Consider the following 57,259-nt stretch of genomic DNA (forward strand, 5'->3'; position numbering starts at 1 on the left):
TGCGTTTCGGCCATGGTCCGTCGGGACGGCGTACGTCACCGAAGGCGCATGCGGAAGCGGGCCGGGCACGCCGGACGCCGGTCGGCGTCAGCCCACGATGCGGACGTCCAGCTGCACGCACGCTTCCAAGGTGTTGTCGTCGCCGGTCACCTGGATGCTCACGTCGACGTTCTGACCGGCGAGCAGCGGGGGCGGGGCCATCTCGTACGCGACGGTGTAGAGCTCGCCGGCCATCACGGCGCCGACCGCACCGCGTGTGTACGCGAACCGGCCGAACGTGCCCTCCGTCCGCACATGGAGCTCGGTGGCCGCGTGGGAGCGCGCCGGGCGGAAGTCGAGTTCGAACCGGGTCGTCTGTCCCACGTCGAGGGTCACCGGACCCGCGTCCGTCTCCGTGTGACCGGAGACACGGAAGGCGGAGACCTGACCGCTCCCGCCGCACTCCTCGGCCGGGCCGACGGGACCGGCGTGGGCGGGGGCGGTGGACAGCATGACGAGGGCGAGCGCACAGGCGGCGGCAGAGTAAGTGAGCTTCTTCACGCCCGCTCCAACGACGCGCCCGCGTGACGGTCACCCGTCTGCGCCGTCCGGGCTCCCCTCCGGTGTGCAAATACACCCGAACAGAGCACGGCTCGTGTATCGACCCGTGATCGCGCGCCCGAAGCCCGGTGAGGCGGCGTGCCCGGACGGTCACGCGGTGTGCCCGCGCGGGGGCCGACGGCGAAGTGGCGCGGACCCACCCCGTACACTCGGCCCCTGCTTCCGGCAGTACCTGAAGCCCGTGCCGTCGCACGGATCCGTGCCAGGGCGCGAGCCCAGGGCAACCGAACGAAGGGACCTATCGTGAGCTCCGCAGACAGGGCTGACGCACCGATCTACGACAGCCTGGTCGAAGAGCGGGGCGACGTCCCCGCGGATGTCCGGCAGACCGCCGAGGAGACGCTGCGCGAGGTGAGCCGCACGCTCGACTTCGAGCTGCAGGGCTTCGCGGCACGCGGCTAGCCGTCCCGGACGGCCTGGCCTCAGCGGTCCACGCCGACCGCGAACGAGTAGAGCCGCAGCTCCGGGCCCAGGGCCATTCCTCCGGCATCGGCCGGCAGGGGCTGCCTCTCACCTGGACGGTGTTGCCGTGCACCCCGTGGTACGACCTCTCCAGGTACAGCAGCTCCCTCTCGGCGAGCGGCACCAGGTCCGCCGGCTCGCCGGCACTGCCCGGTCCGGTGACAACGCTTTTGCGGCCGGCCGGTACCGCCGGGACGGCGCCGGATGTGCGCGCCTGTCCACGGCCGTGTCCCGCCGGATGCCGGCCCCCGTCCCGGTGTCGCCACCTCGTCTTTCGTGGTGCACTTGAGGGAACGAGAGCCGGGCCGATGAAGACACCACGAGGACAGCACCACAGACGGAGAGGCGGGGCCGTCGCCGCCCTCGCCGCCGCCTCCCTCGTGCTCGGGCTCTTCGGCTGCTCGGACGGGGGCGACCGTCCCGAGCCGACAACCCGCCCGCCGACCTCAGCGCAGCAGCGCACCTCCTACTTCACCGGCATGCCCGCCGAACCGGGCCCGGTGCTGGCCGTCAAGATCGACAACGTCCGCCCCGCACGCCCGCACACCGGGCTCGACGCGGCCGACCTCGTCTACGTGGAGCAGGTCGAGTCGGGCCTCAGCCGTATCCTCGCCGTGTTCTCGTCCCGGCTGCCGCCGCAGGTCGGCCCCGTGCGCAGCGCCCGCGAGTCGGACCTCGAACTGCTCCGCCAGTTCGGCCGGCCGGCGCTCGCCTACTCCGGCGCGCAGTCCGCGCTCGGACCGCTGATCGACGCGGCCCCCATCGTCGCCCTTCCTCATGGCAGGGCGCCGGACGCGTACGTCCGCGGCAGCGACCGCCCGGCCCCGTACAACCTGTATCTGCTTCCCGGCAAGGTGCTCGCCGCGGCCCGTGGCGTGAGCGACGCCTCCGACATAGGGCTGCGCTTCGGCGCCGCCCCGGCGGACGGGCGGCCGACCGCGGAGCAGACGGTTCGCTACCCGTCGGCCCGGTACGCGTTCACGTGGTCCGCGGCAGAGAAGAGGTGGCTGGTGGCCATGGACGGGACCGCGGCCCGGACCACGGACGGGAAGCGGCTCGCCCCGGCGACGGTGGTCGTCCAGTACACCGAGGTCCGACCCTCCAAGTTCCGCGATCGAGGGGGCAGCGTGTCCCCGTACACCGAGACGGTCGGCTCGGGCCGGGCGCTCGTCCTGCGCGACGGCCGTGCCTTCGACGCCCGCTGGCAGCGCGATTCGGCGGCGGGCGACACGGTGTTCACCACCGCCGCGGGGGAGCGGCTGAACTTCGCCCGCGGCCAGGTGTGGATCCTCCTCACCTCCCGCTGAGCCCGGCCGCGGTCAGCGTTCCAGCTCCTTGTGGGCGCTCTCCGGCAGCCTCAGGTACACGGCCGACGACACGAGGCACAGCACGGCGACGTACCAGGGGAACAGGCCCGGACGGTCCAGCTCCTTGAACAGCGTGCCCACATAGGGGGCCGTGCCGCCGAAGACGGCGACCGTCAGCGAGTAGGGGAACCCGATGCCCGCGGCCCGCACCCGCGCCGGGAAGACCTCCGCGTTCACCGCCGCCGAGACGGCGGTGAAGCCGGTCAGCAGCACGATGCCCGCGCACTGCACCAGCAGCAGGGAGAGGAACGAACCGTTCACCGCCTTCAGCAGCGGCACGCTCAGCAGCGCGAACCCCAGCCCGAAGAACAGCAGCGCCGGCTTGCGTCCGAAGCGGTCCGAGAGCAGCCCGCCGACCGGCTGCAACAGTGTGAAGAACGCCAGCGAAAGGGTGCCCGCGAGCAGCGCGTCGGCCTTGTCCATCCCGGTGTTGAGCTCGGCGTACGTCGGCAGGTACGAGGTCCAGGTGTAGTACGCCAGGGTGCCGCCGGCCGTGATGCCGCAGATCAGCAGGGACTCGCGCGGATGGTGGCGCAGGGCGTCGAACAGCCCCGGCCGCGCGGCGTGCTGCTGTGCGGCGCTGCGGGTCTCGTGGGCGCTGCGCCTGATCCAGAAGCCGACGAGGCTGAGCAGCGCGCCCAGTACGAAGGGCACCCGCCAGCCCCAGCCCTCCATCTGCCCCTCGCCGAGCCGGCTCACCAGCAGCGCCGCGACACCGGATGCGGTGAGCTGGCCGATGGAGGTGGAGACGTACTGGAATGACGAGAACAGCCCCCGCCGCCCCGGCCCGGCCGACTCGACGAGAAACGTCGTCGACGCGGCGAACTCGCCGCCCACGGACAGGCCCTGGAGCAGCCGGGCCACGACCAGGACCACCGGGGCGACGATTCCCGCGGCCGCGTACGTCGGTGTGAGGCCCACCAGCAGGCTGCTGCCGCCCATCAGCAGGATCGTGACCGTGAGCGCGGCGCGCCTGCCGTGCCGGTCCGCCACGGCGCCCATGAGCAGGCCGCCGACGGGACGCATGAAGAAGCCCACGGCGAAGACCGCGAAGGTGGACAGCAGCGGCACGAGCGAGTTGCCCGAGCTCCTGGGGAACACCTGGTCGGCGATGTAGGCGGCGAGGAAGGTGTACGCGTACCAGTCGTACCACTCCACCGCGTTGCCGACCGAGGCCGCGAGCAGTTGCCTGAGCGGGCGCCGGGTGTGCGGGGCGGCGGTCCGGACGGAGGCGGATTCTGTCATGATCGCGACCATCCCCAGCCCGGCCCGCCGCTACACATGCCGCGAGTACACCGCGACGTGAGACGCCCGGCGGCGCCTGAGGGCGCAGTCCGTGATGCTCCGTCACATCACAACTGGCGCTGATGTCTTGAATTCGCCGACCTGTTCCAGAAGAAGTCACCCGAGGGCCGCACCTGGCAGTTCGGCTACGACGCGCTCGGCAACCTGACGTCGACGACCGACCCCAAGGGCGTAGCCACGCCCACGGCCGGCGACTACACCTCCACGTCCCAGTACGACGCGTACGGACAGGTGACCAGGTCGACCGATGCCAACGGGCACGCCACCGTCTACAGCGGGTTCGGCCCCACCGGCTACCCGTCGACGATCACCGATCCGCTGACCAACCCGTCCACGTTCGACTACGACGCGCGCGGCAACGTGCTCAAGGTGACCAACGCCAAGGGCGCGCAGGTCACCCAGAGCTACGACACCTTCGGCAGGCCTCTCGAGGAGAAGGAGCCCAAGGATCAGGCCGCCGGCGTGTTCATCACGACTCCGGCGCCGGTCTACGACGCCAGCGACAACATCACCCGGGCGACCGGGCCGAACGGCACGGCCACCACGTCCGTCTTCGACGAGGCCGACCAGCTGACCGAGTCGACGGCGCCGGGCGACCTGGCCACGGACCCGGTCCGCAGGACCACCACGACCTACGACAAGGTCGGCAACGTCCTCACGGTCACCGACCCGAAGGGCAACGCGACCGCGACCGCGGGCGACTACACCACCACGACCGCGTACGACGCGATCTACCAGCCGGTCCGGGCACCGACGCGGCGGGCGGCACGGTCACGTCGGAGTACGACAAGGTCGGCAACCTGACCAAGCTGGTCGACCCGCGGAAGAACGCGACCGCGGACACGCCCGACTACACCAGCCTGTTCGAGTACGACCTGAACCACCGCGTGGTGAGGACGACCGACGCCATCGGGAAGTTCACCACGGCCCGCTACGACAAGGACGGCCTCACCGTCGGCCAGACCGACGCCGAGGGCAACGAGACGCTCGCCGTGTACGACGAGCGCGGCGCCCTGATCGAGTCCAAGCTGCCGGTCAGCAAGGACGGATCGGGGACCGTCTCGTACCGAACGACCAGGTACGAGTACGACCAGGTCGCCAACCGGACCAAGACGATCACCCCGCGCGGTGTCGCCACCACCGACGACGCGACGGACCACCTCCGAGACCGTCTACGACGAGCTGAACCGGGTGAAGGAGGAGCGCTCGCCCTTCGACAAGGACGACACCCGCTACAACACCCCCGACTCGACGTTCTACTTCTACGACACCGTCGGCAACGTCAGCTCCGTGTCGGCACCGCCGTCGGACGGCCAGACGGTCCGCAACGTCACCGAGTACACCTACTACGACAACGGCTGGACCAGGACGTCGAAGGACCCGTGGGACATCACCACGTCCTACGACTACAACGAGCTCGGCCAGCAGACGAAGAACACCCTCACCTCCGCGGGCGGCTCCCAGCAGCGCACCATGACCTGGGACTACTACCCGTCGGGCAATCAGAAGGCGCGGTCCGACGACGGCGTCCCCGTCGGCAGGCACGTCGTGCTCGTCGACAGCTCCGACTTCAACAACACGGCGACCCAGGGCAACTGGAGCCGCACCCAGGCGCAGCAGCAGTACGGGTACGACACCTACTCCCACCCGGCCGGCACCGGCGCCGACCGGTTCAACTGGCGGCTCAACATCCCGCAGAACGGGACCTACGAGGTCTTCGTACGGCACCCCAAGGTGACCGGCGCGGCGAGCGACGCCAGGTTCACCGTCGACCACAACGGCGGCAGCACCACCAGGACCGTCGACCAGACCCGTGACACCGGCACCTGGATCTCACTGGGCAGCTACTCCTTCGTCGAGGACGGCCCCCAGAAGGTCAGCCTGTCCGACCAGGCGAACGGCACGGTCCTCGCCGACAGTGTGAAGCTCGTCCGGTCCAACGCGGGCGAGAGCGACAACGAGAAGAAGGACTTCACCTACGCCTACGACGCCAACGGCTTCATGGTGGAGGTGAAGGACAACTCGCCGGGCGCGAAGATCGACACGTACAAGATCGCGTACGACGGTCTCAACCGGATCGCCAAGGTCGAGGAGCTGGCCACCGGCACGGTGAAGAACACCACCGCCCTCACCTACGACGAGAACGGCAACCCGCTCACCTCGACCCACGACCTGACCTGGTCGAAGATCGACTACGACACCAGGGGCCTGGTCTCCAAGGTCACCAACGCCGATTCGCCGACCGTCGGCAATCAGCAGATCACCACGATGACCTACACCGCCCGCGGGCAGCAGTCCGGCGGCACGGTCCTCGCCCAGCACGACCTCGAGTACTCGCCCAACGGGCACCGCTCCAAGGACGTGCTCAAGCTGATGAACGCCGACGACAACGCGGCGTACATCAACAACACCTACACCTTCGACTACGACCCCCAGGACCGCATCGCCCAGGTCAACAAGGCCGGTGACAGCCCCGGCACCGAGAAGTACACCTACGACCGCAACAGCAACGTCGTCGAGCAGACGGTCGGCGACCTCACCACGACCCACCGCTACGACCGCAACCGGCTGCTGTCCTCGTCCGCCGGCGGGGTGACCTCCACCTACAACTACGACCCGCTGGGCCGGCTCGACACGGTCAGCACCGGCGGCGAGACCACACCCGAAGCGCTCGACACGGCCAACGACGTCCGCAAGGCGAGGACAAGGCCGACGACGTGGCGGCCGCCGTCCGCCGGCGCGCCACCCCGGCCGCTCGGGCCGTGCGGCGGACATCCCGCCGTTCGTCTGCGTCGCTGCCCGGGCCGCGGCCCTGTCGCTGATGTGATGGCGTGCGTACGAGCGGCGCTTGCACGGAGGTGGCCTTTGTCGGCACGGCACGAGGGGCAGGGGCGGGTGCGGGCACGGCTGGAGGCGATCGAGCGGGCCCTCGACGTCATCGGCACCGCACTCGACGAGCAGACCGTCTGCGCGGAGCTCGCCCAGTTCCTGTGCCCCTCCCTGTGCGAGGCCGCCGCCGTCGACGTCCTCCCCGAGGACGTCGCCACGGACCGGCCGCACGCGCACGGCCCGCCGACCCGCACCAGCGCACGCGGCCGCGACGACCTCCTGGACGCAGGGGCCGACGCCGCCGCGCAGTCGGTGGCAGCACTGGACGAGGGCCACGCCATCCGCACGGTCACCACCCTCACGGGCGGCCGGCCCGTCACCCACCTGTACGTACCGCTCCTCGCCCACGGCCGCGCCTACGGCGTCCTCCTCGCCGCCCGGCCGGGCGAGGGCTTCACCGACGACGAGACCGCGACACTCCACTACGCGGCCCGCCTCGCCGCCGTCCTCATCGGCCACGCGCGCGCCCACGCCTCCGTCCGCAGCACCGCGCTCAACCTCCAGCGCGCGCTGCTCGCCGAACCCGGCAGACCGCACCCCAACCTGGAGGTCGCCACCCGCTACCTGCCGTCCGGAAGCAGCACCCTGGTGGGCGGCGACTGGTTCGAGACCGTGCGCCTCCACTACGGGCGCACCCTGCTCGTCGTCGGGGACGTGATGGGCCACGGTCTCGACGCGGCCGTCGACATGAACGCCTACCGCTCCGCCCTGCGTTACGTCGCCTCCGCGGACCTGCCACCGCACCGGGTGCTGCGCCAGCTCGACGAGACCGTGGCCACGAACGCCAGCCGCCGCCCGGCCACCTGCCTGCTCATTCGCGTCGATCCGGCTCGGCGGGTGGCCGCGTTCGCCAGCGCCGGCCATCTGCCGCCCGTCCTGTTCGGCGCCGACAACGCAGCCGAGGTCGTGCCCGTCCCGGTCGGCCCGCCGCTCGGCACGGGTCTGGGCGGCTACGAACTCATCACGCGCACCATGGCTCCGTCGCAGACCCTGCTGCTGTTCACCGACGGCCTCGTCGAGCGCAGGGGAGAGGACATCGACGTCTCGCTGGCGCGGCTCGCCGGACGGTGGCTGCGGCCCGGCGCCGGTGTCGAGGAACTGCTCGACACGGTCGTCGACCGCTTCGACGCCCAGCACGCCGAGGACGACGTCGCGGTCCTCGCCGCCCGCATCCGCCGCCGCCCCCACCCCGAGGCCCACGCGTCCGTGACGCAACCGCCACCGGACACGACCTGAGCCGCGACCGCGCCACCGGCGTGCGGAACATGGGACACGACCCCCACATCACCCGGCGCGACCTCTGATTCGAGGACAGCGGCCCGGAGATCACGGCGGCGGAGTGGGGCGGCCGTGGCCGCCGATCCCGGCCTCGTCATGCTGCCTGACCGCCGGCGCGAGGACACGCGGCCTCTATGCCCTCGGCAGTCGCCGTACCGACGGGATTGCCAGCAGCATGCCCACCACCAGCGTCCCGAGCACCACGCCGCCCAGCAGGACCTGCCGGGTGCCGAGGGCCTCGGAGGCGGGACCGGCGAGCGCCCTGCCCGCCGCCAGCATCAGCAGCGAACCGGCAACGTCATAGGCGTGCAGACGGTTCAGGGCCTGCTGGGGCACATGCGTCTGCACCGCCGTCGACCACATGACGAGCCAGTACGCGAAGGCCGTTCCGACCACGAACTGGCCGACGCCCAGCGCGACCACGGACACGTCGGACGCCAGCAGGGCGAGGTTCACCGGGACCCCGATCAGGGCCACCGCACCCGCCGCGAGCGGACGCGCGGGACGCGACCGCAGCGCCAGCAGACCGCCGACCGCGCTGCCCGCCCCGTTCACCGCCATCAGCAGCCCGTACGAGGCCGAGCCGTGCCGGCCCGTCACCAGCGCTGCCGTGAGCGGCAGCATCGGTCCGAGGACGGTCAGCCCGTACACCGTCCAGACCGCGATCACCTGCCACAGCCAGCTGCGAGCCCTGAACTCGCGCCATCCGTCCGCCAGTTCCGCCATCATCGACCCGCGCCGAACCTGGTCGCCCGGCAGGGGAACCAGCCGCATCAGTGCCAGGCACACGGCGCTGACACCGAACGTCGCCGCGTTCGCCCCGAAGACGGCCCCCGCGCCCGCCAGCGCGACGAGCAGCCCGGCGAACGCGGGCCCGGCCATCGTCATCAGTGCCTCAATGACCCGCAGGACGGCGTTCGCACGCTGGACGTCCGCCGATATCCGGGGGAGCGTGCTCGCCACCCCCGGCTGGAAGAGGGCGGCGCCGACGCCGCTGACCGCGCTGAGCGCGTACACCGACCACAGGGGCGGACTGCCCGCGGCGAACAGCACGGCGAGGGTCGAGGCGCCGGCGAGCCGGAGCACATCGGCGATGATCATCATTCGGCGGGCCGTGAACCGGTCCGCCAGCACCCCGCCGAAGAGCACCAGGAGCGCGAACGGCCCCATCCACGAGCCCAGCGCATACCCGACGGAGGACGCGGGACGGCCCGCGCCGAGCAGGCCCGCGGCGAGCGCCACGGGCACCATCCCGTCACCGAAGACGGCGACGGAACGCGCCACGAAGAAGAGCCGGAAGTTGCGGTTCCACAGGCCGGGCGGTTCGGTCGCCGCCGCCCGACCGTGGGCGCCGGCCGTCGCTGGAGAGGCGGGAACCTGCCGGCCCGCCGGAATCTTTTCCGTCACGGATGTGGCATGTATCAGGCGAGAGGTCTGGACCACCAGGGGTTTTCACGGCCCGGGGCAAGCGCTTGCGCGCAGGCTGCGCGAACTCGCGGCCGCCGGAGCCGCGTTGGAAGCGGGGCGGGGCGAGAGGGCGCCCGGGGCCAGGACATCGGGCGCGCCATCGCGGACTCGGGCATCGACACGCTGCTCGCCCGACTGTCCGGCGTCCGGCTCGCGTCACCGACGGCTGGTTGGAGCACGGGGACGGGGGAACCCGGGGGACCCGGGGACGGGAAGCCCAGCGTGCTCAGGAAGGCGGTCGGACCCATGGAACCCCACCTCGACACCCGAGGCCCCACGGCGCACAGCGACCGCACCGGCGGGAGCGCCCCCGCGGTCGACGAGGCGCGTGCCGCGCTGGCGTCGACCGGCGTGTACTTCATGCCCCCGGAAACGGTGCTCGCGTCGCTCGGTGCCGACGGGCCCCACTGGCCCGAGTGGGCCGCGTTCGCCGCCCACTGGGACGACCTGGCGGAGGACCCGTACGCGGCACAGCGCGGTACGCGCAGGCTGCGCCGCTACGGCCACTTCGCGTGGGATTCCGCCACCGGGGGCGTACGGATGCTCCCGCACGAGGTGTTCGTGCAGCCGGACCACACGAACCCGCTCTACGACGCGGTCGACCGTCATTTCGAGCCCCTGACCCGCGCGTTCGCCGACGACCCCGTCCTGCGGTCCTTTCTCGGCCTGCTGGGGCGCATGGCGCGGGCGCTGGACAAGGCCGGGGAGTGGAGTGTCAAGGTTCATCCCTTCCGCGTGGTCGCGACGGCCGACGGCGCGGGGGAGCCGACCCCCGAGGGACGCCACCGCGACGGCGTCACCCTGGTGTCCTCGCTGCTCGTCGCACGGAACAACGTCTCCGGCGGGGAGAGCACCGTCTTCACCCCGGAGGGACGTCAGCTGCTGTCGACGACGCTGCGCGACCCCGGAAGCCTCCTGCTCAACGACGACCGCGCCACACTCCACGGTGTGTCCGCCGTCCGTCCGGTCGACCCCGCGCGCCCGGCGCAGCGCGACGTCCTGGTCACCACCTTCACCGCCACCTGACGGCATCGGCCTCGGACCCGGCCCTGGACCCGGCGAGGAGGCCGTCCACGACGTCCGTCAGCCGGGAGCGCCGTTCCCACAGGGCACGCTGCCTGCGCGCCCCGCACCCGTGCGCGGACAGCCGCCCGACGAACGCCGTCACCCGGTCCAGGTCCCCGCACTCCTCCAGCACCTCCCGCACCTGCCCCACCACATGGGCCGCCTGGACCTCGAACGGCACCACCTCCTCGGTGGTCCCGTCCAGGCCCGCACCCTCCCAGCCGTCCCGCGCCGCCCGCCAGTACGAGGCGCGCAGCAGCTCACCGCAGGTGCGCGGGCCCGGATCGCCCTGCCGGACCCGAGTCACCGAGCGCACCACGAGCGCCCGCACGAGTGCGGCGAGAGCCGCGGTGTCCGCCGCGTCGGCCGGAACGTCCATGACGCGGACCTCCAGCGTCGGCACGCGAGGGTTGGGCCGCAGGTCCCAGAACGGGTTGTTCGCGTCGAGCATCGCCTCGGACGCCTCCAGGGCTGCCGTCAGCCGCTCGTAGCGCGCCAGCGAGTCGGCGTACGGCGGCGCGCCCAGCGCGGGGAAGCCGAGCCGCACGACGGTGCGCCAGCTCGCGTAGCCCGTGTCGCGGCCGTGGAAGAACGGCGAGTTGGCGCTCATCGCCACCAGCAGCGGCAGCCAGGGCCGCACATGGTTCCCCGCCAGGACCGCGGTCTCCCGCTCCGGCACGTGGACGTGCACATGGGCGGAGCAGACGGTGAAGTCGTCGAGCATGGCGCCGAACTGCCGCACACCGGCCCGGTAGCGCGGATGGTCGCCCACCACCCGGGCCCCGGGACCGCCGATGACGGGCGTGCCGCTCGCGCACAGCCCCATACCCTCGGCGCGGGCCGCAACAGCCGCCGCCGCCCGTACGGACTCCAGCGCCCGGTGCACCGCCCCGGCGTCGGCGCACGGCGGGGTGCGCACCTCTATCTGGCTCTCGTGGAACTCGCCCGCCACCAGGTCACCGGCCGTTGGCCGGGCGCGTGCCACGACGCGGGGCCCGGCCGGTTCCAGCGCCCTGCTGTCCGCCCGTACGACGAAGAACTCCTCCTCGACCCCGACGGTCGGCATCGGGCCGTCGCCGGAGACCGGCTCGGCCATGACCACCACCTCCGCACGGCCGGGTACCCCCGCGAACCGGCTCGATGTCCGAGATCGCCTGCGGCCGGCGGTCACGGCGGTTCGCCGGACCTGCGGCGCAGGCGGTCCAGGCGGGTGATGACCGGGGTGGCCGCGGCGCCGTGGACCATCACGGACACCAGGACGGTGAACGCCACCACCGCCCACAACTGCTCGGCGCGGCCCGCGAAGCCGTCGTGGCCGAGGGCGTACGCGAGGTAGAACAGCGAGCCGATGCCCCTGATGCCGAACAGCGACGTGACCAGCCGCTCCCGGGGACCGGCCGGGTGCCCGATCTGGGCGACCCAGCCCGTGACGGGGCGGACGACCAGGAGGAGCAGACCCGACAGGAGCGCCCCCTGCCAGGTGAGGGCCGCGAGCCCGCCGGCGGCGAGGAAGCCGCCCAGCAGGAACAGCAGAACCGCGGTCAGCAGCCGCTCGATCTGCTCGGTGAACTCGTGGAGGACCTTGTGGTAGCCGTGGCTGCGCTCGGCCGCGCGGATCGTGCAGGCGGTGACGAACACGGCGAAGAACCCGTAGCCGTGCAGCAGCTCGGCGATGCCGTAGGACACGAACGTGGCGCCCAGGGCGACGAAGCCCTCCATGTGCTCCGACAGCCGCAGCGCCGACGCCTTGGCGCGGAAGAACATCCGGCCGAGGAGCCGGCCGGTCACCAGACCGGTCGCCAGTCCCACCGCGCCCCGGCCCAGGACGTCCGTCAGCAGCCAGCCGCCCAGCCAGTCCGCCGACCAGCCGGAGCCCGCCGCCGCGGACAGGGCCAGCGCGGCGAGGACGAAGGGAAAGGCCAGCCCGTCGTTGAGCCCCGCCTCGCTGGTCAGGGTGAAGCGCACCTCGTCCTCGTCCTGCTCGGCGTCGGTCGGCTCCCCGACCCGTACCTCCGCGGCCAGTACGGGGTCGGTGGGCGCCAGCACGGCCGCCAGCAGCAGGGCGGCGGCCGGCGGCCAGCCGAGCAGCCACACCGCCGACGCCGCAGTCGCCGCCACGGTGAGCGGCAGAGTGATTCCCAGCAGACGCCATGTTCCCGCCCACGCCCGCAGCCCGACCGGCCGGTTGATCGCGAGCCCCGCACCCATCAGGGACACGATCACGCACACCTCGGTCACGTGCTCGACCCACAGCCGGTCGCGCACCGGGTCCACGGTCGGCAGCGGGACGGGCAGCACCGCCGCGAGCACCCCGGCGGCCAGGAACACCATGGGCATCGACAGCGGTCGCCTGAACACGATCCGCGGCACCACGGCGGCGGCCAGCGCGCCGATTCCCAAGGCCGCGTAGACGGCGTCCGAGAGCATCATCCCGGCCATCCTCACTCACCGCTGTCGACCCGGCAGGTCAGGCGCGTACCCCGCACACGCCCTCGCACGCGTCCGGCGGACGCGGAGCCGGTTTTGTGCATGGAGGCCGGGCCTCCGGGTAACCGGGCCTGGCGGGCGGCGGGTGCGTCGGTGCGGGAGAACGTCGTGCTGCCGGCTCGTCCCGCGACTGCGCAAACCGCCTGGGCGGCAGGACAGGCCCCCGAAGGGCGGGAGACCCGCCGACTCGGAAGGGACGGACACCGTGGCACGACCGACGATTCTCGTGGTGGGCGCCGGATTCGCAGGAGTGGAGTGCGTACGCAGGCTCGAACGTGAACTGTCCGCCGCCGAGGCGGAGATCCTGCTGGTCACACCGTTCTCGTACCAGCTCTACCTGCCCCTGCTGCCCCAGGTGGCGGCCGGCGTGCTCACCCCCCAGTCGGTCGCCCTCTCCCTGCGGCGCAGCCGCAGGCACCGGACCCGGATCATCCCCGGCGGAGCGATCGGCGTCGACACCGCGGCGAAGGTGTGCGTCCTGCGCAAGATCACGGGCGAAACGGTGGTCCAGAGGTACGACCGGCTCGTCCTGGCACCCGGCAGCATCACCCGGACCTTCGACATCCCCGGCCTCCTCGAGCACGCGCGCGGCATGAAGACGCTGGCCGAGGCCGCCTACATCCGCGACCACGTCATCGCGCAGCTGGACCTGGCCGACGCGAGCCAGCACGAGGCGGAACGGACGTCCCGGCTCCAGTTCGTGGTGGTCGGCGGCGGATACGCCGGCACCGAGACGGCCGCGTGCCTGCAGCGCCTCACCCACCATGCCGTGAGGCGGTACCCGCGCCTCGACCCCCGGCAGATCAAGTGGCACCTCGTCGACATCGCGCCCAAACTGATGCCCGAACTCGGCGACCGCCTCGGCCTCGTCGCCCTCGACATCCTGCGCAAACGCGGGATCGAGGTGTCGCTCGGAGTGTCGGTCGCCGAGGCCGGGCCCGAGAAGGTGACCCTCACCGACGGCCGAGTCCTGCCGAGCCGCACGCTCATCTGGACGGCCGGCGTCGCGGCGAGCCCACTGGTCGGCACGCTGGACGCGGAGACGGTCCGCGGCCGTCTGGTCGTGACCCCCGAGATGACCGTCCCGGGCGCCGACGGCGTGTTCGCCCTCGGCGACGCCGCGGCGGTGCCGGACCTGGCCAAGGGCGACGGAGCCGTCTGCCCGCCCACCGCCCAGCACGCCCTGCGCCAGGGACGCAAGGTCGCGGCCAATGTCATCGCCTCGCTGCGCGGGCAGCAGTTGCAGCCGTACGCGCACAAGGACCTGGGGCTGGTGGTCGACCTGGGCGGCAAGGACGCCGTCTCCAAGCCCCTCGGCATCGAGCTGCGCGGCCTGCCCGCACAGGCCGTGGCACGCGGCTACCACTGGTCCGCGCTGCGGACCAACGTCGCCAGGATCCGTGTCATGACCAACTGGATGCTCAACGCCGTCGCGGGCGACGACTTCGTGCGCACCGGCTTCCAGGCGCAGAAGGCCGGAACGCTGCGGGAGTTCGAGTACGGCGATGCCTACCTGACGCCGGAACAGATCCGCGAGCACACGGCCTCGCTGCGCGCCCGCACCTGATCCCCTCCGCGGTCGCCGGATACCGCTGCCTGTTCTGACCAGCGCGACCAGGCCGAGCGGCGCGACCGGTCCCTCCCGTCGGGGGCCCGGGGGCGCCGGTCCGGCTGCGGCCGTCGGCCCGGTGGCGGGCCTCGGCCGAGCGAGTCGGGATCGGCCGTGTCCTCCGGTGGGCCCCGGCAGTTGAAAGGAGCATGAAGAAGCGCAGCATCCTTGCCGTCATGTCTCTCGCCACCGGCGCCGTGATCGCCGCCGTCAGCCCGCCGCCCGCCGCCCAGGCGGACGCCCTGGACGGGGCGCTGACCGCCCCCGACGCTCTCAGCAGCGCCGACGCCCTCATCACCGACGCCGACAGGGACGCCCAGGCGGCCCTGGACGGCACGGCCGACCAGGTCTGACAACGTCCAGAACACCCCGGACACGTCGGACGCCCGGTTTCCTCTCGGGGAAACCGGGCGTCGTGTGTTCGCCGCGCCCGCCTCAGCGCTCCGACGGTCCGCTCGCCGCGGCGTCGGCCGCCACCCGCTTGAGGGTGCGGCCGGTGCGGACCGACCTCGCCCGGCGCGGCTCCGTCGCGCGGTGCGAGGACGCGTGCCGGTCGTTCTTCTTCACCAGCAGCCAGGTCTCGCGCTGCCCGTCCCCGCCGGGCCGGGTCCGGGTCAGCGCGTACCCGCCGCGGAGCTTGCCGCCGTGCAGGCAGAACGAGGCGTGACCGTCGCGCAGGGCGTCCGCGAACGGGATCTCGCGCCCGCGCCGGTCGGTGGCGAGGCCGTGATACGTGCCCTCGTCCCAGATGATCACGGTGCCGCCGCCGTACTCGCCCTCCGCGATCACCCCCTCGAAGTCCGCGTAGTCGAGCGGATGGTCCTCGGTCGGCATCGCGAGACGCTTGTCGTGCGGGTCGGCGGAGGGGCCCTTCGGCACGGCCCAGCTCTTGAGAACCCCGTCCACTTCGAGCCGGAAGTCGAAGTGCATGGCGGTGGCGTCGTGGATCTGCACCACGAACGAGGGCTCGGGCCGTCCGCCGGGCCCGGTGCTCCCCTTGGGCTCAGCCGTTCTGCGGAAGTCGCGTTTGCGGTGGTACTCCGCCAGAGCGTCTGTCGAGGGCATGGGACCTCCGTAAGTTGTCAGGCGGCCCGGGGGCGGCGGTGCGGGCCGGTGTCCCGGTGACACCGGCCCGCACCGGCCTGCCCGGGCTCGGGCGCCTCAGCCGAGCTTGCGCGCGGTGAGCAGCAGGTACTCCCAGTCCATGGCCGTCGGCGCGGTCTCGTCCGTGTCGCTCGCCCGGCGCGCCAGAGACGCGAGCTCCCGGTCGAGCGCGGCGACGCGATCGGGGTCCTCGGCGATGTTGCGGTACGTGGCGATGGTGGGGCCGTAGTTCGCCTTGAAGTAGTCGCGGAACGCCTCCGGCGACTCGAACCGGTCCACTCGTACCGTCTGCCGGCGGGCGTCGACATCGGTCACCCGGTCGGCGAACAGCGCCCGGACGTGCTGCTCCTGGCCCCACAGCGGTGGAGGCCGGGCACCGGGCGGAGGCGGTGGCGCATACGGTTTCATCGTCTCGAACATGCGCCCGACGAAGCCCTCGGGCGTCCAGTTGACCAGGCCGATCGTGCCGCCCGGCCGGCACACCCGCAGCAGCTCGTCCGCGGCCGCCTGGTGATGCGGGGCGAACATGACCCCGACGCAGGACATCACGACGTCGAACTCGCCGTCCCCGAACGGCAGCGCCTCGGCGTCCGCCTCGCGCCACTCCAGCTTCGCGCCCTGCTTCTCCGCCGCCTGCCGCCCGGCGTCCAGCAGCTCCGGGGTGAGGTCGGACGCCACGACATCCGCGCCGGCGAGCGCCGCGGGGATCGCGGCATTGCCCGTACCGGCCGCGACGTCGAGCACGCGCTGCCCGCCGCTCACCCCGCAGGCCCGCACCAGAAGGGGCCCCAGGTCCGGGATGAGGTCGGACGCCACAGCCGGATAGTCACCCAGCGCCCACATCTTCCGGTGCTTGGTCTTCAGGGCGCGGTCGGCTGAGGCCGCCCCGCTCGCGTCGCTCATGACGGATCTCCTCGCAAGCCTTCTGCGCGTCCGCTCGGGACGGCCGGGTCCCGCGCGGGCGCACCTCCGGCGGGCCCTTCCGGGGCGACGGCGCGCCCCGGTCTGCCGGAGGGACCTGGTCACCTGCTTCCCATCATCCGCCGATGCCGCGGGCCGCGCCGCCCGGCCGTCGTCCCACCCCACGCGCGGCCCGCTGAACGGCTCGCACCCGCGGCCTGCCCTCGCGGCTCAGCCTGACGCCGCCTCGCGGGTCATGGGAGGTCTGGCCGGCGTCCGCGCCACGGGGCCGAGGAGCACGGCACGGGCCACCTTGGGCGCGAAGAGCGCGGTCAGCGGCGACGTGAGTGTCAGTACGGAGCGGAAGGCGGGCCCCACGACGGGGTCGCTCGGATACCGCTGCTGGACACGGCTCAGGTACCAGCCGGCAGGCCGGTCCACGGCCCGGACGGTGACGGCGTTCCCCACAGCCCCCGGCATCTTCTTGTCCGCGCCCGCCGAGATGTCCCACGCCTGCCGTGACGCCTCGAACAGCGCCTGCTGCGGCGAGGGCGTGCGCCGCGAGCAGCCCCGCGAGGCTGCCCCCGACGACGACGGCGTGCCGCCCGCCCGCGCTGCGTCGCCAACTGCCCTGCCCCTGCGTGGTGTCCACCATGTAGCTGCCTCTCGTGGTCAGCGAGCCGGTCTCGTCCGACCAGTATCGCGGCCCGCGGCACGAAGATCACCGAGACGGCTCGATGACGACCCCTCCGGGGACAGGTGCCCGAAGTTCCGCACGCGATCGGCGAGTTGTCTCCTGGTCCGTGTCCGCAGCGCCCTCGGCCCGGTGATGCGCCCCGTCCCGCGATCCAGCGCGTACCGGCGGCACCCGCGCCACTGGCCCGGCACGGCGCCGACGCGCTGCCCACCGTGCGTGATGAGGGTGTTGACCGGTGTCATGGGATCCGAGCCGACCGACCTGGCGAGCAGCATTCCGGCCACCAGGGGCAGCAGAACACCGGCCAGCGCGGTCCCGGTCGCGGTGACGTGCCGCAGACGGGGTCGGGGGGACGCGTCAGAAGTCATGGACGCCATTCGATCAGCGGCGCGAGCGGCGGTGATCGGACGAGGTACTCAGCAACGGTGCCTCTCCTACTCATCCACGCTGATCGCCCCAGGGGGCCGGTCTGCTTCACGCAGTGCCTGCGGGTCCGGGCGGCAAGTGGACGGTCATGATCAGGTGGCACGTCTCGTCGCCCGAGCCGCGGTAGGTGTGGGGCGCGTCGCCGTCGAAGGCCGCGGTCTGTCCGGCTTCGACGGGGTGCTCGGTGCCGTCGACCACCAGGGTCATCCGGCCGGAGGTGACGGAGACGGTTTCGACGACTCCGGGCTGGTGCGGGTGGCTGGGGTACTCCTCGCCGGGTTCGAGTTTCCAGCGCCAGACCTCGACCGGGGCCGGGCCCGAGGTCGTCAGCATGAGCCGTGCCTCGCTGCCCCGGCTTCCGGTCCACAGGGGCGTCGTGGCGTCGGCGGTCACGATGCGGACGCGGCCTTCGGTCGGGCCTTCCATCAGGGCGGAGACGGAGACGCCGAGGGTGTCGGCGAGCCGGACCAGGGTGGCGAAGTTGGGGTTGCCCTGAGCCTTCTCCAGGCCGACCAGGGCGCCCTTGCTGACCTTGGCTCGCCGGCCGAGTTCGTCCAGGGACAGGCCGGCGCGGTTGCGGGCCGTCCTGACGTTGTGTGCGAGTGTCCGCAGCGCTTCCTCCGCCTCGGCCATCCGATCGTCCTCCTCGCAAGTGGGCCACTTTGCTGCACCGCCCGGTCGGTTGGTTGGCACACTCCGGTCGGTTCACTGTACGGTTTAGTCGTTCCGTTGATATAGTAAGGGATGTACGTACCGTGATCGCTCTGCTGCTGGCCCTGGGCAGCTCGCTCGCCTACGGGTGCGCCGATTTCCTCGGCGGCCTCGGCGCCAGAAAGGCGCACGTGCTGCGCACCGTCATGATCGCCGCCCCGGCCTCGCTCGCGATCGAGCTGCTGCTGTGGCCCATACTCGGCGCCTCGTTCAGCACCGGCGCTCTCGCCTGGGGCGCGGCGTCCGGGGTCGCGTCGGCCGCCGCGTTCGCCCTGCTCTACCGGACCCTGGCGATCGGCCCGATGAACGTGCTCTCGCCCATCACCGCGCTGGTCTCCGCCATGCTGCCGGTCGGTGTGGGCCTGCTGCAGGGCGAGCACCTGGGGACGGTCGGGCTGGTGGGGCTGCCGCTCGCGCTGGTCTCGGTCGTCCTGGTGAGCGCCGGACACGGCGCGGGGTCGGCCCGTCCCTCGCGCACCGCGCTGCTCCTGGCCTTCGGCGCGGGCGCCGCCATCGCCCTGCAGCTGATCTTCCTGCACCAGGCACCGTCCGACAGCGGGGTCGCCCCGCTGATCGTGGGCCGCGCGGTCGCTTCGGCCGTCACCCTGACCGCGGCCGGGCTGATGTACCGCAAGCTGGGCTCCGAGAGGCCCGCGTACGCGATGTCGGCAGCCGCGGGTGTGCTGGATTCGCTGGCGAACCTGCTGTTCCTGCTCGCTGTCCGCAGTGGGGACCTCGCCGTGGTCGCCGTGATCACCGCCCTCTACCCGGCCGGCACCGTCCTGCTCGCCCGCAGCGTGCTCGCCGAACGCATCCACCGCGGACAGCTCGTCGGCCTGGGCGCCGCGGCGGTCGCCGTCAGCCTTCTCGCTCTCACCTGACCCCTCCCACCGCACCACCGCCTCGCAAGGAGACCAGCATGTTCATCCAGCCCTGGGACGCCGGCCTGGACGAAGCCGAATGGCAGACCTGGATCGCCGAGGGCCACGACTTCGGCCTCCTGAGCGTCAACGGCCTCCCCGGCCACGCGCCCGTCGCCGTCCCCACCCACTTCACCGACGACGGCAACCACCTCCTGATCCACCTCGCCCGCCCCAACCCGGTCTGGAAGGCGATCGAGAACGACCCGAACGTCCTGTTCACCGTCTTCGGTGACTACGCCTTCATCCCCGGCCCCTGGCGCGCCAACGCCGGCACCCCGCCCACCGAGGGCGTCCCCACCAGCTACTACACGGCCGTCCAGTTCACCTGCCGCGCCCACATCGTCGACGACCCCGAGGCCAAGGCCGAGCTGCTGCGCCGTCAGCTCGCCCACTTCCAGCCCGACGGCGACCACGCCCCGGTCACTGTCGACCAGCCCCCGTACGGCCGGATGCTGCCCGGTATCCGCCGGCTGCGCCTGGAAGTCACCGACGTGCGGGCCAAGTTCAAGTACGACGACCACAAGCCCGTCGAGCACCGCACCGCCGTCGCCGACCATCTCGCCGAACGCGGCCAGGGCCTCGACGTCCCCACCGCACTCCAGCAGCGGCGCCGCCTGGACCGCGTCGGCCCCTGGAACCCCTGAACCACCCAGCCGCTGTCCAGTACACCCCGGCGCCGCAGGACGGCCGGGGCCGGGCCTGAAAATGCGTTCGAGGACCGCGGGGCGCCGCCGATAGGGTGCGCGGCATGACAGCGTCGCTCTGCCTGGAGAAGATCACCGCCGACAACGTGCTCGCCGCGTGCGACCTCGCTGTCCGACCCGACCAGCGGGACTTCGTGGCCCCCGTCGCGCGCTCCCTCGCCGAGGCGTACGCGCAGCCCGACGTCGCCTGGCCGCGGCTGATCGTCGACGGGGACCGGCCCGTCGGCTTCGTGATGGCCTTCTTCGACGTACGGTTCAGCCCCGGCGAACCGGACGACCGGCCGTTCAGGGCTGTGGCGGCTTGCGGTCGCCGCGGGAGAACAGGGTCGCGGATACGGCCGCTTCGCCGTGCGGTCCGTGTGCGAGGAGATCCGCAGACGTGGCGGCACACGGGTGACGGTGACCTGGAAGCAGGGGGAGAACGGGCCGGAGGACTTCTACCTGAGGCTCGGTTTCCGGCTGACCGGTGAGATGAGCGGGGACGAGGTCGTCGGCGAGCTGGATCTCACCGGCACACCGAGCGGCCTCCCGGCCGACCGGACCGCAGGCCGGGCCCGCTAGCCTCGCGCCATGGGGGAACGGATGTCCGACTTCGGTGCCGACGCACGCGCGCTCCGTCCGTGCCGATGGTGCGGCCGGCCCTTCCGGCATGCCGGAAGACGGGGCCGCCTGCGGCTCTACTGCCGCCGGACGCATCTGTGGCGGCGCCGCCTGTCCGACCTCATGGAACTCGTGTCGGACACCGTCTAGCCACCGCCACCGCCACCGCCACCGCTCCTCGCCACCGCCACCGCTCCTCGCCGCCGCCGCCGCGCCGCGCGGCGGCGCGTTCGCCGGAAATATAATGAGTGCGGGCTGCACGAGCCCAGCTGAGCCTGGGCCACCGCGTGAGGAGGTGGCCAGGCCGGTCGGCCTTCGGACGTTCCTCGGAGAGGTCCATGACCCGGCGTCGTCCTTCGCGATCGGCGACGGCCGACGATCTCCTGACGACCCTGGGGCGGCTGACCGACCGGGTGCGGCAGGGCGCCGAGCGTCAGCGTGCCCGCGTCGAACTCGCCGAGGCCCTTCAGCGTTCCATGCTGCCCACCGGGCTTCCCGACCTGCCCGGCCTGCGGGTCGCGGCCGAGTACGTGCCGGCGCGCAACGGCCTCGACATCGGCGGCGACTGGTACGACGGCTTCGTCCTGCCCGACGGCTCGCTCGGCTTCTCGATCGGCGACGTCCAGGGCCACGACGTGGAGGCCGCCGCCTTCATGGGACAGGTCCGCATGGGGCTGCGCGCCGTAGCCACCGCCACCACCGACCCCGGGGAGGTCCTGGGCCGGGCCAACGAACTGCTGCTCTCCATGGACCACGGCCTCTTCGCGACCTGCAGCTTCCTCCGTTTCGACCCCGCCACCGGCGAGCTGGAGAGCGCCCGGGCCGGCCACGTGCCCGCCATATGGGCGACGGCCGGCGGGCAGGGCGGGGTCGTGGAGGACGAGGCGGGCGTGCCGCTGGGCATCCTGCCCGGCGAGGCGTATCCCGTGGCGCGGCGCCGGCTGTCCAGCGGGGGTGCCTTCGTCCTGCTCACCGACGGCGTCGTGGAGGGGCCGTCGTATCCGATCGAGGCGGGCCTCGACGCCGTGTCCCGCCTGGTCCGATCCGCGGTCACGACCGGCGTCGAGGCTTCCGAGCTGGCGTCGCGGGTGATGGGGGTCGCGGCGCAGACGGACCACACGGACGACGCCGCCGTCCTGGTGCTCGTCCACGATCCCGGGGAGAGCCGCCCGCCACGCACATGACCTCCGGACGGCCGGGGATCGCGGTGCGGGCAGGGCGTGTCAGGGCGGCGCGCGGAGCCGGGAACGTTGTCTGATGACAGACGTGCCCCGTAGCCAACACCTCCGACGCCCGGCCGCAGCGCTGCTGCGGATGCTCGCCGTCGCCGCCGCCTACTGGGGCGGCGGACAGATCGGCCTCCTCCAGCAGGTGGTGGTCGAGGGCGCGGTCGTGACACCGCTGTGGCCGCCCACCGGGATCGCGCTGAGCTGTCTGCTCTGGATGGGCGTCGGGGTGTGGCCGGGCATCGCCGTGGGGGTGCTCGCCACCATCGCCACGATCGACACCCTGAGTTTCGCCACGAGCGGCGTGCTGGCGGGGAACACCCTCGGGCCGGTCGTCGCCTACCTGATGCTCCGGCGCATCGACTTCCGCACGGAGCTGGACCGGTTGCGGGACGGACTCGCGCTGGTGTTCCTCGGGGCGGGCGGCATGCTGATCAGCGCGACCTTCGGCGTGATGACAGTGGTGTGGAGCGGGTCGCTGCCGCTCGGCGAGTTCTGGTCGGTGTGGTCGGCGTGGTGGGCCGGTGACGCGATGGGCGTCCTGGTGATCACGCCGCTCCTGCTGGTGCTGCGCCGCGCCCGGCTGCCCCGCGACACGCGGCCGTACTGGTGGACCGAGGCGACGGCACTGTGCCTGACGGCGGCAGCCGTGGCCGTGCTCGTCACCCGCATCGAACTGAGCCTGCTGTTCCTGGTCTTCCCGGTGCTGATCTGGGCGGCGCTGCGCTTCCAGCTGCCCGGATCGGCCCCGTGCGCCGTGCTGATCTCGGTGCTGGCGATCGCCGCCGCGACGGCAGGGGCCGGGCCGTTCGCGGGCCGCACGCTGCTGGAGGTCATGGTGATCCTCCAGGCGCTCAACGGCTGCGCCGCGCTGACGGCCCTGCTGCTCGCAGCCATCGTCGCCGAGCAGATCGGCATCCGGCGCAGGATCGAACAGGCGTGCTGGGTCCTCGCGGAGGTGGTGGACCAGCTCGCGCCCGGCGAGACGGCCCACCTGTGGCCGCTGGTCGACGGACGGAAGGGTGCGGAGCCGAGAGCCGCGGACGAATAGCGCCGCGCCCGCCTCCGCCGTCTGCGGCCCGTCGGCCGTCGCCCGGAAGTGCCTCCCGCCTCCGCCGGATTCGGCCCCGGGTCCTCCGGGCCGACCTCTGTTCACCGGTGCGCCGGGCCGTCATCATGGCGGTGCCATGTCAAGAACCGGGGTGCGGTCCCGGCGCACGCCGGAACGGAGAGCCGTGAACAGAACCTTCTTCCGGCCTGCCGTGGCCGTGCTCGTGCTGGGCCTCTTCCCGGCCGGGCCGCCGAGCGCGGTGACGGCGTCGCCGACCGGCGGGGGAGCGAGCGTGGCGGGGACCACCGCGCCCGTGGGCGGACCGAGCGCGGCGCCCGCCTCTGCCACCGGCTCCGCCACCGACTGGACGCCCCCGCTCAGCACCCGCGGCCGGTACATCGTCGACGCCCACGGCAACCGGTTCAAACTCAAGTCCGGCAACTGGCACGGCGCCTCCGGCACCTGGACCGGTTCCGGCAGTCCCGACGACCCCGCGAACCACCACGCGGGCGAGATGTCCGGGCGTGTGCCGCTCGGCCTGGACCGCGCGCCCCTGGCCGAGATCGTCGCCGGCTTCCGTGAACTCGGGCTCAACAGTGTCCGCCTGCCCTTCTCCAACGAGATGGTGCACGCCACGCACCCCGTGACCGACGCCGCCGTGGCGGCCAACCCCCGACTGCGGGGCAGGACACCCCTGGAGGTCTACGACGCCGCCGTCGCCGCTCTCACCGGAGCCGGGCTCGCGGTGATCCTCAACAACCACACCAACACCACCCGCTGGTGCTGCGGCCTGGACGGGAACGAGCGGTGGAACGCGAGCCAGAGCGACCGTGCCTGGGAGGACGACTGGCTCTTCATGGCGAAGCGCTACCGGCACAACCCGCGCGTCGTCGGCGCCGACCTCTACAACGAGGTGCGCCGCTCCCTGTGGGACGACCCCAACTGGGGTCTCGGCGACGGGCACGACTGGTTCGCGGCCTCCCAGAGGCTCGGCGACCGCATCCTCCAGGAGGCCGATCCGGACCTCCTCGTGATCGTCGAGGGCATCAACTGGACCGGCGTCCCCGTCGACGGCCTCCCGCACGGGCGGCCCACCCTGGAGCCCGTGCAGCGGCTGTCGCACACGCTCGTCACCTCGGGCAAACTCGTGTACTCCGCCCACTTCTACGACTACACCGGCCCCCACCACACCGGCGCGACCGGGACGGGCGAGACCTCCGACCCCCGCTACCGGGACCTCACACCCGCCGCTCTCGAGGAGGTCCTGCACCAGCAGGCCTTCTACGTCACGGCACGGAAGGACCAGCACTTCACCGCCCCCGTGTGGATCAGCGAGTTCGGGATCGGCGGGAGGGACGAGCACGGCGAGAAGCAGCGTGCCTGGTTCGAGCACTTCGTCGACCAGTTGATCAGGACCGACGCCGACTTCGCGTACTGGCCGCTGGTCGGCTGGCACGAGGACAGGAAGGGCAACGGCTGGGCGCTGCTCCACTGGGACAGCGCCGGCCGGCGGATCGGGGTGTACGACGGCGACGACTGGCGGGCGGGCGCGTGGTCCCGTCTGACGGCAGCCGACGGCAGGACCGGCCAGGTCCCCGCCACGGACCGGTGGTCGATGCTCAGCCCCGACCACGGCGACTTCGTCCAGTCCGCGCGGATGCGGGCCGCGGGGGACTGGGACGCCGGCGCGCGCAAGGCGGCCTGCCCCGACGGGCAGCGTCTCGCCGGGCTGAGCCACACCGGAAACCGGGGCCTGTGCACCGACACCGCGGTCCGCGACCTCTGGGCGTCGGACCGCGTCCACGAGGTGGTGCGCGACGAGCGGCATGTGACCCCCGGCCGTGACTGGGCGAGCGGCTACACCAAACTCCAGTGCGCGCCCGGCCACCTCCTGATCGGGTACAGCGTCCGCGGCGCCGCCGTCTCCGCCGCCCTGTGCGCCCCGGCCCGGACGCCGCTGGGCACGGCGGACCGGACGGTCTGGTTCGACCGCCACGACAACCGGCCGCCGGCGGCCCCGGGCGGCGACTTCGCCCACGGCCACTACAAGGGCCAGTGCACCGACGGCGAGTACGCCGCGGGCATCGCCTCCACTCGCCGCGCAGGGGCCGCGGGCAGGCCCGACGCCCTGCTCTGCCGGCCCTTGCGCTGACGCGGGTCCCCGCCCGCCTCAGCCGATGTCGAGGCGGGCAGCGGTGCGCAGCAGGCCGGGGGAGAGCCGGCCGATCAGGCGGGCCGCCTTGGCCTCGAAGGTGACGGGCACGACCGCACGGTCGCCGGTGACTGCGCGCAGGATCTCGTCGGCCACCTTCTCCGGCGGGAAGTTCCGCCTGGCGTACATGCCGGAGACCCGCTTCTGCCGTGCGGCCTCCTGCGCGGCGTCGAGACCGGAGAAGGTCGTCGTTCTCGTGATGTTGGTGTTGACGACGCCGGGGCAGATCGCGGACACGCCCACGCCGAAACCGGCCATCTCGGCACGCAGGCAGTCGGAGAGCATGAAGACGGCGGCCTTGCTGGTGGCGTAGGCGGCCAGCAACTTGGACGGCAGGTAGGCGGCGGCCGACGCCAGGTTGACGATGTGTCCGCCCTCACCGCGTTCGGCCATGAGGCTGCCGAAGGCGCGGCAGCCGTGGATGACACCCCACAGGTTGACGTCCAGGACGCGTCGCCACTCCTGCTCCGTCGTCTCCAGGAAGGTGCCGGAGTGGCCGATGCCCGCGTTGTTCACGACGATGTCCGGCACGCGGAACTCCGCGGTGACGTCGGCGGCGAACGTGTCGACCGCCGTGCCGTCCGAGACGTCGACCCGCCAGGCGCGGGCCGAGGCTCCGAGCAGGCGGGCCAGTTCGGCGGTGCGCTCCGCGGTGTCCAGGTCGAGGTCGCACAGCGCGACGTCGGCGCCCTGCTCGGCGAAGGCCAGGGCGGTGGCCCGGCCGATGCCGCTGCCGGCGCCGGTGACGACGGCCAGCCGGCCGGTGAACGGCTTGCGGTCCTTCGGTGTCCGGCGGGCCGCGGGTGCGGTACGCCCCTCGGGACGGGCGACGAACTCCTCGACCATACGGGCCACGGTGGTTCCCTTCTCCAGCAGTGCGGACCAGTGGGTGGCGGGCACGGTGCGCCGCCACAGGTGCGGGACCCAGCGTTCGAGGCCCTCGGCGAGTGCCGGACTGACGTAGTGGTCCCGGGTGAGGCCGATGAGCTGCACCGGAACGACGGTCGGCCGTGCCCTCGGGCGCAGCAGCCGGGGGAGCATGTTGGCGCGGTAGAGGTTGATGCCGCGTACCGCGTCACCGGTGAGCGTGGGCTGCGGGTGGCCCGGCCGCGGGGTCACGGCCTCGGCGAGGCGCAGGACCGTTCCCCAGCGGTCGGCCAGCCCGTGCCGCCAGGCGGCGGGCGCGAGGACGGGCAGGTGGAACGCGGCGATGTACCAGGAGTGCGCCAACTGCCCCAGGAGCTGGGCGACATGCCGTGGCGTGGGCCTCGCCAGGCGGTGGCGGATCCAGTGCCCGACGTGGTCGAGGCACGGGCCGGAGATCGAGGTGTACGAGGCGATGCGGCCGGCCGCATCGGGGTGGGTGACGGCCTCCCAGGACTGGATGGAGCCCCAGTCGTGGGCGACCACGTGGACCGGGCGGTCCGGGCTGACGGCCCCGGCCACGGCGAACAGGTCGCCCGCCAGCAGTTCCAGGCGGTAGTCGCGCCGGCGGGCGGGGCGGCCCGAGTCGCCGGCGCCGCGCACGTCGTAGCGCACGACGTGGTGTTCGGCGGCGAGCGCGGCGGCGACGTCGTCCCACACGCGATGGGTGTCGGGGTAGCCGTGCACCAGCAGCACGGTGGGGCGGGCGGGGTCGCCCTGTTCGTACACGGCGAGCGGGACGCCGCCGGAGCGCACCGTGCGGCGGCGCAGTTCTCCCGGGGCGCCGAGCGCGTCTGCGGCGGCCATCAGGCTGCGGCCCGCTGCCAGCGGCGGACGTGGGGCAGGTCGTCGTCGAGCCAGTAGGCGTCGTCCTCGGTGACCACGAGCAGTTCCTCGAACTTCAGTCCCACATCCCGGAATCCGATGTGCGGCTCGACGGCCCACAGCCCCGGCGTCGGGGCGTGGCGCGAGGAGCGGCCGTCGGCCCACAGCGGGGACCGGCCGTGCAGTCGCTCGCTGATGAGTTCGCGGCCCAGGGTCTGCAGGGTGCGCACGCCGAAGCCGAACACGGTGACCCCGGCGGGCCCGAGGGCCTTCGTCCGGGTGACCTGGTGGCCGATGACCCGGCCCGGGTAGACCCTGTGGCGGTTGTCGTAACCGTGCTTGGCGATCAGTGCGTCCACGGCCGCGTACACCTCGGCGAGCGGCTTGCGCAGTCGCACCTCCCGCACGATCAGTTCGCGGTACTCGCGCAGGTCCTGGGCCATCCGGTCCCAGATCGGATTGTCACCGATCCTGCCGGCGTAGCCGATGTCGGCCGTGTAGCCGTCGACGACCGGGGCGCAGTCCAGGACGTAGGACATGCCCTCTTCGAGGCGGCGGCCGCCGGCGAAGAACTGCAGCGGTGTGCGGAAGTGCCGGAACGCGGTGCGGTCGCCGAACCAGGCGAAGGGCACGTGGAAGAAGTCCTGGACGCCCTCGGCGACCAGTTCGCGGCGCAGCCGCGCGGCGGCCTGGCGTTCGGTGACGCCCGGTTCCAGCCAGTCGCCGACCCGCTGCGCACAGCCGTAGGCGAGCTGCTGGAGTTCGCGGAAACGGTCGAGGTCGTGGTCGTCGAACGGGAACGACGGCATGCGGGAGGAGCGTGTCGTGCGGTGTGTCGCGGGGGTGCTCATGGTCTCGCCTTCGTGGTGTCGGGGGAGAGGGTCTGCGCGTCCCAGGAGGGCAGGGGCTACATGTCCAGTTCGAGGCGGGAGCCCTCGGGCGCCCGGGAGACGCACACGCGGATCCGGCCGTCGGCCCGCTCCCGCTCGGTGAGTCTGCCGTCCCGGTGGTCGGCGGTGCCGGCGGTGACCCGCTGGGTGCACACGCCGCAGAACCCCTGGCGGCAGGAGTACGGGGTCGCCGGGTCCCGCTCCAGCAGCACGTCGAGCACGGACCGGTCGGCGGGCACGGGCAGTACCTCACCGCTGCGCCGCAGCCTCAGTTCGAACGGGCGGCCGTCGAGGACCGGAGCGGCGGTGAACCGTTCGAAGTGCAGGGCGGACGCGCCGCTGCCGTCGAAGGCGCCGCGTACGGAGTCCAGCAGGGGACCCGGGCCGCAGCAGTAGACGGCGGCTCCGGCGGGCGCGCTGCCGAGGAGGTTCGCGCCGTCGGGCACGCCGTGCTCGTCGTCGGGCAGGATCTCCACCCGGTCGCCGCCGAGCGCCGCGAGTTCGCCGAGTTCCGCGGCGAACGGCAGCGAGGCGCGCGAGCGGCCGGTGTGGATCAGGCGCCAGTCGAGGCCGAGCCGGGCGGCCTCGCGGGCCATCGGCAGGACCGGCGTGATGCCGATGCCTCCCGCGAGGAACAGCACGGCCGGCTCGGCGGCGAAGGGGAAGGCGTTGCGCGGCCCCTTGACGGTGACGCGCGAGCCCACCGGCAAGGCGTCGTGCACCTCTACGGATCCGCCGCCTCCGCCGGCGATGCGGCGGACCGCGATCCGGTACGCGTACCGGTCGACCGCCGTGCCGCACAGGGAGTACTGCCGTACGCGGCCGGACGGCAGGCACAGGTCGATGTGGGCACCGGCCTGCCAGCGGGGCAGCGGCGAGCGGTCCGGTGCGGTCAGCCGCAGCGAGACGACGCCCTCGGCCTCGGTCTCGCGGGCGGCGACGACGAGTTCGAGGGAGGTGGCCGCGGGGCGGGGCGGACGCCGTCCGTAGCGGTCGGCCTTGCTGACGACGGGGAGGTAGACGTCGGAGAACGCGGCGAGGAAACGCATGAGGCGGTCGCTGCGGCCTCTTCCGTACAGGTCGGGTGGCGCGGGGGCGCGGTGGCGGCTCATCGGAGGGTCCTTGTCTGGCGTACGGCGGAGCGGGTGCGTACGGCGTGGGGCTCGGGCGGGTGCGTACGGCGCGCGGCGGATCGGGTGCCCGCGGCGTGCGACGCCGGCAGGTCGGTGCGCGCGCCCGCTCAGTGCGCGGCGGCGCGGGCAGCCGGAGAGGAGCCGAGGTAGGCGACCGCCTGCCGGGTCGAACCCTCCTGTGAGGGGTGGTAGCGGGGGCTGAGATAGCGGGAGGCGGAGCGCGTCAGCCTGCCGAGCCGTGGCAGCAACCCGCGCCGGGCGGCCTCCCCGTATGCGCGCCATGTGGGCCGCGCGCCCGGCGGGAGCGTCGGATCGGCCGCCATCAGGAACCGGGCCCCGCGGATCCACAGGTGGAGGAGCACCGGGGCGCCGATGGCCATGGTGCGGATGCGCCGCAGGTATCCGGGGTCCAGATGGCGCAGCAGGTCGTAGGCCACGCTGCGGTGCTCGACCTCCTCGGCGCCGTGCCAGCGGAGCAGATCGAGCATCGTCGGGTCGGCACCGGCCCGGTCCAGTCCCTCCGCGTTGAGCACCCAGTCGCCGAGGAAGGCGGTGAAGTGCTCGACGGCCGCGATGATCGCGACGCGCTCGATCACCTGCTCCCGCCGCCGCACCTCGGAGAGGCCCGGTCGCGTGCCGAGGACCCGGCCGAAGACGAACTCGACCTGCTCGACGTAGGGACGGGGGTCGAGGCCCCGGGCCAGGAAGTGGTCGAGGACGCCCTGATGAGCTTCGGCGTGGACCGCTTCCTGTCCGACGAAGCCGAGGACCTCCTCGCGCAGCTTCTCGTCGGTGATCAGGGGCAGCGCCTCCTGGAAGGTGCGTACGAACCAGCGCTCCCCCTCCGGCAGGAGCAGGTGGAGGACGTTGATCACGTGGGTCGCCATCGGCCGGCCGGGGATCCAGTGCAGCGGCAGGCTCGCCCAGTCGAAGCTGACGTCCCGTGGCTGAAGGACAAGATCGTCGTGCTCTTCCGTGGTGCTCATGCGGGCACACTCCTCCGACGCGTGGAGAGGGGATGGGCAGGACCCGGGAAAGGGGCGGCGTCCCGGCCGCGCCTTATTGAGGGTTACTCAACAGTAGGAGTTATTGACTTCTTGTCAATAGAATGGGCGCATGACTCGGCACAGCTCTTCCGCCCGCGCGTCCCGGATGCCTCCGACCGACCGGCGGACCCAAATCCTGGCCGCGGCCCGCCGTGTGCTCGAGGTCCGCACCATCGACGAGATCTCCGTCGAGGCCGTCGCCACCGAGGCCGGCGTCTCGCCGGGGCTGTTGTTCCACTACTTCGGGTCACAGCGCACCTTCCGGCAGGCGATCCTGCAGGCCGCTGCCGAGGAGCTGCTGACACACGTCCGGCCCGATCCGGCCCTGGGTCCCGCCGAGCAACTGCGCTCCGGCATGGAGACCTTCGTCGACTACGTGTCCCGGCACCCGACCGTCTATCAGGCCGTCACCCGGCTGAACACGGGCAGCGGGGTGCGCACCCTGCACCGCTCGGCCCGGACCACGCTCGCGGGATGGCTCTCGGACGCCCTGAGGGCCGCGGGCGCGCCGGACACCCCCGCCGTCGCGCTCGCCGTGGCGGGGTGGCTCGCGTACATGGAGGAGGTCGTCCTGGCGTGGCTGGAGGAGCCCTCGATGGACCGGACGGCCCTCATCGAGCTGTGTGAACGCAGCTTCTACGCCCTGGTCGGGACGGCGGTCGACGACGACGCCCGTTGGGAGCGCATCCTCGCCGGGATCGGTGTGCGGCCGTCCCCGTGACGGACCCTCGCCCGCGCACCACCGCCCCGCCGGCCGGCGGCCGACGAGGCGGTGGGCTGTTCGGGACGGTGCTGCGTACCAGGTGGTGCTCCCTGCGGGGCGGCGTTGCGACGGGGACGGTCACCAATAGTGGCGACGGCCGCCGACTGCGTGACCGACCGCGCCGAGCAGCCAGAGGATCGCTCCGACCGCGACCAGAATGATGCCGATGGTCCACAGAATGCCGATATTCGCCACAGCGCCGACGATCAGAAGTATCAGCCCGAGGATGATCATTTTTTCCCTCCGTTGTCGGAGCGGCCCTATGCTGTACGGCTTTCCACTCTCCGCGGGAGCAAACGGGGGACCCTGGGCCCGGATCGCCGCACGGCCCTACGGCTGCGGGGCGGGGTGGGACGCCGGGGCCGGCAGGAGCGTACGGAAGTGTGCGACGCATCCCTGGAGGGCGAGTTCGAAAGCGGCGTCCGCCCGCCGGGGCGACAGCGCGGTCAGCGCGCTCGCGAGCTGAGGTGTGGCCGCCTCGTCGGCGAGCTCCCACATCGCCTGCGGCGCCGCCATGTCGAGGGCCGAGCCCAGGACCAGGTTCTCCAGGGCGATGATCACGTTCATCACCTCGTCGCGCGGGAATCCTGCGCCCAGCAGCAGGCCGACGGCCCGCTCGTACTGCTCGAGGACCTTCGGGGCGCGGACGGGCGAGGTCATCAGCAGTGGGATCACCCGCGGATGGGCGGCGAAGGCCGCGCGGTAGGAGCGGGCCCACATCGCCATGGCGGTGTCCCAGGGGCGCAGATCGAGGGTCCCCGAGTCGATCGCCGCGCACACCCGCTCCCGCATCAGCTCGACGATCCCGTCCCGGCCGTCCACATGGTGGTAGACCGACGCGGTCTGCACGCCCAGCCGCCGGGCGACCTGCGGGACGCTGAACTCGCCCTGTTCGTCGATGAGTTGCAGAGCGGTCGCGGCGATACGCGTCCTGTCCAGCAGCGGTGTCCGCGGCCGTCCCATGTGTGCTGCTCCCCGTCGAAGTCTTCCCGGATGCCCAAGCGGAAGCTACATTGCCACAACCGAAAGCCTTTAGGTTTATGGATCGCGCCCCCTCCCGCCGTTTCGCAGAAGGGCTTCCCCCGCATGTCCGCAACCACCGAGGCGAGAGTCGGCTCCGCTCCCGACCTTCGCTCGGGCACGCTCGGCACCGCCGACATCGCCTTCTTCGTCGTCTCCGCCGCCGCCCCGCTCACGGTGATGGCCGGCGTCGCCCCCATCGCCATCGTGCTCGGCGGCATCGGCGCCCCGGCCGGCTACCTGCTCGCCGGAGTCACCCTGGCGATCTTCGCCGTCGGTTTCACCACGATGAGCCGCAACGTCCGCAGCGGAGGCGCCTTCTACGCCTACATCACCCGGGGCCTGGGCAAACCCGTCGGCATGGGCGCCGCCCTGCTCGCGATGATCGGCTACAACGGGATGGAGATCGGCGTCTACGGGCTTCTGGGAACGGCCACCGCCGACACCGCGCACGCCCTGTGGGGCATCGACATCCCCTGGCTGCCCGTCTCGCTCGCGGGCCTGCTGCTCATCTGGTGGGGCGGCTTCCGCTCGATCGACTTCGGTGCCAAGGTCCTCGGCGTCCTGCTCCTCGCCGAAACCGGAATCCTCCTGCTGCTCGCGGCAGGCGTCCTGATCAAGGGTGGCGAGGGCGGCATCGGGCTGGACTCCTTCGCACCCGGCCACGTCCTGGTCCCCGGCACCGCCGCCGTCCTCGCCTTCGCCTTCTCGGCCTTCACCGGCTTCGAGTCCACCGTCATCTACCGCCGCGAGGCCCGCGACCCCGCCCGCACCATTGCCCGTGCCACCTACATCGCCGTCGGATTCCTCGGCATCTTCTACGCGTTCATCGTCTGGACCGTGATCCAGGCATTCGGCGACGAAGCCGTCGTCGCCGCGGCCACCGACGACCCCGGCGGACTGTTCTTCGCCGCCATCACCACCTACGTCGGCAGCTGGGCGGCGGACCTGATGCACGTGTTCGTCGTGACCAGCATCCTGGCGTCGCTCCTCGCCTTCCACAACGCCATCAACCGCTACGGACTCGCACTGTCCGAGGAAGGCGTCCTGCCCAAGGCGCTCGCGAAGGTGCACCCGCACCACCGTTCCCCCTATGTCGCGGGCATCGCCCAGACGGTCCTCGGAGCCCTGGTCGTCGTCGGCTTCGCGGCCGCCGGAGCCGACCCCTACACGCAACTGCTCCTGTGGGTGAACACCCCCGGCATGATCGGGCTCATGGCGCTGATGCTGCTCGCCGCCGTCGCCGTCCCGTGCTACTTCCGCCGCATCAGTCACCGCGAGGGCCGGATGCGCACCGTCGTCGCACCGGTGACCGCCGCCGTCCTGCTCGTCGTCGCCATCTGGCTCGTCGTCTCGAAGGTCGCCCTCTTCACCGGCGCCTCGCCGGTGGTCAACACCGTCCTCGTCACGCTCGTCCCCGCCGTCTTCCTCCTCGGCGTCGCGCTGGCCCTGTGGCTGCGTCGCAGCCGGCCCGAGGTGTACGCCGGATTCGCCACCGAACCGAACGAGTAAGGAACAACAGCCCGTGCCCACCGCAGACATCGTCCTCACCGCAGCAGGCGTCCGCACCCTCGACCCCGGCCGTCCGCACGCGACCGCCGTGGCTGTCAAGGACGGCACGATCACCGCCGTCGGGGACGAGCACGACGTACGCCCGTGGCGAGGGCCGGACACCGTGAGCATCGACCTGCCCGGTGCCACCGTCGTTCCCGGCCTCACCGACAGCCACAGCCACCCCGTGTGGGGACTGCAGATGGCCACCGGCACCGACCTCTCCCGCGTACGCGACCTCGGCCAACTGCGCACCGCCCTGCGCGCGGCGGTTCCCACCGACGGATGGATCACCGCGTACGGTCTCGACCACAACGTCTTCGGCGGCAAGCCCGTCGACCGCGACCTGATCGAGGACGTCCTCGCCGGCGCGCCCGCCTTCATCCGGCTCTACGACGGACACTCCGCCCTCGTCAGTGGCACCGCACTGCGGGCCGCGGGTATCGAAGGCCCCCGGTCCTTCGAGCAGCGGGCCACCGTGGTGTGCGACAGCACGGGCCGTCCCACCGGGCACCTGATCGAGCACGCCGCCATGGACCTGGTGAGCGGACTCGTGCCCAAGCCGTCGGTCGCCGAGCGCCGCTCCCGGCTCGTCGAACTGCTCTCCGCGATGGCGGCGACCGGGCTGACCGGCGCCCATGTCATGGACCTCGGCGACGGCGACGTCCCCGAACTCCTCACCGCCGTCGAGGAGGAGGGCGACCTGCCGCTGCGCCTGCGCCTCGCTCCCTGGTGCATGCCCGGTGCGAGCGCCGCGGACCTGGACGAGCTGATCGCACTGCAGTCCCGCGCGGGCCGCCGCTGGCGCGTCGACGGGGTCAAGTTCTTCATGGACGGCACGGTCGAGGGCGGCACCGCGTGGCTGGAGCACGCCGACTGCCACGGCCAGGGGACGGACGCCTTCTGGCCCGATCCGCAGGCGTATGCCGCGGCCGTCCACCGACTGCACTCCGCCGGTGTGCGCACCGCCACCCACGCCATCGGCGACGCCGCCGTGCGGCACGTGCTGGACACCGTGGAAGCGCTCGGCGCCGGCGCGCGGCTCAGGCACCGCATCGAACACATCGAGACCGTGCCCGAGGAGCAGATCCCCCGCTTCGCCCAGCTGGGCGTCATCGCCTCCATGCAGCCCCCGCACACCGCGTACACCCGGGCCGACCGGACCGACGAGTGGTCCCGGCGGCTCGGGGACGAACGGTCCGGCCGGGCCTGGCGCTGCCGGGACCTGCGGGACGCCGGCGCCTGGCTCGCGCTCGGCTCCGACTGGCCGATCGCGCACTACGACGCCCGCGAGGTGCTGGCGACCGCCCGCGCCCCGAAGGGCGCGGCGTCCTCCCGCGCCGGACTGACCGGCCTGATGGCCCTGGAGGGCTGCACCACCCACGCGGCCGTGGCCGGCGGTGAACAGGACGTGTCCGGCCGGATCACTCCCGGCCGCCGGGCGGATCTCACCGCCTTCGGCCTCGATCCCGTGGACGCCCCGGCGGACGAGGTCGCCGAGGCGCCGGTCCTGCTGACCATGACGGGAGGCCGCATCACCCACCGGTCGGCGGCATAGCCCGGCGGCGGGCCCGGTGTGTCCGCCGGGCCCGCAAGGTATTCCGGTCGGCGGGGCGATGCCCGCTGTTACGATTCCCCGGCGTGCGAGAGCCGCGACTGCCCCTGCGACGAGGGAGGTTGATGAATATGGCCTGCGAGGCCCGCCATCAGCATGCCCTTGTCCGGGCCGCACGCGCAGGGTGAGCGGCCCGGTCGTCAACACGACCAGGAGAGTCGCGTGTCTTCTTTCTCATCGGCCGGTACGGATCTGACCACCGACCGCCTCGTCCTGCGGACCTGGTCCGCGGGTGAACTCGCCGCCGTCCTCGGTGACACTCACCGCGCCCACTGGGCGGAGGACTTCCCCGCCGACGGCGACCGCGTCATCGCGGGCTTCGTCACCGGCAACCCCGACGCCCTGCACGCGTACGGGCACCGGCTGGTCATCGAGCGGGACACCGGGCTGGTGGTCGGCTCCATCGGCCTGTTCTGGCCGCCCACCGACGGGGCCGTGGAGATCGGGTACGGCATCGTGCCCTCCCGGCGGGGCCGGGGCTACGCCTCCGAAGCCACCCGCGCCCTCGCGGAGTTCGCCCTGACGGCACCGGGAGTCCACACCGTGCACGCCCGGGTGGAGCTCTCGAATCCGGCCTCGGTCCGTGTGCTGGAGAAGGCCGGGCTGCGGCGCTGGAGCAGCGACGCGGCCACGGCCCGCTTCCGCATGACGGCAGCGGACCCGACTCGGCGGTGAACCGCCCGGGGGCCGGTGGCGGGTGCGTCCCGCGACGACGTCGTCGAGCCCCGCACGGCGGCCCTTCTCGAACCGTACGCGGGCTGCCGCCACCACCGCGGCGACACCTTCTACCCGCCCGAGGAGTTCGCGGGCCTGTTGGCGAAGCTGGACGGCCGCGGCTTCCAGTGCTTCGTCCACGCCACCGGCGACCGGGGCATCCGCACCGTGCTGGACGCTGTCGAGCACGCCCGCACGGTCAACGGCCCGCGAGACGCCCGCCACCAGATCGTCCACGTCGAATGCCTCGACCCCGACGACACTCCGCGCTTCGCCGGCCTGGGCGTGGTCGCGTGCATGCAGCCCCGTCACTGCGCCCCCGAGGTCGCGGGGCCCGGCAAGGACTGGGCGGAGAACGTCGGCGCCGGCCGCTGGCACAAGGCGTGGCCCCTGCGCAGTCTGCACGAGGCCGGGGCCGTACTCGCCCTCTCCAGTGACTGGAACGTGGCGGAGATGGACCCGATGATCGGCATCTACACCGCCGTCACCCGGCGCCCTCTGGGCGGCGGCGAGCCCTGGATGCCGCAGGAGACGATCAGCGTGGCGGCCGCGGTCCACGGGTACACCATGGGCTCCGCGTACGCCAACTTCCTGGAGAACGACCGCGGTTCGCTGACGATCGGCAAGGCCGCCGACTTCGTGGTCCTCTCCCGCGACATCCTGCGCTCGGCCCCGGAGGACATCCCCGGCACCGTCGCGGAGACTGTCGTGGTCGGCGGCCGGGTGGAATACGGCGGCTGACCGAAGACAGGCCGTCGTAGGGTGACGGGCGTGACGACACAGGACGACGCACACCAGGAAACGGTGCTCTACGGGTGCATGGGGCTCGGCGGGGGCTGGGACACCGAGCCCTATGGCGCGCAGGAGATCGCCCAGGCCGAGGCGGTGGTCGAGGCGGCGCTGGAGTGCGGCATCACCACCTTCGACCACGCCGACATCTACCGGCACGGCAAGGCCGAGGCGGTCTTCGGCGAGGTGCTCGCGAGGACGCCCGGGCTGCGCGAGCGCATCGTCGTGCAGACCAAGTGCGGCATCCGGCTCGCGGACGGCGACCGGCCCGGCATCTACGACCTGCGGGGCCGCACCGTCCGCCGCCGGGTCGAGGAGAGCCTGACGCGGCTGCGGACCGACGTCATCGACGTCCTGCTGCTGCACCGCCCGGACCCGCTGGCGGACCCGGACGACCTCGCCGAGGCGCTGACCGCACTGCACCGGGAGGGTCTGGTGCGCCGTTTCGGCGTGTCGAACATGGGGGCGGCCCAGATCGCGCAGCTACAGACCCGGCTCGACGTCCCGCTGGTCGCCAACCAGTTGGAGATGAGCCTCCACCGGCGCGACTGGCTCGAAGCCGGCGTCCTGGTGAACACCCCGGCGGCCGCGGCCAACGGCTTCCCGTTCGGGACCGTCGAGTTCTGCCGGGACAACGGGGTGCGGCTTCAGGCGTGGGGCGCCCTCGCACAGGGGCGCTACACGGGCCTGCAGGAGACGGCCGACGAGGAGGCGACCGCGCAACTGGTCGCCGCCATGGCGAAGGCGAAGGGCACGACGCCGGAGACCATCCTGCTGTGGTGGCTGCGGCGTCACCCCGCGCGGATCGCACCGGTCGTCGGCAGCGCGCGCCCCGAACGGATCCGTGCCTGCCGCGACGCCGTGCGGCAGGACCCGGAGCTGAGCCACGAGGAGTGGTACGAGCTCTGGCTCACCGCGCGCGGCGAACCGCTGCCCTGACCGGACACCACTGCGCGGGCGGGGCCGCGCCGGGCGACCCGGCAAGGCCCCGCCGCGTGTCGCGGACGGCTCAGCGGTCCTCGCGGAGCAGGTCGGCGCACTTCTCGCCGATCATCATCGTGGTGATGCACGGATTGACCGTGACGAGGTCCGGCATGACCGACCCGTCCGCCACCCGCAGCCCCTCCACGCCCTTCACGCGCAGCCGGGCGTCGAGGGGCGCCGCCGGATCGTCGTCCGCGCCCATCTTCACCGTGCAGGCCGGGTGGTACACGGTGTTGTGCGTCTTGTGGATGTAGTCGAGCAGTTCGTCGTCCGTGCGGACATCGGGCCCCGGCGCGAGCTCCGCGCCGGCCCAGCCGGCGAGCGCGGGCTGCGCGGCGATGCGGCGCGCGAGCTTCAGGCCGTAGGTCATCACCCGCACGTCGTGTTCGTGGGTGAAGTACCGCGGGTCGACCATCGGCTTGTCGCGGTAGTCGCGCGTCCGCAGCCGCACCGTGCCGCGCGACTTCGCGCGCGTCACGTTGGGCGTCAGGCAGAAGGCGTTCTCGGACGTCGGATAGCCGTGGCGGGCGGTGTTCATGTCGAAGGGAACCGAGCCGTAGTGGAACATCAGGTCCGGCCGGTCCAGACCCGGCTCGGTGTCGTAGAAGATGCCCGCCTCCCACCACTGGCTGGAGGTCGTGGTCATCGGCTGCTTCGCCTCCCACATGATCACGCCCTCGGGGTGGTCCTGGAGGTTCTCGCCGACCCCGGCCGAGTCGACGAGCACGTCCACGCCCACGTCCCGCAGATGCGCCGCCGGGCCGATCCCGGAGAGCATCAGCAACTTCGGGGTGTCGATCGAGCCGCAGGAGACGACCACCTCACGGCGGGCGCGGACCGTGCGGGTGTGGACCAGATCGGGGTCCAGGTACTCGGCGCCGGTACAGCGGCGGCCGTCGAACACCAGCTTCCTGGCGCGAACCCCGGTGCGTATCTCCAGGTTCGGCCGCTTGTCCATCACCGGGTGGAGATAGGCGACCGACGACGACTGGCGGATGTTGTTCTCGTCCGAGTTGATCTGGAACCAGTTGGCGCCCCGCACCACCGTCGTCCCGGTGTTGAACGCCGTCGTCGGTATGCCCTCCTGCGCGCACGCCTCCAGCGCCGCCGCCCCGCACGGATCGCCGCCCTTGAGCGTGCGCAGCTTCACCGGGCCGGTGCGGCCGTGGTGGTCGCCCGGCGCGTCGTTGTTCTCCAGTCGGCGGTACAGCGGGAACAGGTCCGCCGCGCTCCAGCCCGTACACCCGGCCGCGGCCCAGTCGTCCAGGTCCTCCGCCGGCGCCCAGAACGCGATGCACGAGTTGTGCGACGAGCAGCCGCCGAGCACCTTGGCGCGGGCGTGCCGCATGAAGCTGTTGCCGCTGGCCTGCGGCTCGACCGGGTAGTCCCAGTCGTAGCCGGACTCCAGCAGGCCCATCCAGCGCTCCAGCCTCAGGACGTTGTCGTCCCCGACGTCGCTCGGCCCCGCCTCCAGGACGCACACCGTGACGGACGGGTCCTCGCTGAGCCGCGCGGCGACGACGTTCCCCGCGGTTCCGCCGCCGACGACGACGTAGTCGAAGTCTTCGGTCATGGGGTGGTGACCTCCTTCAGTTGGGCGGGCTCCGGGGACGCGACGGCCGCGTGTTCGGCGAGTACGCCCGTACGGTGCCGCTGGACGAACCAGTAGTAGGCGAAGCCGCCCGCCGCGATCGCGCCGACGAACAGGACCGCGCCCCAGCGCAGGTACCAGTGGTAGGGGGCGGCGGCGTTGTAGACGGCGGACCGCGGCCAGATGAGGTTGAGGGTCATGGCCCCGCCCCACAGGACGGCGAGGATGTTGACGGGCAGTCCCCACCGGCCCAGCGAGAACCTGCCCTCGGCCGGCTGCCACCTGCCGCGCAGCCGCGCCACCAGCATCGGTCCGGTGACCAGCAGGTACGCCAGGTAGATCATGATGATGCCGATGCTGGTGACCACCGTGAAGATCTGCGGCTGGCGGATGTTGACGACGAGGATCGCCAGCGCCAGCACCCCGATGATGACGGTCGGCAGGACCGGCGTGCCGAACCGTGGGCTGACCTTCGCCAGCCGGGACGAGGTCGGCAGATTGTTGTCGCGGGCCATGGCGAACGCGAGCCGGACCGCGGCCGTGTGCACCGCGAGCGCGCACACCGTCACCGCGATCAGCACGCACCACAGCATCGCCTTGCCGGCCGTCGGCCCGAGCACGTCCAGCACGACGTACTGCAGCCCCTCCGTCGACAGCTTCTCGCCGCGCAGACTCGACACGCTCATCAGCGCCAGCAGCAGGATGAGTCCGCCGAGCACGAAGGAGGCGACGATGGCCCGGATGATGGCGCGCGGCGCGTTGCGCGACGGGTCCAGCGACTCCTCGCCGAGCGAGGCGGCCGTGTCGAAGCCGTACATGACGTAGGCGGAGGCGAGCGAGGCGATCAGGAACGCGCCGAGGTAGCCGAAGGACTGGCCGGAGCCGGTGCCCGCCGTGTCCGTGACGACCTGCGGTCCGCGCACGACGTTGACGGCGAGCAGCACGATCAGCACGACGGTGGCGATCAGTTCGATGAAGACGCCGGCGGTGTTGATCCTCGCCATCAGCTTCACGCCGAAGGCGTTGACGACCGTGGTGAACAGGATCAGCACGGCGGCCAGCAGGACCGCGTTCGTGGCCACGTCGTACTTCCCGGTGCCGTCCCCGACGAACTGGAAGAACGACGAGATCTGCGGCAGCGTCAGCTGGTAGGCCAGGGCGACTGCGGCGATGGAGACGACGGAGGCGAGGAGCATCATCCAGCCGGCGAGCCAGCCGACGTGCGGATTGCCCAGCTTCTTCGACCAGTTGTAGATGCTCCCGGCGACCGGATAGCGGGCGGCCAGTTCGGCGAAGCAGAGCGCCACCATGAACTGCCCGGCGAAGACCATCGGCCAGGACCACCAGTAGGCGGCGCCGCCGGTGGCGTAGCCGAAGTAGAACAGCTGGAAGGTGCCGGTGAGGATCGAGATGTACGAGATGCCCGCGGCGAAGGTGTGGAAATTGCCGAGGGTGCGCTTGAGCTCGGGACGGTAGCCGAATTCGGCGAGTTCGGCGTCGTCAGCGGCCGGGACGGGGCCGGGTGGGGCAGAGGTCATGAGTAACTCCTGGACGAGTGGAGGAGAGTGTCAGTCGAACCAGCCCTGCGGCTCGGGGGAGGTGTTGCGCCAGATGTGCTTCGCCTCGCGGTACTCGGCGAGGCCGGCCGGACCCAGCTCACGTCCCGTGCCGGACTGCTTGAACCCGCCCCACTCGGCCTGCGGCACATAGGGGTGGTAGTCGTTGATCCACACGGTGCCGAGCCGCAGCCGGGACGCGATCCGCTGCGCCCTGCCCTCGTCGCCGGTCCACACGGCGCCCGCGAGGCCGTAGATCGTGTCGTTGGCGAGCCGCACGGCCTCGTCCTCGTCCCCGTCGCGGAACCGCTCCACCGTCAGGACCGGTCCGAAGGACTCCTCCCGCACGACCGACATGCCGGCGTGGCACGCGTCGAGAACGGTCGGCAGGTAGTAGAAACCGCCGTCGTACGCGGGGCCCTCGGGCCGGGCACCCCCGCAGCGCAGCACCGCGCCCTCCGCGAGACCGGCCGCGACATACGCCTCGACCTTCGCGCGATGGGCCGCCGAGATCAGCGGACCCGTCCGCGCCTCTTCGTCGAAGGGACCGCCGAGCCGGATCAGCTGCGCCCTGCGCACGACCTCGTCGACGAACCGGTCGTGCAGCGAGTCCTCCACCAGCAGCCGCGCGCCTGCCGAACACACCTGCCCGGAGTGCAGGAACACCGCGGTCAGGGCCATGTCCACGGCCGTCTCGAAGTCGGCGTCCGCGAACACGATGTTGGGGTTCTTGCCGCCCAGTTCGAGCGCGACCTTCTTCACCGTTCCCGCCGCGGCCGCCATCAGCCGGCGGCCCGTCTGCACGCCGCCGGTGAAGGACAGCAGGTCCACATCGGGGTGGTCGGCGAGCGGCGCGCCCGCCTCCGGTCCCGCGCCCAGCACCAGGTTGGCGACGCCGTCCGGCAGTCCGGCCTCCGCCAGCAGCCGCACCAGATGGATCGCGGTGTGCGGGGTGAGCTCGCTCGGCTTGAGGACGAAGGTGTTCCCGGCGGCGAGCGCGGGGGCGACTTTCCACGCCGTCTGGAGCAGCGGGTAGTTCCACGGCGTGATCAGCCCGCACACACCGACCGGCTCGTACACGATCCGGCTGTCGGCCCCGGCCGTACCGGTGTCGATCACCCGGCCCGTCTCGGTGGCGGCGAGCCGCCCGAAGTACCGGAAGCACGCGACGATGTCGTCGATGTCGTACGCGCTCTCCACCAGGCGCTTGCCGGTGTCGAGGGACTCGGCGCGGGCCAGCGCGTCCTTGTCGCGGACCAGCAGATCGGCCACCCGCAGCAGCAGATCACCGCGCTCGGCCGCCGGCGTGTGCGGCCACGGACCCTCGTCGAACGCCCGGCGGGCCGCGGCGATCGCGTCCACCGTGTCCTTGCCGCCCGCCTCGTCGACCTCGCCGACGAGGGAGCCGTCGGCGGGACAGCGGATCTTCCGGGTGCGCTTGTCGCGGGCGGCGGTCCACGCGCCGCCGATGAACAGATCAGGCATCGATGCCTCCGAGGTGCTCGGTCAGCCAGGAATGGAAGAGGCCGATGTGGTGCTCGGTGGGCACCAGGACACCGCCGTCCCGGTAGGCGCGGGACGCCATCGACGGCTGGGTGCGCTCGCACGCCTCGAAGTCCTGAGCGTTGACCCGGTGGAACAGCTCCACGGACTTCGACACGTCCGCCCCGGACTCCACCACCTCGGGCGCGTACAGCCAGTCGCACTCGACGACCGTGCGGTCCTCGGCGAGCGGGAACATCCGGTGCAGGATCACGTGGTCGGGCACGAGGTTGATGAAGACGGTGGGCTTGACGGTGATCGCGTAGTAGCGGCGGTCCTGGTCGTCCGCCACCTCGGGCAGCTTGGCGAAGCCCTCGCTGCCGTCGACGGTGAAGCCCTTGATCTCGTCACCGAACTCGGCGCCGTGGCCCACGTAGTACTGGGCCGCGTAGCCGTCCGCGAACTCCGGGAGCACCTCGGTGAGTTCGGGGTGGATCGTCGCGCAGTGGTAGCACTCCATGAAGTTCTCGACGATCAGCTTCCAGTTGGCCTTCACGTCGTAGGTGATGCGCCGGCCGAGCGCCAGGTCCTCGGTCCGGTAGCGCTCGACGGACGCGGCGTCGCCGAGGCGCTCCACGGCCGCGCCGATGACGGTCTCCTCGAAGGACGGCGGCTCGTCGGCCAGGCACACCCAGGCATAGCCCAGCCATTCCCGCAGCGCCACGGTCACCAGGCCGTATGCGGTGCGGTCGACGTCGGGCATCTTCACCAGGTTCGGCGCGGCGATCAGCTTGCCGTCGAGGTCGTAGGTCCAGGCGTGGTACGGGCACTGGAGGGAGCGCTTGACCTCTCCGGACTCCTCCGTGCAGAGCCGGGCGCCGCGGTGGCGGCAGATGTTGAGGAAGGCGCGCAGCTCGCCCTTGCGGTTGCGGCTGACGATGACGCTCTCGCGGCCCACCTGGACGGTGCGGAAGGCGCCGGGCTTGTCGAGGTCGGCGCTGCGCACGGCGCAGAACCACATCGATTCGAACAGCAGCTCCTGCTCCTGCCGGAAGATCTCCGGGTCGGTGTAGAAGTGACCGGGCAGTGTGGCGATCAGGCTCGGGGAGAGGGAGGACTCGGGGGAGACGGGGGTTGTCGTCAGGGCGTGCTCCTCAGGCGGGCGCGGCGGACAGCCGGCGAGGGTCGAAAAGCTCGAGGGGGTGCTCGGTGGTCCCCGGGTGTGCCTTTCTTGACGGCTATGACGGCACGGACCTCATGGAGCACGACGAGACTCCTCGGTTGTTGCGCAAGGCATGACGGGTTGCGCGATGGGGAACATCGTGGGGAGGTGGGGAAGGCCCCGTCAAGAGTCGTGAGTTAACGAGAGGCAAAACCCGGCGAGGCGACGGAAACGCTCCGGACGCACGACGACGCGGGGCCGGGTGGCCCCGCGTCGAACAATGAGTGGCGTTCCGGCCCGGTGTCAGAGGCCGTATCCATGCGCCGGGACAGCTCGTTCGCCGCCTCGGCCGTGCGCGCCGTCGACCGGCCCCGCCCCTTCCTGCGCGCCCGTCGTGACTTCGCCCGCGCGGCCCAGCCCGCGCCGGCCGCCTGACCGCCTTGGAGCCGCCGGACCTCCTTCGAGGCGCGTGACGCCCCGCGCGGCGCGGGAGCGCCACCGACCCGAAAGGGCACGCAGGCACCCGTCCGCGAGACACCACACGCGCGCCTGCGGATTCGCGCGGGGATGACGGGGTAGAACGGTGCCGGGCGCTGAGGCACGGCGCCCGGAGCCGCTCGTTATGCGGGCTGTTCCTCAGATGGACAGAAGGACGGGTATGGCCAGCGGTACGGTGAAGTGGTTCAACGCGGAAAAGGGCTTCGGCTTCATCTCACAGGACGGCGGAGGCCCCGATGTCTTCGCCCACTACTCGAACATCTCGGGAACCGGCTACCGGGAGCTCCATGAGGGCGAAGCCGTGACCTTCGACGTCACGCAGGGGCAGAAGGGCCCGCAGGCGGAGAACATCGTCCGCAACTGATCCGCCTCGACGGCATGTGCGCCGGACCGCCGCCTTCTCGGTGGCGGTCCGGCGTGCGTTCCGGGCGGGACGCGGCGGCGCCGGCAGCGTCAGTCCACCCGCAGGACGAGCTTTCCGCGGGTGTGGCCGCTCTGGCTGATGCGCCATGCCTCGGCCGCCTCGGCGAGCGGGAGCACCCGGTCGACGTGCACCGTGAGTCTGCCCGCGTCGGCCAGAGCGGCGAGCGAGGTCAGTCCCGCGGTGTCGGGCCGGACCCATACGTACCGGGCGCCCTTCGCGGGCGCCTGCGGGTCGGCGATGGACGCCACCCGGTCCGGCCGGTCGACGAGCGCGAGCGAGACGTCGACCGCGTCGCCGCCCACGAAGTCCAGGGCCGCGTCGACGCCTTGCGGGGCCAGTGCCCTGATCCGGTCCTCGAGTCCCGGCCCGTAGGTGACGGGGTCGGCGCCCAGCTCACGGAGGAAGGCGTGGTTGTGCTCGCTCGCCGTGCCGATCACCCGGGCGCCGAGCGCCACGGCGATCTGCGTGCCGATCGACCCCACGCCGCCGGCGGCGGCGTGGACGAGGACCGTGTCGCCCGCGCGAACGCCGACGCGCTGGATCGCCTGATGGGCCGACAGCCCGGCCAGTGGTGTTCCCGCCGCCTCCTCCCAGCTCATGGCGGCGGGCTTGCGGGCGAGCATCCGCACATGGGCCGAGACGAACTCGGCGTAGGCGCCGAGCTGGACGGTGTCCTTGCGGACGTATCCGTACACCTCGTCGCCGACCTGGAACTCGTCCGCGTCGAGGCCGACGCGCTCGACGACTCCGGCCACGTCCCAGCCGGGGATCAGCGGGAAGCGTACCTCCATGAGGGCGTCGAGCCCGCCCTGCGCGAGCTTCCAGTCGACCGGGTTCACGCCCGCTGCCTTCACCCGTACGAGCACTTCGCCGGGGGCCACCTTGGGATCGGGATGGTCCGAGAGTTCCAGGTCGCCTGCCTGGCCGTACCGGCTCATTGTCACAGCTTGCATGCCCTGCAATGTAACTCTGCGCAAATATGATCGAGCGCAATAACACGTAGACGCAAGGACTTGTCCCGCTGGGGACTCCCTTGTCCCCCTGTCGATGCTGTCCCAAACTCACACCGGTGATTGACAGGGGCACATCAGGCAGGGAATCCCTGCCGGTGTCCCGCCTGGCTGCACCTCACGGGTCCGCCACCCATCGGGCCCCTGAACTCCACAGGAGGAGATCGAGTGAGGAACAAGCGCACCAACGCCAGTACTTCGAGACGCCTCCGCCTGCTCGCCGTCGCCGCCGGCATCGTGGCCGTCACCTCGGCCGGCCTGCCCACCGCGGGCGCGGCGTCCCCGGAGGTCCACAGCGCCACCCAGTTGTCCCGGGTGAGCGACGCCGTGCTGAAGGCCGGCGTCGGCGGCACCGCGTGGCACGTCGACGAGGCGTCCGGCCGGGTCGTCGTGACCGCGGACAGCACCGTCTCCCGCGCCGGGATCGCCAAGCTGAAGAAGGCGGCGGGCGCCGACGCGAGCGCCCTCAGGATCGAGCGCGACAGCGGCGTCTTCACACCGCTCGGCTCGGCCGGCGACGCCATCTACGGCAGCGGCTACCGCTGCTCGCTCGGATTCAACGTCGTCAGCGGCAACACCTACTACTTCCTGACCGCGGGGCACTGCGGGGACGTGTCCAGGAACTGGTACACCAACTCCTCGCAGACCACGCTGATAGGCCCGACGGTCGGATCCAGTTTCCCGGGCAACGACTACGCCCTGGTCCGCTACGACAACGCCTCGCTCAGCCACCCCGGCGGCTTCTCCGCGGCCGACGCGTACGTCGGCGAGCCCGTCAAGCGCACCGGATCCACCACCGGCACGCACAGCGGCACCGTCACCGCGCTCGACGTCACCGTCCACTACAGCGGCGGCGGCACGGTCAGGGGCATGATCCAGACCAACGTCTGCGCCGAGCCGGGCGACTCCGGCGGCCCGCTCTACGACGGCGGCAAGGCACTCGGCATCACCTCGGGCGGCAGCGGCAACTGCCGCACCGGCGGCACCACCTTCTACCAGCCGGTCCCCGAGGCGCTCGCCAAGTACAACGTGAGCGTCTACTGAACGACAGGCGGCCGGGCCGGGATGCAGACCCGGTCCGGCCGCCGTGCGCGTGGACTGCCTAGAAGGTCAGGTTCCAGGCGTTGATCCTGCCCGTGTCCTGGGTGGCGGTGTCACGCACCCGCAGCTTCCACGTACCGTTCGCGACCTCGCTCGAGGCGTTGACGCTGTACGCCTTGCCCACGTTGTCCGTGCCGTCGTTGTTGGCGAAGTCCTCCAGCAGGTACACCGTGCCGTCCGGTGCGACGAGCGAGACGACGAGGTCGCCGCGGTAGGTGTGCTGGATGTCCACACCGACCTTGAGCGTGGCGGGCGCGTTGCCGGTGACACCGGAGACGGTGATCGGACTCTCGGCCGTGGCGTTGTCGGCGATCGCGACATCGGCCGTGTTCTCGAAGAACGTGCCGGTCGGCGGCGTGCTGCCGCCGACGGCCTTCAGCGCGTCGACCTGGCCCTCGCCGAAGAACCCGTTGTCGGCCGTCGTGCCCGTGCACCGGCTGTCGGACGGGCAGGCGGTGTCGGTGGCCTGCGAGTCCAGCCGGGCCCGGATGTCCGCGGGCGTGTAGGCCGGGTTGACGCTCGCGAGCAGCGCGGCGACGCCCGCGACGTGCGGGGAGGCCATCGACGTGCCGTTCTTGTTGCCGTACTTGCCGCCCGGCAGCGTCGAGTAGACCCCGTAGGCTCCGTCGCCGCCGGGAGCGGCGACGTCGATGACGCCGTTGCCGAAGTTGGAGTACGACGCCTTGACGTTGCCCCTGCCCATGGCCGCGACGGTGACGACGCCCGGCAGTTCGGTCGGGATGTCGACGCAGTCGTTCGTGATCGTGCGGGTGACCGGAGTCGAGTCGTTGGGGCTCTCGCTGTCGGTCGTCTTGTTCGCCAGGTCGTAGTTCGAGTTGCCCGCGGCGGCGACCTGGAGGGAGCCCTTGTTCTCGGCGTACGCCTGGGCGCGCCGCACACCCTCGATGATGGCGGCCTGGTCGGCGTCGTCCGGGCAGTTGAACTGCCACGGGTCGGTGTAGAAGCTGTTGTTGGTGACCTTGAAGCCGTGGTCACCGGCCCAGACGAAGCCGCAGATCGTGTTCTCCGCGAAGAACAGGCCGCTCGGCTGCTCCGCGATGCGGACCGACGAGATCTTCACGCCGGGCGCGACGCCGATGACGCCCTTGCCGTTCCTGGCCGCCGCGATCGTTCCCGCGACGTGCGTGCCGTGGGTGTCGATGTCCCGCCACGCACCCGCCCGGGTGTCCGCCTTGCCGTAGGCGCAGGAGACCGAGTCGGCCGCGTTGAAGTTGGGCGCGATGTCCTGGTGCCGGTCGTCCACGCCGGTGTCGAGGACACCGACCTTGACCGAGGCAGAGCCGGTGGTCACCGCCCACGCCTGGTCGGCCTTGATCTGCGTCATGTCCCAGCGGTTGGACTCCGTCAGCGTCGTCGGCGACTGCGCCGGATTCGCGGGCAGCTCGGGGTTGTACGCGTCGGCCGGCACGTCCGACGTGCGCGTCGCGCCGACCTGCTCGACGCCGCTCACGGCGCGCATCCCCGGGGCGAAGGAGGCGGATGCCGAGTGCGCCACGATCACGCCGATGGCGTCGTAGGACGCGAAGACCGTGCCGCCGTTGGCCGTCACCGCGCTGCGCCCGGCCGCGGTGTCACCGGGCGCGGTGATCACCAGGTAGGCGCGGGTGCCCGCGGCCCAGGCGGCCGCCTGGGCCGGGGCCGCCTCGGGCGCCGCCGGTGCGGCGTGGGCCGGCCGGAGGGGGCCTGCGAGCGCCACGGCCGTTCCGACGGCGGCAGCGGCGGCCATGGCCGAGAGTCTCAGCCGGGTGGATATGTGGGAAAACAATGCGTCCTCCGAAGGCCCGGAGGCGCTGGTGGCGCCTGCCCCGGGCCGAGTGTTGTGTGGGGTGGACGCAAGATCTCAGACTCTTGTTGTGGAGGGAAGACTTCCGTTCGATGAACGGGTGTGCGTTTACGCGCCGTTGATCTATGACCGGCCCGACGCTCGTGTGCGGTACTGCCCCGGCGCCATTCCGTCCTCGCGCTTGAACGCCTTGGCGAACGCGAACTCCGAGCTGTATCCCGTGCGCTGGGCGATCGTACGCAGAGGCGAGTCGTCCGCGCGCAGCAGCGCTCCCGCGGTCGTCATGCGCCACCACGGGTCTGACGCGGATCCGCCGAGAGGCCCCGGGGCTCAGCCCGCGGTCTGGCCCCGCTCGAAGTAGGCGGCCAGCTCCGGATCCACGGCGTCGACCCGGCGCGGCGTTCCGCCGTCCCGGAGCGAGGCCGTCGCCTGGACGCCGGCGGCGACGGCCATCCGGGCGGCGACCGGTGAGGTGTCGGTCCGGCCGCCCTCGCGCACGAAGCGGACGAACTCGTCGACGAGCAGCGGGTCGGCGCCACCGTGCCCGGCGTTGTCCTCGGCGGCGGGGATGTCATGGGTCTCGTCCGCCTCGGGGCGGTGGCCGGAGCGGCGCGTGTTCCACACCTTGACGCAGCCGCCTGGGCCGTCACCGAAGTTCTCCAGCCGGCCGGCGTCCCCGATGACGGTGTAGTTGCGCCAGTAGTCGGGAGTGAAGTGGCACTGCTGGTACGCGGCGAGCACACCGTTGTCCAGGCGCATGTTGAGCAGCGAGACGTCCTCGACGTCGATGACCGGGTTGAGGGCGCGCTGGGTGTGCGGCGGCCAGTGGCCGTCCTTCGTGTACCAGTCGTCCGCCTTGGGTTCCCCCGGGGCGCGGCGGTGGGGGTTGTCCCCGTAGACCATCAGGTCGCCGAGGGCCTGGACGTCCCTCGCCCAGCCTCCGGCGAGCCAGTGCAGCACGTCGATGTCGTGCGCGGCCTTCTGGAGCAGCAGGCCGGTCGTGAAACGGCGTTGGGCATGCCAGTCCTTGAAGTACCAGTCACCGCCGTAGCCCACGAAGTGGCGGATCCATACGGTCTTCACGCGACCGATCGCGCCCCGGCCGATCAGGTCGCGCATCAGCCGGACCACGGGCATGTGGCGCATGTTGTGGCCGACGTAGAGGCGGGTGCCCGTCGCGTACGCGGTGCGCAGGATCTCGTCGCAGCGCTCCACGGTGATGTCGAGCGGCTTCTCGACGAAGACGGGCTTGCCCGCGCGCAGGGCCTCGCACGCGACGTCGGCGTGGGTGTGGTCGGGGGTGAGGACCAGCACGGCGTCGATGTCGTGGTCGGCGATCACCTTGCGGTGGTCCTCGGTGATGGCGGCGTCGGGGAAGGCCATGGCCGCCTCCGCACGGGCCCGAGCGTCCGGGTCCGCGATCGCGGTGACACGGGAGCCGGCTCCCGGGCGGTGGGCGGTGCGGGCGAGGCTGCCGCGCAGGCCGTAGCCGAGAACGCCGATGCGGAGGTCGGTCATGGTCTTCCTTCCGAGGAGCTACGGGTGGACGAGGACGTGGGAGAGCGCCACCCGGCCGGTACCGGTGAGCCGGATCCTCACGAACCGCGTCTCGGTGTCGAGGCCGATCAGCGTCGGCCGCAGGGCCTTGCCCGGAACGTGCACCGTGCCGGTGTCCGTCACGACATCGAAACCGGCGGTCGTCATCGAGGAGTTGTTCCAGACCTCGACCTGTCCCACCTGCCGGGTGCTGCCGAGGTCCGCCTGCCACCAGGCGCCCGGCTCGGACAGCGTACGGGTATCGGTGGTGGTGTCGCCGTCGACGGCGCGCGCCGCCGTCGCCGTGCCGTCGGTGGACGACTGCGTCACCGTGCCCGTGCGGGCCAGGTCACGCCGCCGCTTCCGGGAAGTCGTCAGGCGCGGTCGGGTTGGCGGCGGCGGAGAGCCAGTCGCGCGTCGTCCAGGGCGCGGGAAGGAGGGCTTGCCGCAGCGATGAGCACAAATCTCACCCTGCCTCTTGCGTTTGATAGCAAGCGCTTACATCATGCGCTGCAAGTCATTGACTCACGCCTCATCACCTCTCACCGTCCTCAAGGAAGTCGCCGATGCGAAGTCCCGAAGCCCGGGATCGGCCGCCGATCCACGCAACGGAACTGGCGGCCCTCGGCCTGCCGCAGCCGCCCGTGGACCCCGGCACCCTCACCGACTGACAGCACCGGCCGCTACCGTTCGAAGGACGACCACCACAGTGAACCCGACACACACGCACCCGACACACACGCACCTGGGCAGACGCTCCCTTCTGGCGGCCGGCGCGGCCGCCGCCCTCGTCCCCGTCGTGAGCGGAGCCGGGGCCGCCCACGCCGCGGGCACCGCCGTCACCGCTGGCGCCGCCGACCCCTACGACACGCTCACCGGCCGCGCCGCCGAGTTCCTGACCGGTGGTCAGGTGGATGCCGCGGACCCCGACTTCGCCGCCGCGATCGCCCGTCTGGACACCATGGCCACGGACCTGTGGACACGGCTGGACCGCTCAGCGGACCGGACCGCGCTGTGGGCGGACCTTTCCCCCGTCACCGCGCCCGGCAACTTCGGCCAGAGCTATACCCGCCTTCGCACCCTCGCCACCGCGTGGGCCACGCCCGGCACCTCGCTCGCCGGTTCGGCCGACGTCTCCGCCGCACTCGTCGCCGCCCTGCGCCTCCTGCACGACCGCGCCTACAACGCGGCGGCGAGGGAAACCGGGAACTGGTGGTTCTGGGAGATCGGCTCACCGCGCGCCCTCATGGACTGCTGCGTACTGCTGCGGTCGGTCCTGCCGGCCGCCGACCTGGCGCTCTATCTGGGGACGGTCGACCGCTTCGTCCCGAACCCGGACCGCCGCACCAACAGCCCCTCCCTCTCGGAGACCGGCGCCAACCGCGCCGACAAGTGTGTCATCGTCGCCCTGCGCGGGCTGCTCGGCAGGGACTCCGCCAAGGTGGCCCTCGCCCGCGACGGCCTCTCCGACACCAGGGACTCCGGCCGCAACAGCCTCTTCACCTATGTGACGTCGGGCGACGGGTTCTACGAGGACGGCTCGTTCGTCCAGCACGGCGCGGTCGCCTACACGGGCACGTACGGGGGAGTCCTGCTCAGCGGCGCCGCCGGCATGATCGCCCTGCTCGCCGGCTCCCCGTGGGCCGTCACGGACCCGAAGGTCTCGGTGATGTACGAGGCGGTGCACCGGACCTTCACCCCCGTGATGTTCGACGGACTGATGATGGACGCCCTGCGCGGGCGCGCGATTTCGCGAGAACGGGCCGCCGACCACAACGACGGCGCGGCCGTCGTCTCCGCCGTCCTGCTGCTGGCGGAGGGAGCGCCCGCCGCGTACGCGAGCAGCTGGCGTGCCACGGTGAAGGGATGGCTCGGGCGCAACCGCACCACCCCCTACACGGCCACCGCCGGTGTCGCGCAGCTCGCCCGCGCCAAAGCCCTGCTCGCCGACGACGGCGTACGCCCCGCCGACCGGACCACCGGGCACCTGGTCTTCGCCGACATGGACCGCGTCGTGCACCGCCGCCCCCGCTGGGCGTACACGCTCTCGCTCTCGTCCCGGCGCATCGCGGGCTACGAGGCGGGCAACGGCGAGAACCTGCACGGCTGGTACACCGGCGACGGCATGACGTACCTGTACAGCGAGGACGACCTCGGCCAGTTCGGCGACGCCTTCTGGCCGACCGTGGACCCGTACCGGCTGCCCGGCATCACGGTGGACACCCGGCCGCGCACCGACGCCGGCACCGGAGCGGGCACGAGCCTGTACCGGCCCACCAACCTGGTCGCGGGCGGAGCCGTGCTGGAGGACCGCTTCGGCGTCTCGGCCATGGAGCTGATCTCGGCGCCGGGAAGCACCCTGCGCGCCAGGAAGGCGTGGGTCTTCCTCGACAACGCGGTGATCGCGCTCGGCTCCGGAATCACCGCGGGCGACGGCCGCACGGCCGAGACCGTCGTCGAGAACCGCAACCTGCACGCGGACGGCGTCAACGGGCTGCTGGTCGACGGAGTCGAGCAGTCCCGCGCGCAGGACTGGCACCGGCGCTTCGACCGGGCGGACTGGGCCCACCTCGACGGCGTCGGCGGCTATGTCTTCCCCGGCGGCACCGCCCTGAACGCCCTGCGGGAGGAGCGCACCGGAACCTGGCGGGATATCAACACCGGTGCCGACACCGGAGGCAGCACCACGCCCGTCACCCGTCGCTACCTGACCCTCTGGCTCGACCACGGGACCTCGCCCGCCGGAGCCGGATACGCGTACGTCCTGCTGCCCGGCGCCTCGCCCGCCGCGACCGCCGCGTGGTCGGCGTCCCGTCCGGTCCGGATCGCGGCCGACTCCGCCGCGGTCCAGGCCGTCGAGGTCCGGCGGGACGGGCTGACGGCGGCGCACTTCTGGGAGGCCGGGTCGGCCGCCGGGATCACCAGCGACGGGCCGGCGTCCGTGCTCGTGCGGCGCAGGGACGAGGGCATCTCGGTCGCGGTCGCCGACCCCGGCCGCTCCGTGGCCCGTGTCACGATCGGACTGCCGTTCCCGGTGACCTCCGTGGTCCGGGCCGACGACACGGTGACGGTCGTTCCGGGGCGCAGCCCCCGCCTCACGGTCGCCGTCGGCGGCTCGCGCGGCCACACCCACCACGCCGACCTGGTCTGACACGCCCGGACACCCAGGAGAGCCCTTTCATGCCCGTCGCCCCGCATGTGCGGCTGCCCCCGACCGACCGCGTCCTGTCCCCGCGCACGGGGTGGACGCGCGCCCACTGGGAGGCGGTCGCCGACCGGCTGCTCGACGGGGTCGCCCCGTACGCCACACCCGGTCTGGCCCAGTACCGGCTGCCCGGCCGGGCCAGCTGGTCGGGTGTGGTGTCGGACGGGCTGGAGGGGTACGCCCGGACCTTCCTCCTCGCCGCGTGCCGGATCGCCGGCGCCGGCGGGGTGGGGGCCGAGTCCCTGATCGAGCGGTACGCGACCGGTCTCGCGTCCGGAACGGACCGCACGAGCGGGGAGTCCTGGCCGGAACTGACGGACTGCTCCCAGCAGATGGTGGAGGCGGCCTCGATCGCGGTCGCCCTGCACGAGACCCGCCCCTGGATCTGGGACCGGCTGGACACCGCGGTCCGGGAGCGGGTCGTCGACTGGTTCTCCGGTTTCGCCGGGGCCCGCACCTGGGACAACAACTGGCGCCTGTTCCAGGTGGTGTCCGAGCAGTTCCTCGCGTCGGTGGGCGCGCCGTACCGCAAGGAGGACATCGAGGGAGGCCTCGACCGGATCGAGGACTGGTACGTCGGCGACGGCTGGTACACGGACGGCGACGGCCGCAACTTCGACTACTACGCGGGCTGGGCGATGCACCTGTACCCGCTGCTGTGGGCCCGGATCGCCGCCGCCACCGACGGGGGACGCGCCGAGGTCTACCGGGAGCGGCTCGCCGCCTTCCTCGCCCCCTACCCGCACTTCTTCGGCGCCGACGGGGCTCCGGTGCACCAGGGGCGCTCCCTGACCTACAGGTTCGCGGCCGTCGCCCCGCTGTGGACGGGCGCCCTGGCCGACTGCACGCCGCTGGCACCGGGCCTGACCCGCCGTCTCGCCTCGGGAGCGGTCCGGCACTTCGCCGAGCGCGGTGTGCCGGACGAGCGGGGACTGCTGCCGCTCGGCTGGTACGACACGTTCCTGCCCGCGACACAGCCGTACTCCGGTCCCGCGTCGCCGTACTGGGCGAGCAAGGGCTTTCTCGGCCTGCTGCTGCCCGCCGACCACCCCGTGTGGACCGCACGCGAACTGCCCCTGCCCGTCGAGGAGTCGGACCAGTACACCGCGCTTCCGGCACCGGGCTGGCTCCTGCACGGCACTCGCCACGACGGCATCGTCCGGCTCGTCAACCACGGCAGCGACCGCAACGGCCCGGACGGGCGGGGCGAGGACGATCCGCACTACGCCAAGTTCGCCTACTCGACCGCCACGGCCCCCGACAGCGCACCCCACGCCTGGACCCGGAACACCGACGGCCACCTCGCTCTCCTCGCTGCACCGGACGGTACGCCGTCACGCCGTCGCCGCATTCACCCGCTGGTGTGCGAGACCCGCCGGGCGTCGTCCTGGCACGAGGCCGACGTCCCCGGGTGCGAGGCGCCGTTCAGGGTCACGACCGCCTCACTGCCGCACGGCCCCTGGGAGTTCCGCGTCCACCACGTCCAGGCCCCGTCCGGTCCGCTCCCGCCGGGCGTGAGCGTACGCGAGGGCGGCTACGCGGTCGCCCACGAGCTGCCCCCGCAGGCCCGCACCGGCCCCGGCTGGGCCCTGACCCGTACGGCGGACGGACTGACCAGCGCCGTGATCGGTCTGCACGGCTGGGAGGAGGGCGACACCGGCGTCTCGCGCCAGGTCGAGGCGAACGCGTACGGCCCCCACTCGGCGACACCCTGCCTGACCACGTCCTTTCACGCTCCGGGCTGCTACGTCTCGCTCATCGCCCTGTCCCGGGACACTGTCCACCCGGAGGCCCTGCGCGCCTCCGCCTCGGTCGAGGCCGCTGACGGCACCGTCGTCATCCGGCTGGTCGACGGCACGGTGCTGCGCTGGGAGGCGGTGGAGTGACGGCCCCTGTGTGGTGACGGCGTCGCGCAGCCCCGGCAGGACCGGGTCCACCCGGCGGCGCCCCGCCACCAGCTTCCCGGACGACACGAACCCCTCCGGCCTGCCGGCGAGTCCGGCCGCCGGCCGCTCCCGCCACACGGCGAGGCGGCCGGCCGCCGCATCCGCCGACAGGTCGTGCACCTCGTGCGGATCCTCCGTCAGATCGAACAGCTGCTCGTGCCCCGTCCAGCGGCATCCACACGTACTTCTCGCGCCCGTCCGTGAGCCACCGGAGGGACTGTCCGAGGAGCACCTGCTCGCCGTGCGGCCACGGGCGCAGCGGCCCGGCCCGGCCGCGGGCAGCGCGCTGCGTCCGTCGATGCCCTCGGGCACGGCGACGCCCGCCGCGTCGAGCAGCGTCGGCATCACGTCGCGCCGGCACGCAGGTCGGGGTCGCCGAGTACGCGTGGCTGAAAAGGGCGCCGCGCCCGGCGACCTCGTCGAGATGGGGCGTACGGACCACGGGGTGCCCGTCGGCGGACAGGCAGTCCCCGCGCCAATGGTCGGCGCAGATGGGCACGGCATTGAGGGTGGGGCGGGCATACGGTCGCCTCCGTCGGCCGCTCTCGCGGGATCGGACCGGTACCGCCATTGATGCCGTTCGCGGCCCACCCCTGTCCAGGCGCTCCCGCACAAGTCCACGGGCCCACGCGCTCCGTCCAAGCGGGCCGCATACCGTGCGGCCCGAGGGCTACCCGTACCCGGAAGGACAGCTGGAGGGAGACGGTGGCGGTGATCTCCAAAGCGGTTACTGTTCCTGCCGACGGTTCGGCGATCGCCGGTGACCTGGCGATTCCTCCGCAGGCCCGGGGCATGGTGCTCTTCGCGCACGGCAGCGGTAGCTCCCGGCACAGCCCGCGCAACAAAGCGGTGGCGGCGGCCCTGCGGAACGCCGGCCTGGGGACCCTGTTGATGGACCTGCTCACCGATGAAGAGGAGCGGGTCGACGCGGTGACCGCCGAGCACCGCTTCGACATCGGTCTGCTGGCCGGGCGTCTGGTCGCCGCGGTCGACTGGCTGGGGACGCACCCCGACGCCGCCGACCTGCCGGTGGGCCTGTTCGGTGCGAGTACGGGTGCGGCGGCGGCCCTCGTCGCGGCGGCGGAGCGCCCCGGCCGCGTGCAGTCGGTGGTCTCCCGCGGCGGCCGCCCCGACCTGGCCGGCGACGCCCTGGGCCGGGTGCAGGCGCCGGTGCTGCTGATCGTCGGCGGTGACGACAGGGAGGTGCTGCGCATGAACCGGGACGCAGCCGGGCAACTGCGCACGCCGCACCGGGTGCATGTGGTGCCGGGCGCCACGCACCTCTTCGAGGAGCCCGGCGCGCTGGAGGAGGTGGCCGAGGTCTCGTGCGACTGGTTCCTCAGGCCCGGCGGCTACGGATCGGAGGACGCGTGGCAGTGACACCGGCGGCGCCGGTGTGACGGCCGGCGCGCCCGGTCCCCGTGCTCACGCGGGACTCAGTCCATCCACTGCGACTCGTAGCGCGCGTACGTCCCGTCGTGCGTCGCCGCGCAAGGGTGCGTGCTCATGGGCCGGCCGTTGTCCGAGGAGTCCCTGCCGGGCCCGCGCCGGCGGAGGCGCCGGTCCGTCAGGAGGTGGTGCGGCGCTGCTCGTCGCTGTCCCGGCGGAGCCGGTCGGTCTGGCGGGTGATGCCGTCGATCCGGGCGGCGAGGTCGCGGTGGCCCTGTCCCAGATGAGGGCGGGTGTCGGCGAGAGGGCCGACCAGATTGGCGGCGTCGTTGTCCGCGAGCGCGCGGGCGAGCAGGGTGACCGGAGTCCGTGCCTTGCCGGGAAGGTCGGTGAGGGCGGTGATCTGCCCCGCGAGCTGACGCAGGTCCGCCGCGTTGTCCCGGGCCCAGGCGGTCACCGAGCGGTTCGCGGCGCGGCGGTCGCGGGTGGCCTTCACACGCTGCTCGCCGGTGGTGCCGTCGGCGCCGGGCCGCAGACGCAGATAGCGCCGCTCCGCCGCCTGGCGGCTCGTGACGCCCAGGGGCTGGGCGAGGTCGGCCCAGCTGGCTCCCGCGTCCCGGGCCGCCTCGATGAGCGACGGCTCCCAGCCTGCGAGCCGGCTGCGCACCTCGCGAAGGAGCAGGAGCGCGGCGAGGGCCTGCTCCGCGCTCGTCGCGTCGGCGTCGCCGCTGTCGCCGTCCGGTGAGTCGTGGGCGGCGCGGACGGCCTGGTCGATGACGCCGAGCGCGGAGGCGGCGGCGAGGAAGGAAGCGGGGGCGGGCCTGTTCGGCCGGTCGGCTTCGGACACGGTGCTCTCCTCCAGGGTGTCACCCTTTCGATGACTTCTTTCTTGTCATCCTTTGGATGACATGCTACAACAGGACATAGATGAAGCGCATTGGCACATTGCCTGGTTCGACTGGAGGTGTTTCACGATGTTGATGCGCACTGACCCCTTCCGTGAGCTGGACCGGCTCACCCAGCAGCTCCTGGGGACGTCCGGCACCTGGTCCAGGCCGTCGGCCATGCCGATGGACGCCTACCGGGAGGGCGACGAATACGTCATCGCCTTCGACCTGCCCGGTGTCTCCTCCGACGCGATCGACATCGACGTCGAGCGGCACATGCTGACGGTCAAGGCGGAGCGGCGGCCGGTCCAGAAGGCGGACGATGTGCAGA

48 protein-coding genes and 3 pseudogenes (1 of these 51 cut by a window edge) are annotated in these 57,259 nt (G+C 72.3%); 25 read left to right on the forward strand and 26 right to left on the reverse strand.

From position 1 onward, the window contains the following. Positions 1–87 precede the first annotated feature (87 nt). A complete protein-coding gene (locus ACWD0A_RS07195; protein WP_451295424.1) occupies positions 88–540 on the reverse strand; it encodes a hypothetical protein in 453 nt (150 codons plus the stop codon). Between the two features lie 303 nt (positions 541–843). Here ACWD0A_RS07195 and ACWD0A_RS07200 point away from each other — a divergent pair, with 303 nt between their 5' ends. Beyond that, positions 844–1,002, forward strand: a complete 159-nt coding sequence (locus tag ACWD0A_RS07200) for a hypothetical protein (RefSeq protein WP_177151492.1) — start codon at positions 844–846, stop codon at positions 1,000–1,002. Between the two features lie 368 nt (positions 1,003–1,370). Continuing rightward, positions 1,371–2,369 (forward strand): DUF3048 domain-containing protein, encoded by a 999-nt coding sequence (locus ACWD0A_RS07205; protein ID WP_451295426.1) that lies wholly within the window; start codon positions 1,371–1,373, stop codon positions 2,367–2,369. A 12-nt stretch (positions 2,370–2,381) separates the two neighbouring features. On the opposite strand, the gene ACWD0A_RS07210 is transcribed toward ACWD0A_RS07205, so the two are convergent. Beyond that, positions 2,382–3,674 carry an MFS transporter gene (locus tag ACWD0A_RS07210; protein WP_451295428.1) on the reverse strand — a complete coding sequence of 431 codons (1,293 nt, stop codon included), beginning with the start codon at positions 3,672–3,674 and terminating at the stop codon, positions 2,382–2,384. A gap of 291 nt (positions 3,675–3,965) precedes the next feature. Here ACWD0A_RS07210 and ACWD0A_RS07215 point away from each other — a divergent pair, with 291 nt between their 5' ends. Both ACWD0A_RS07215 and ACWD0A_RS07220 read left to right on the forward strand, forming a co-directional pair. Next, positions 3,966–4,538: a hypothetical protein gene (locus ACWD0A_RS07215; RefSeq protein WP_451295430.1), complete on the forward strand. Its 573-nt coding sequence runs from the start codon at positions 3,966–3,968 to the stop codon at positions 4,536–4,538. A 324-nt stretch (positions 4,539–4,862) separates the two neighbouring features. Beyond that, entirely contained in the window at positions 4,863–7,859 is a 2,997-nt protein-coding gene (locus tag ACWD0A_RS07220) for a SpoIIE family protein phosphatase (RefSeq protein WP_451295432.1), read from the forward strand. 174 nt (positions 7,860–8,033) lie between these two features. Here the strand turns inward: ACWD0A_RS07220 and ACWD0A_RS07225 are convergent, their stop codons facing one another. Beyond that, the gene (locus ACWD0A_RS07225; protein WP_451295434.1) at positions 8,034–9,308 is read right to left on the reverse strand and encodes an MFS transporter; all 1,275 of its coding nucleotides are present in this window, start codon (positions 9,306–9,308) and stop codon (positions 8,034–8,036) included. A 306-nt stretch (positions 9,309–9,614) separates the two neighbouring features. Here ACWD0A_RS07225 and ACWD0A_RS07230 point away from each other — a divergent pair, with 306 nt between their 5' ends. After that, positions 9,615–10,394 carry a 2OG-Fe dioxygenase family protein gene (locus ACWD0A_RS07230; protein WP_451295436.1) on the forward strand — a complete coding sequence of 260 codons (780 nt, stop codon included), beginning with the start codon at positions 9,615–9,617 and terminating at the stop codon, positions 10,392–10,394. On the opposite strand, the gene ACWD0A_RS07235 is transcribed toward ACWD0A_RS07230, so the two are convergent. Further along, the gene (locus tag ACWD0A_RS07235) at positions 10,381–11,529 is read right to left on the reverse strand and encodes a carboxylate-amine ligase (RefSeq protein WP_451295438.1); all 1,149 of its coding nucleotides are present in this window, start codon (positions 11,527–11,529) and stop codon (positions 10,381–10,383) included. The genes ACWD0A_RS07230 and ACWD0A_RS07235 overlap by 14 nt on opposite strands. 71 nt (positions 11,530–11,600) lie before the next feature. After that, the gene (locus ACWD0A_RS07240; protein ID WP_451295440.1) at positions 11,601–12,863 is read right to left on the reverse strand and encodes a cation:proton antiporter; all 1,263 of its coding nucleotides are present in this window, start codon (positions 12,861–12,863) and stop codon (positions 11,601–11,603) included. Between the two features lie 262 nt (positions 12,864–13,125). Here ACWD0A_RS07240 and ACWD0A_RS07245 point away from each other — a divergent pair, with 262 nt between their 5' ends. Further along, the gene (locus tag ACWD0A_RS07245) at positions 13,126–14,487 is read left to right on the forward strand and encodes an NAD(P)/FAD-dependent oxidoreductase (protein ID WP_451295442.1); all 1,362 of its coding nucleotides are present in this window, start codon (positions 13,126–13,128) and stop codon (positions 14,485–14,487) included. 191 nt (positions 14,488–14,678) lie between these two features. Further along, positions 14,679–14,882, forward strand: coding sequence for a hypothetical protein (locus ACWD0A_RS07250; protein WP_451295444.1), 204 nt, complete (start codon positions 14,679–14,681; stop codon positions 14,880–14,882). A gap of 82 nt (positions 14,883–14,964) precedes the next feature. On the opposite strand, the gene ACWD0A_RS07255 is transcribed toward ACWD0A_RS07250, so the two are convergent. The 4 genes and pseudogenes from ACWD0A_RS07255 to ACWD0A_RS07270 all read right to left on the reverse strand — a co-directional run bounded on the left by ACWD0A_RS07255 (position 14,965) and on the right by ACWD0A_RS07270 (position 18,289). Beyond that, entirely contained in the window at positions 14,965–15,594 is a 630-nt protein-coding gene (locus tag ACWD0A_RS07255; RefSeq protein WP_451295446.1) for a DNA polymerase ligase N-terminal domain-containing protein, read from the reverse strand. A 96-nt stretch (positions 15,595–15,690) separates the two neighbouring features. After that, entirely contained in the window at positions 15,691–16,536 is an 846-nt protein-coding gene (locus ACWD0A_RS07260; RefSeq protein ID WP_451295448.1) for a class I SAM-dependent methyltransferase, read from the reverse strand. Positions 16,537–16,764: 228 nt separating this feature from the next. Beyond that, positions 16,765–17,094 (reverse strand): annotated as a pseudogene (locus ACWD0A_RS07265) (monooxygenase); the annotation flags it as partial. Positions 17,095–17,704: 610 nt separating this feature from the next. Continuing rightward, entirely contained in the window at positions 17,705–18,289 is a 585-nt protein-coding gene (locus tag ACWD0A_RS07270; RefSeq protein WP_451295450.1) for a helix-turn-helix domain-containing protein, read from the reverse strand. Positions 18,290–18,411: 122 nt separating this feature from the next. Here ACWD0A_RS07270 and ACWD0A_RS07275 point away from each other — a divergent pair, with 122 nt between their 5' ends. From ACWD0A_RS07275 to ACWD0A_RS07300, 6 genes and pseudogenes are all read left to right on the forward strand, one after another. After that, positions 18,412–19,248 carry an EamA family transporter gene (locus tag ACWD0A_RS07275; RefSeq protein WP_451295452.1) on the forward strand — a complete coding sequence of 279 codons (837 nt, stop codon included), beginning with the start codon at positions 18,412–18,414 and terminating at the stop codon, positions 19,246–19,248. Between the two features lie 38 nt (positions 19,249–19,286). After that, positions 19,287–19,934 carry an FMN-binding negative transcriptional regulator gene (locus ACWD0A_RS07280; protein ID WP_451295454.1) on the forward strand — a complete coding sequence of 216 codons (648 nt, stop codon included), beginning with the start codon at positions 19,287–19,289 and terminating at the stop codon, positions 19,932–19,934. A gap of 104 nt (positions 19,935–20,038) precedes the next feature. Then, positions 20,039–20,555: pseudogene (locus ACWD0A_RS07285) on the forward strand (GNAT family N-acetyltransferase). Between the two features lie 377 nt (positions 20,556–20,932). After that, positions 20,933–21,778: a PP2C family protein-serine/threonine phosphatase gene (locus ACWD0A_RS07290; protein ID WP_451295456.1), complete on the forward strand. Its 846-nt coding sequence runs from the start codon at positions 20,933–20,935 to the stop codon at positions 21,776–21,778. A 73-nt stretch (positions 21,779–21,851) separates the two neighbouring features. Next, positions 21,852–22,871, forward strand: coding sequence for an MASE1 domain-containing protein (locus ACWD0A_RS07295; RefSeq protein ID WP_451295458.1), 1,020 nt, complete (start codon positions 21,852–21,854; stop codon positions 22,869–22,871). 136 nt (positions 22,872–23,007) lie between these two features. Next, entirely contained in the window at positions 23,008–25,023 is a 2,016-nt protein-coding gene (locus tag ACWD0A_RS07300) for a glycoside hydrolase family 5 protein (RefSeq protein ID WP_451295460.1), read from the forward strand. A gap of 18 nt (positions 25,024–25,041) precedes the next feature. Here ACWD0A_RS07300 and ACWD0A_RS07305 read toward each other — a convergent pair whose 3' ends face one another. The 4 genes from ACWD0A_RS07305 to ACWD0A_RS07320 all read right to left on the reverse strand — a co-directional run bounded on the left by ACWD0A_RS07305 (position 25,042) and on the right by ACWD0A_RS07320 (position 29,841). After that, positions 25,042–26,814: an SDR family oxidoreductase gene (locus tag ACWD0A_RS07305; RefSeq protein WP_451295462.1), complete on the reverse strand. Its 1,773-nt coding sequence runs from the start codon at positions 26,812–26,814 to the stop codon at positions 25,042–25,044. Continuing rightward, positions 26,814–27,683 (reverse strand): M24 family metallopeptidase, encoded by an 870-nt coding sequence (locus ACWD0A_RS07310; protein ID WP_451295464.1) that lies wholly within the window; start codon positions 27,681–27,683, stop codon positions 26,814–26,816. The genes ACWD0A_RS07305 and ACWD0A_RS07310 overlap by 1 nt, the downstream gene beginning before the upstream one ends. A 56-nt stretch (positions 27,684–27,739) precedes the next feature. Then, positions 27,740–28,834, reverse strand: coding sequence for a PDR/VanB family oxidoreductase (locus ACWD0A_RS07315; RefSeq protein ID WP_451295466.1), 1,095 nt, complete (start codon positions 28,832–28,834; stop codon positions 27,740–27,742). A 128-nt stretch (positions 28,835–28,962) separates the two neighbouring features. After that, entirely contained in the window at positions 28,963–29,841 is an 879-nt protein-coding gene (locus ACWD0A_RS07320) for a metal-dependent hydrolase (protein WP_451295468.1), read from the reverse strand. 130 nt (positions 29,842–29,971) lie between these two features. On the opposite strand from ACWD0A_RS07320, the gene ACWD0A_RS07325 reads away from it, so the two are divergent. Beyond that, positions 29,972–30,622, forward strand: a complete 651-nt coding sequence (locus tag ACWD0A_RS07325; RefSeq protein WP_451295470.1) for a TetR/AcrR family transcriptional regulator — start codon at positions 29,972–29,974, stop codon at positions 30,620–30,622. A 120-nt stretch (positions 30,623–30,742) separates the two neighbouring features. On the opposite strand, the gene ACWD0A_RS07330 is transcribed toward ACWD0A_RS07325, so the two are convergent. Continuing rightward, positions 30,743–30,898: a DUF6131 family protein gene (locus tag ACWD0A_RS07330; protein ID WP_177151518.1), complete on the reverse strand. Its 156-nt coding sequence runs from the start codon at positions 30,896–30,898 to the stop codon at positions 30,743–30,745. A gap of 96 nt (positions 30,899–30,994) precedes the next feature. Next, positions 30,995–31,627, reverse strand: a complete 633-nt coding sequence (locus ACWD0A_RS07335) for a TetR/AcrR family transcriptional regulator (RefSeq protein ID WP_451295472.1) — start codon at positions 31,625–31,627, stop codon at positions 30,995–30,997. A gap of 123 nt (positions 31,628–31,750) precedes the next feature. On the opposite strand from ACWD0A_RS07335, the gene ACWD0A_RS07340 reads away from it, so the two are divergent. The 5 genes from ACWD0A_RS07340 (at position 31,751) to ACWD0A_RS07360 (ending at position 37,292) form a co-directional block, all read left to right on the forward strand. Further along, the gene (locus ACWD0A_RS07340; RefSeq protein ID WP_451295474.1) at positions 31,751–33,196 is read left to right on the forward strand and encodes an APC family permease; all 1,446 of its coding nucleotides are present in this window, start codon (positions 31,751–31,753) and stop codon (positions 33,194–33,196) included. 13 nt (positions 33,197–33,209) lie between these two features. After that, the gene (locus tag ACWD0A_RS07345; protein WP_451295476.1) at positions 33,210–34,793 is read left to right on the forward strand and encodes an amidohydrolase; all 1,584 of its coding nucleotides are present in this window, start codon (positions 33,210–33,212) and stop codon (positions 34,791–34,793) included. A 219-nt stretch (positions 34,794–35,012) separates the two neighbouring features. Continuing rightward, complete coding sequence (locus ACWD0A_RS07350) at positions 35,013–35,525, forward strand: GNAT family N-acetyltransferase (RefSeq protein WP_451295478.1); 513 nt, start codon at positions 35,013–35,015, stop codon at positions 35,523–35,525. 15 nt (positions 35,526–35,540) lie between these two features. Continuing rightward, positions 35,541–36,305, forward strand: a complete 765-nt coding sequence (locus tag ACWD0A_RS07355; RefSeq protein ID WP_451295480.1) for an amidohydrolase — start codon at positions 35,541–35,543, stop codon at positions 36,303–36,305. A gap of 78 nt (positions 36,306–36,383) precedes the next feature. After that, a complete protein-coding gene (locus ACWD0A_RS07360) occupies positions 36,384–37,292 on the forward strand; it encodes an aldo/keto reductase (protein WP_451295559.1) in 909 nt (302 codons plus the stop codon). A gap of 70 nt (positions 37,293–37,362) precedes the next feature. Here the strand turns inward: ACWD0A_RS07360 and ACWD0A_RS07365 are convergent, their stop codons facing one another. The 4 genes from ACWD0A_RS07365 to ACWD0A_RS07380 are packed head-to-tail and all read right to left on the reverse strand — an operon-like array spanning position 37,363 to position 43,110. After that, positions 37,363–38,910, reverse strand: coding sequence for a GMC family oxidoreductase (locus ACWD0A_RS07365; protein ID WP_451295482.1), 1,548 nt, complete (start codon positions 38,908–38,910; stop codon positions 37,363–37,365). Continuing rightward, entirely contained in the window at positions 38,907–40,466 is a 1,560-nt protein-coding gene (locus ACWD0A_RS07370; protein ID WP_451295484.1) for an APC family permease, read from the reverse strand. Before ACWD0A_RS07370 ends, ACWD0A_RS07365 begins: the two co-directional genes overlap by 4 nt. Positions 40,467–40,496: 30 nt before the next feature. Next, positions 40,497–41,969: an aldehyde dehydrogenase family protein gene (locus ACWD0A_RS07375; RefSeq protein ID WP_451295486.1), complete on the reverse strand. Its 1,473-nt coding sequence runs from the start codon at positions 41,967–41,969 to the stop codon at positions 40,497–40,499. Next, positions 41,962–43,110, reverse strand: a complete 1,149-nt coding sequence (locus ACWD0A_RS07380) for an aromatic ring-hydroxylating oxygenase subunit alpha (protein ID WP_451295561.1) — start codon at positions 43,108–43,110, stop codon at positions 41,962–41,964. Before ACWD0A_RS07380 ends, ACWD0A_RS07375 begins: the two co-directional genes overlap by 8 nt. Before the next feature lie 676 nt (positions 43,111–43,786). On the opposite strand from ACWD0A_RS07380, the gene ACWD0A_RS07385 reads away from it, so the two are divergent. After that, on the forward strand, positions 43,787–43,990 hold the full coding sequence (locus tag ACWD0A_RS07385) for a cold-shock protein (RefSeq protein ID WP_177151533.1): 204 nt from the start codon (positions 43,787–43,789) through the stop codon (positions 43,988–43,990). A gap of 89 nt (positions 43,991–44,079) precedes the next feature. Here the strand turns inward: ACWD0A_RS07385 and ACWD0A_RS07390 are convergent, their stop codons facing one another. Further along, complete coding sequence (locus tag ACWD0A_RS07390; protein ID WP_451295489.1) at positions 44,080–45,003, reverse strand: NADP-dependent oxidoreductase; 924 nt, start codon at positions 45,001–45,003, stop codon at positions 44,080–44,082. Positions 45,004–45,228: 225 nt separating this feature from the next. Here ACWD0A_RS07390 and ACWD0A_RS07395 point away from each other — a divergent pair, with 225 nt between their 5' ends. Next, entirely contained in the window at positions 45,229–46,104 is an 876-nt protein-coding gene (locus tag ACWD0A_RS07395) for a S1 family peptidase (protein ID WP_451295491.1), read from the forward strand. 58 nt (positions 46,105–46,162) lie between these two features. Here ACWD0A_RS07395 and ACWD0A_RS07400 read toward each other — a convergent pair whose 3' ends face one another. The 4 genes and pseudogenes from ACWD0A_RS07400 to ACWD0A_RS07415 form a co-directional block, all read right to left on the reverse strand. Beyond that, on the reverse strand, positions 46,163–47,908 hold the full coding sequence (locus tag ACWD0A_RS07400) for a S8 family peptidase (RefSeq protein WP_451295493.1): 1,746 nt from the start codon (positions 47,906–47,908) through the stop codon (positions 46,163–46,165). A gap of 180 nt (positions 47,909–48,088) precedes the next feature. After that, positions 48,089–48,259: pseudogene (locus ACWD0A_RS07405) on the reverse strand (helix-turn-helix domain-containing protein); the annotation flags it as partial. Positions 48,260–48,295: 36 nt separating this feature from the next. After that, positions 48,296–49,483 (reverse strand): Gfo/Idh/MocA family protein, encoded by a 1,188-nt coding sequence (locus ACWD0A_RS07410; RefSeq protein WP_451295495.1) that lies wholly within the window; start codon positions 49,481–49,483, stop codon positions 48,296–48,298. Between the two features lie 18 nt (positions 49,484–49,501). Then, a complete protein-coding gene (locus ACWD0A_RS07415) occupies positions 49,502–49,831 on the reverse strand; it encodes a galactose-binding domain-containing protein (RefSeq protein WP_451295497.1) in 330 nt (109 codons plus the stop codon). A gap of 379 nt (positions 49,832–50,210) precedes the next feature. On the opposite strand from ACWD0A_RS07415, the gene ACWD0A_RS07420 reads away from it, so the two are divergent. Continuing rightward, positions 50,211–52,652, forward strand: coding sequence for a polysaccharide lyase 8 family protein (locus ACWD0A_RS07420; RefSeq protein ID WP_451295499.1), 2,442 nt, complete (start codon positions 50,211–50,213; stop codon positions 52,650–52,652). Positions 52,653–52,681: 29 nt separating this feature from the next. Continuing rightward, entirely contained in the window at positions 52,682–54,592 is a 1,911-nt protein-coding gene (locus tag ACWD0A_RS07425; protein ID WP_451295501.1) for a DUF2264 domain-containing protein, read from the forward strand. On the opposite strand, the gene ACWD0A_RS07430 is transcribed toward ACWD0A_RS07425, so the two are convergent. Then, on the reverse strand, positions 54,543–55,223 hold the full coding sequence (locus ACWD0A_RS07430) for a sulfatase-like hydrolase/transferase (protein WP_451295503.1): 681 nt from the start codon (positions 55,221–55,223) through the stop codon (positions 54,543–54,545). The two genes, ACWD0A_RS07425 and ACWD0A_RS07430, sit on opposite strands and share 50 nt — an antisense overlap. 140 nt (positions 55,224–55,363) lie before the next feature. Here ACWD0A_RS07430 and ACWD0A_RS07435 point away from each other — a divergent pair, with 140 nt between their 5' ends. Next, positions 55,364–56,032, forward strand: a complete 669-nt coding sequence (locus tag ACWD0A_RS07435) for a dienelactone hydrolase family protein (protein WP_451295505.1) — start codon at positions 55,364–55,366, stop codon at positions 56,030–56,032. A 187-nt stretch (positions 56,033–56,219) separates the two neighbouring features. Here ACWD0A_RS07435 and ACWD0A_RS07440 read toward each other — a convergent pair whose 3' ends face one another. After that, on the reverse strand, positions 56,220–56,888 hold the full coding sequence (locus tag ACWD0A_RS07440) for a type III effector protein (RefSeq protein ID WP_451295507.1): 669 nt from the start codon (positions 56,886–56,888) through the stop codon (positions 56,220–56,222). A 127-nt stretch (positions 56,889–57,015) separates the two neighbouring features. Here ACWD0A_RS07440 and ACWD0A_RS07445 point away from each other — a divergent pair, with 127 nt between their 5' ends. Beyond that, positions 57,016–57,259: the 5' portion of an Hsp20/alpha crystallin family protein gene (locus ACWD0A_RS07445; protein WP_307711801.1), read on the forward strand. It continues 191 nt past the right edge of the window; only the first 244 of its 435 coding nucleotides appear in the window; its start codon is at positions 57,016–57,018; its stop codon lies off the right edge, out of view.

The sequence above is a fragment of the Streptomyces sp. NPDC002867 genome, assembly GCF_053591895.1.

Coding starts and splice junctions, on each gene's coding strand:
- ACWD0A_RS07205 (WP_451295426.1), top strand. CDS start 1,371: ATGAAGACACCACGAGGACAGCACCACAGACGGAGAGGCGGGGCCGTC.
- ACWD0A_RS07210 (WP_451295428.1), bottom strand. CDS start 3,674: ATGACAGAATCCGCCTCCGTCCGGACCGCCGCCCCGCACACCCGGCGC.
- ACWD0A_RS07230 (WP_451295436.1), top strand. CDS start 9,615: ATGGAACCCCACCTCGACACCCGAGGCCCCACGGCGCACAGCGACCGC.
- ACWD0A_RS07235 (WP_451295438.1), bottom strand. CDS start 11,529: ATGGCCGAGCCGGTCTCCGGCGACGGCCCGATGCCGACCGTCGGGGTC.
- ACWD0A_RS07240 (WP_451295440.1), bottom strand. CDS start 12,863: ATGATGCTCTCGGACGCCGTCTACGCGGCCTTGGGAATCGGCGCGCTG.
- ACWD0A_RS07250 (WP_451295444.1), top strand. CDS start 14,679: ATGAAGAAGCGCAGCATCCTTGCCGTCATGTCTCTCGCCACCGGCGCC.
- ACWD0A_RS07255 (WP_451295446.1), bottom strand. CDS start 15,594: ATGCCCTCGACAGACGCTCTGGCGGAGTACCACCGCAAACGCGACTTC.
- ACWD0A_RS07260 (WP_451295448.1), bottom strand. CDS start 16,536: ATGAGCGACGCGAGCGGGGCGGCCTCAGCCGACCGCGCCCTGAAGACC.
- ACWD0A_RS07270 (WP_451295450.1), bottom strand. CDS start 18,289: ATGGCCGAGGCGGAGGAAGCGCTGCGGACACTCGCACACAACGTCAGG.
- ACWD0A_RS07280 (WP_451295454.1), top strand. CDS start 19,287: ATGTTCATCCAGCCCTGGGACGCCGGCCTGGACGAAGCCGAATGGCAG.
- ACWD0A_RS07290 (WP_451295456.1), top strand. CDS start 20,933: ATGACCCGGCGTCGTCCTTCGCGATCGGCGACGGCCGACGATCTCCTG.
- ACWD0A_RS07295 (WP_451295458.1), top strand. CDS start 21,852: ATGACAGACGTGCCCCGTAGCCAACACCTCCGACGCCCGGCCGCAGCG.
- ACWD0A_RS07300 (WP_451295460.1), top strand. CDS start 23,008: ATGTCAAGAACCGGGGTGCGGTCCCGGCGCACGCCGGAACGGAGAGCC.
- ACWD0A_RS07305 (WP_451295462.1), bottom strand. CDS start 26,814: ATGGCCGCCGCAGACGCGCTCGGCGCCCCGGGAGAACTGCGCCGCCGC.
- ACWD0A_RS07310 (WP_451295464.1), bottom strand. CDS start 27,683: ATGAGCACCCCCGCGACACACCGCACGACACGCTCCTCCCGCATGCCG.
- ACWD0A_RS07315 (WP_451295466.1), bottom strand. CDS start 28,834: ATGAGCCGCCACCGCGCCCCCGCGCCACCCGACCTGTACGGAAGAGGC.
- ACWD0A_RS07320 (WP_451295468.1), bottom strand. CDS start 29,841: ATGAGCACCACGGAAGAGCACGACGATCTTGTCCTTCAGCCACGGGAC.
- ACWD0A_RS07325 (WP_451295470.1), top strand. CDS start 29,972: ATGACTCGGCACAGCTCTTCCGCCCGCGCGTCCCGGATGCCTCCGACC.
- ACWD0A_RS07330 (WP_177151518.1), bottom strand. CDS start 30,898: ATGATCATCCTCGGGCTGATACTTCTGATCGTCGGCGCTGTGGCGAAT.
- ACWD0A_RS07335 (WP_451295472.1), bottom strand. CDS start 31,627: ATGGGACGGCCGCGGACACCGCTGCTGGACAGGACGCGTATCGCCGCG.
- ACWD0A_RS07340 (WP_451295474.1), top strand. CDS start 31,751: ATGTCCGCAACCACCGAGGCGAGAGTCGGCTCCGCTCCCGACCTTCGC.
- ACWD0A_RS07360 (WP_451295559.1), top strand. CDS start 36,384: ATGGGGCTCGGCGGGGGCTGGGACACCGAGCCCTATGGCGCGCAGGAG.
- ACWD0A_RS07365 (WP_451295482.1), bottom strand. CDS start 38,910: ATGACCGAAGACTTCGACTACGTCGTCGTCGGCGGCGGAACCGCGGGG.
- ACWD0A_RS07370 (WP_451295484.1), bottom strand. CDS start 40,466: ATGACCTCTGCCCCACCCGGCCCCGTCCCGGCCGCTGACGACGCCGAA.
- ACWD0A_RS07375 (WP_451295486.1), bottom strand. CDS start 41,969: ATGCCTGATCTGTTCATCGGCGGCGCGTGGACCGCCGCCCGCGACAAG.
- ACWD0A_RS07385 (WP_177151533.1), top strand. CDS start 43,787: ATGGCCAGCGGTACGGTGAAGTGGTTCAACGCGGAAAAGGGCTTCGGC.
- ACWD0A_RS07390 (WP_451295489.1), bottom strand. CDS start 45,003: ATGCAAGCTGTGACAATGAGCCGGTACGGCCAGGCAGGCGACCTGGAA.
- ACWD0A_RS07400 (WP_451295493.1), bottom strand. CDS start 47,908: ATGGCCGCCGCTGCCGCCGTCGGAACGGCCGTGGCGCTCGCAGGCCCC.
- ACWD0A_RS07410 (WP_451295495.1), bottom strand. CDS start 49,483: ATGACCGACCTCCGCATCGGCGTTCTCGGCTACGGCCTGCGCGGCAGC.
- ACWD0A_RS07425 (WP_451295501.1), top strand. CDS start 52,682: ATGCCCGTCGCCCCGCATGTGCGGCTGCCCCCGACCGACCGCGTCCTG.
- ACWD0A_RS07430 (WP_451295503.1), bottom strand. CDS start 55,223: ATGGCGGTACCGGTCCGATCCCGCGAGAGCGGCCGACGGAGGCGACCG.